This is a genomic window from Saccharopolyspora phatthalungensis (genome assembly GCF_014203395.1).
GTDB classification, from domain to species: domain Bacteria; phylum Actinomycetota; class Actinomycetes; order Mycobacteriales; family Pseudonocardiaceae; genus Saccharopolyspora; species Saccharopolyspora phatthalungensis.
In genome coordinates this window covers 4,389,922-4,446,654 of sequence record NZ_JACHIW010000001.1, presented here as the reverse complement: position 1 = coordinate 4,446,654, position 56,733 = coordinate 4,389,922, and the positions used below count along the sequence as shown (strand labels likewise).

General features: G+C 67.3%; 52 protein-coding genes (1 of these 52 only partly in view). 23 read left to right on the top strand and 29 right to left on the bottom strand.

Translation table 11 applies throughout. The annotated features are described in order from the left end of the window. Positions 1-199: 199 nt before the first annotated feature. On the top strand, positions 200-1,129 hold the full coding sequence (locus BJ970_RS20415; protein WP_246470928.1) for a JmjC domain-containing protein: 930 nt from the start codon (positions 200-202) through the stop codon (positions 1,127-1,129). On the opposite strand, the gene BJ970_RS20410 is transcribed toward BJ970_RS20415, so the two are convergent. Then, positions 1,112-1,918 (bottom strand): hypothetical protein, encoded by an 807-nt coding sequence (locus tag BJ970_RS20410; RefSeq protein WP_184729246.1) that lies wholly within the window; start codon positions 1,916-1,918, stop codon positions 1,112-1,114. The genes BJ970_RS20415 and BJ970_RS20410 overlap by 18 nt on opposite strands. Before the next feature lie 99 nt (positions 1,919-2,017). Next, the gene (cas1, locus tag BJ970_RS20405; protein WP_184727719.1) at positions 2,018-3,562 is read right to left on the bottom strand and encodes a CRISPR-associated endonuclease Cas1; all 1,545 of its coding nucleotides are present in this window, start codon (positions 3,560-3,562) and stop codon (positions 2,018-2,020) included. Between the two features lie 283 nt (positions 3,563-3,845). Here cas1 and BJ970_RS20400 point away from each other — a divergent pair, with 283 nt between their 5' ends. The 6 genes from BJ970_RS20400 (at position 3,846) to BJ970_RS20375 (ending at position 9,831) form a co-directional block, all read left to right on the top strand. After that, positions 3,846-4,298, top strand: a complete 453-nt coding sequence (locus tag BJ970_RS20400) for a helix-turn-helix domain-containing protein (RefSeq protein ID WP_184727718.1) — start codon at positions 3,846-3,848, stop codon at positions 4,296-4,298. Further along, positions 4,295-5,089 carry a ParB/RepB/Spo0J family partition protein gene (locus BJ970_RS20395; RefSeq protein ID WP_184727717.1) on the top strand — a complete coding sequence of 265 codons (795 nt, stop codon included), beginning with the start codon at positions 4,295-4,297 and terminating at the stop codon, positions 5,087-5,089. The genes BJ970_RS20400 and BJ970_RS20395 overlap by 4 nt, the downstream gene beginning before the upstream one ends. Before the next feature lie 197 nt (positions 5,090-5,286). Next, entirely contained in the window at positions 5,287-5,781 is a 495-nt protein-coding gene (locus tag BJ970_RS20390; RefSeq protein WP_221467240.1) for a hypothetical protein, read from the top strand. A 123-nt stretch (positions 5,782-5,904) separates the two neighbouring features. Next, positions 5,905-6,546 carry a hypothetical protein gene (locus BJ970_RS20385; RefSeq protein ID WP_184727715.1) on the top strand — a complete coding sequence of 214 codons (642 nt, stop codon included), beginning with the start codon at positions 5,905-5,907 and terminating at the stop codon, positions 6,544-6,546. Next, complete coding sequence (locus tag BJ970_RS39540) at positions 6,543-7,823, top strand: DNA polymerase (protein WP_184727714.1); 1,281 nt, start codon at positions 6,543-6,545, stop codon at positions 7,821-7,823. Before BJ970_RS20385 ends, BJ970_RS39540 begins: the two co-directional genes overlap by 4 nt. Continuing rightward, positions 7,792-9,831, top strand: coding sequence for a hypothetical protein (locus BJ970_RS20375; protein WP_184727713.1), 2,040 nt, complete (start codon positions 7,792-7,794; stop codon positions 9,829-9,831). Before BJ970_RS39540 ends, BJ970_RS20375 begins: the two co-directional genes overlap by 32 nt. Positions 9,832-9,919: 88 nt before the next feature. On the opposite strand, the gene BJ970_RS20370 is transcribed toward BJ970_RS20375, so the two are convergent. Beyond that, the gene (locus BJ970_RS20370; protein ID WP_184727712.1) at positions 9,920-10,462 is read right to left on the bottom strand and encodes a hypothetical protein; all 543 of its coding nucleotides are present in this window, start codon (positions 10,460-10,462) and stop codon (positions 9,920-9,922) included. A 499-nt stretch (positions 10,463-10,961) separates the two neighbouring features. On the opposite strand from BJ970_RS20370, the gene BJ970_RS20365 reads away from it, so the two are divergent. Continuing rightward, on the top strand, positions 10,962-11,849 hold the full coding sequence (locus BJ970_RS20365) for a transposase family protein (RefSeq protein WP_221467228.1): 888 nt from the start codon (positions 10,962-10,964) through the stop codon (positions 11,847-11,849). A gap of 461 nt (positions 11,850-12,310) precedes the next feature. Here BJ970_RS20365 and BJ970_RS20360 read toward each other — a convergent pair whose 3' ends face one another. Genes BJ970_RS20360 through solA form a run of 4 tightly spaced genes read right to left on the bottom strand, consistent with a single transcriptional unit; the run spans position 12,311 to position 18,476 of the window. After that, positions 12,311-13,546: an MFS transporter gene (locus tag BJ970_RS20360; RefSeq protein WP_221467239.1), complete on the bottom strand. Its 1,236-nt coding sequence runs from the start codon at positions 13,544-13,546 to the stop codon at positions 12,311-12,313. A gap of 26 nt (positions 13,547-13,572) precedes the next feature. Beyond that, complete coding sequence (locus BJ970_RS20355) at positions 13,573-15,237, bottom strand: hydantoinase B/oxoprolinase family protein (protein ID WP_184727711.1); 1,665 nt, start codon at positions 15,235-15,237, stop codon at positions 13,573-13,575. After that, positions 15,234-17,297: a hydantoinase/oxoprolinase family protein gene (locus BJ970_RS20350; protein ID WP_184727710.1), complete on the bottom strand. Its 2,064-nt coding sequence runs from the start codon at positions 17,295-17,297 to the stop codon at positions 15,234-15,236. Before BJ970_RS20350 ends, BJ970_RS20355 begins: the two co-directional genes overlap by 4 nt. Positions 17,298-17,333: 36 nt before the next feature. Then, a complete protein-coding gene (gene solA, locus BJ970_RS20345) occupies positions 17,334-18,476 on the bottom strand; it encodes an N-methyl-L-tryptophan oxidase (protein WP_184727709.1) in 1,143 nt (380 codons plus the stop codon). Between the two features lie 83 nt (positions 18,477-18,559). On the opposite strand from solA, the gene BJ970_RS20340 reads away from it, so the two are divergent. Further along, positions 18,560-19,453 carry a MurR/RpiR family transcriptional regulator gene (locus BJ970_RS20340; protein WP_312864333.1) on the top strand — a complete coding sequence of 298 codons (894 nt, stop codon included), beginning with the start codon at positions 18,560-18,562 and terminating at the stop codon, positions 19,451-19,453. A 222-nt stretch (positions 19,454-19,675) separates the two neighbouring features. Next, entirely contained in the window at positions 19,676-19,966 is a 291-nt protein-coding gene (locus tag BJ970_RS20335; RefSeq protein ID WP_184727707.1) for a hypothetical protein, read from the top strand. A gap of 89 nt (positions 19,967-20,055) precedes the next feature. Here the strand turns inward: BJ970_RS20335 and BJ970_RS38005 are convergent, their stop codons facing one another. The 5 genes from BJ970_RS38005 to BJ970_RS20310 all read right to left on the bottom strand — a co-directional run bounded on the left by BJ970_RS38005 (position 20,056) and on the right by BJ970_RS20310 (position 26,098). Next, on the bottom strand, positions 20,056-20,739 hold the full coding sequence (locus BJ970_RS38005) for a MerR family transcriptional regulator (protein WP_312864332.1): 684 nt from the start codon (positions 20,737-20,739) through the stop codon (positions 20,056-20,058). Between the two features lie 183 nt (positions 20,740-20,922). Beyond that, positions 20,923-21,255, bottom strand: a complete 333-nt coding sequence (locus BJ970_RS20325; protein ID WP_184727706.1) for a hypothetical protein — start codon at positions 21,253-21,255, stop codon at positions 20,923-20,925. Between the two features lie 38 nt (positions 21,256-21,293). Further along, positions 21,294-22,916: an IS1634 family transposase gene (locus BJ970_RS20320; RefSeq protein ID WP_246470688.1), complete on the bottom strand. Its 1,623-nt coding sequence runs from the start codon at positions 22,914-22,916 to the stop codon at positions 21,294-21,296. Positions 22,917-23,330: 414 nt separating this feature from the next. Next, a complete protein-coding gene (locus BJ970_RS20315) occupies positions 23,331-24,770 on the bottom strand; it encodes a sulfatase family protein (RefSeq protein WP_184727705.1) in 1,440 nt (479 codons plus the stop codon). Continuing rightward, complete coding sequence (locus BJ970_RS20310) at positions 24,767-26,098, bottom strand: MFS transporter (protein ID WP_184727704.1); 1,332 nt, start codon at positions 26,096-26,098, stop codon at positions 24,767-24,769. The genes BJ970_RS20315 and BJ970_RS20310 overlap by 4 nt, the downstream gene beginning before the upstream one ends. 147 nt (positions 26,099-26,245) lie before the next feature. On the opposite strand from BJ970_RS20310, the gene BJ970_RS20305 reads away from it, so the two are divergent. Beyond that, the gene (locus tag BJ970_RS20305; protein WP_184727703.1) at positions 26,246-27,223 is read left to right on the top strand and encodes a sugar-binding transcriptional regulator; all 978 of its coding nucleotides are present in this window, start codon (positions 26,246-26,248) and stop codon (positions 27,221-27,223) included. A 94-nt stretch (positions 27,224-27,317) separates the two neighbouring features. Here the strand turns inward: BJ970_RS20305 and BJ970_RS20300 are convergent, their stop codons facing one another. The 4 genes from BJ970_RS20300 to BJ970_RS20285 form a co-directional block, all read right to left on the bottom strand. Beyond that, positions 27,318-28,067 (bottom strand): class I SAM-dependent methyltransferase, encoded by a 750-nt coding sequence (locus tag BJ970_RS20300; RefSeq protein WP_184727702.1) that lies wholly within the window; start codon positions 28,065-28,067, stop codon positions 27,318-27,320. 143 nt (positions 28,068-28,210) lie between these two features. Continuing rightward, positions 28,211-29,716 (bottom strand): tripartite tricarboxylate transporter permease, encoded by a 1,506-nt coding sequence (locus BJ970_RS20295; protein WP_184727701.1) that lies wholly within the window; start codon positions 29,714-29,716, stop codon positions 28,211-28,213. A gap of 1 nt (position 29,717) precedes the next feature. Beyond that, on the bottom strand, positions 29,718-30,254 hold the full coding sequence (locus BJ970_RS20290) for a tripartite tricarboxylate transporter TctB family protein (RefSeq protein ID WP_184727700.1): 537 nt from the start codon (positions 30,252-30,254) through the stop codon (positions 29,718-29,720). Continuing rightward, entirely contained in the window at positions 30,251-31,237 is a 987-nt protein-coding gene (locus BJ970_RS20285; RefSeq protein ID WP_184727699.1) for a Bug family tripartite tricarboxylate transporter substrate binding protein, read from the bottom strand. The genes BJ970_RS20290 and BJ970_RS20285 overlap by 4 nt, the downstream gene beginning before the upstream one ends. A 281-nt stretch (positions 31,238-31,518) precedes the next feature. On the opposite strand from BJ970_RS20285, the gene BJ970_RS20280 reads away from it, so the two are divergent. Continuing rightward, entirely contained in the window at positions 31,519-33,093 is a 1,575-nt protein-coding gene (locus tag BJ970_RS20280; protein WP_184727698.1) for a sensor histidine kinase, read from the top strand. Continuing rightward, positions 33,090-33,785, top strand: coding sequence for a response regulator (locus tag BJ970_RS20275; RefSeq protein WP_184727697.1), 696 nt, complete (start codon positions 33,090-33,092; stop codon positions 33,783-33,785). Before BJ970_RS20280 ends, BJ970_RS20275 begins: the two co-directional genes overlap by 4 nt. 122 nt (positions 33,786-33,907) lie before the next feature. On the opposite strand, the gene BJ970_RS20270 is transcribed toward BJ970_RS20275, so the two are convergent. The 6 genes from BJ970_RS20270 to BJ970_RS38000 form a co-directional block, all read right to left on the bottom strand. Continuing rightward, positions 33,908-35,137 (bottom strand): cytochrome P450, encoded by a 1,230-nt coding sequence (locus BJ970_RS20270; RefSeq protein WP_376775060.1) that lies wholly within the window; start codon positions 35,135-35,137, stop codon positions 33,908-33,910. Further along, entirely contained in the window at positions 35,134-35,670 is a 537-nt protein-coding gene (locus tag BJ970_RS20265; RefSeq protein WP_312864456.1) for a GTP-binding protein, read from the bottom strand. The genes BJ970_RS20270 and BJ970_RS20265 overlap by 4 nt, the downstream gene beginning before the upstream one ends. A gap of 43 nt (positions 35,671-35,713) precedes the next feature. Further along, the gene (locus tag BJ970_RS20260) at positions 35,714-36,073 is read right to left on the bottom strand and encodes a DUF742 domain-containing protein (protein WP_184727695.1); all 360 of its coding nucleotides are present in this window, start codon (positions 36,071-36,073) and stop codon (positions 35,714-35,716) included. Continuing rightward, positions 36,070-36,486: a roadblock/LC7 domain-containing protein gene (locus BJ970_RS20255; protein ID WP_184727694.1), complete on the bottom strand. Its 417-nt coding sequence runs from the start codon at positions 36,484-36,486 to the stop codon at positions 36,070-36,072. Before BJ970_RS20255 ends, BJ970_RS20260 begins: the two co-directional genes overlap by 4 nt. A 76-nt stretch (positions 36,487-36,562) precedes the next feature. Further along, complete coding sequence (locus BJ970_RS20250) at positions 36,563-37,897, bottom strand: sensor histidine kinase (RefSeq protein WP_246470926.1); 1,335 nt, start codon at positions 37,895-37,897, stop codon at positions 36,563-36,565. Between the two features lie 69 nt (positions 37,898-37,966). Further along, positions 37,967-38,194: a hypothetical protein gene (locus BJ970_RS38000; RefSeq protein WP_184727693.1), complete on the bottom strand. Its 228-nt coding sequence runs from the start codon at positions 38,192-38,194 to the stop codon at positions 37,967-37,969. A 23-nt stretch (positions 38,195-38,217) separates the two neighbouring features. On the opposite strand from BJ970_RS38000, the gene BJ970_RS20240 reads away from it, so the two are divergent. Then, complete coding sequence (locus BJ970_RS20240; RefSeq protein WP_312864331.1) at positions 38,218-39,342, top strand: acyltransferase family protein; 1,125 nt, start codon at positions 38,218-38,220, stop codon at positions 39,340-39,342. 140 nt (positions 39,343-39,482) lie between these two features. Here the strand turns inward: BJ970_RS20240 and BJ970_RS20235 are convergent, their stop codons facing one another. Continuing rightward, positions 39,483-40,850 carry a S28 family serine protease gene (locus BJ970_RS20235; RefSeq protein WP_184727691.1) on the bottom strand — a complete coding sequence of 456 codons (1,368 nt, stop codon included), beginning with the start codon at positions 40,848-40,850 and terminating at the stop codon, positions 39,483-39,485. A gap of 149 nt (positions 40,851-40,999) precedes the next feature. On the opposite strand from BJ970_RS20235, the gene BJ970_RS20230 reads away from it, so the two are divergent. Further along, entirely contained in the window at positions 41,000-41,395 is a 396-nt protein-coding gene (locus BJ970_RS20230; protein WP_184727690.1) for a PPOX class F420-dependent oxidoreductase, read from the top strand. A gap of 161 nt (positions 41,396-41,556) precedes the next feature. On the opposite strand, the gene BJ970_RS20225 is transcribed toward BJ970_RS20230, so the two are convergent. Both BJ970_RS20225 and BJ970_RS20220 read right to left on the bottom strand, forming a co-directional pair. Continuing rightward, a complete protein-coding gene (locus tag BJ970_RS20225) occupies positions 41,557-42,546 on the bottom strand; it encodes a coiled-coil domain-containing protein (protein WP_184727689.1) in 990 nt (329 codons plus the stop codon). Positions 42,547-42,814: 268 nt separating this feature from the next. Then, positions 42,815-43,390: a TetR/AcrR family transcriptional regulator gene (locus tag BJ970_RS20220; RefSeq protein WP_184727688.1), complete on the bottom strand. Its 576-nt coding sequence runs from the start codon at positions 43,388-43,390 to the stop codon at positions 42,815-42,817. 441 nt (positions 43,391-43,831) lie between these two features. On the opposite strand from BJ970_RS20220, the gene BJ970_RS20215 reads away from it, so the two are divergent. The 3 genes from BJ970_RS20215 to BJ970_RS20205 all read left to right on the top strand — a co-directional run bounded on the left by BJ970_RS20215 (position 43,832) and on the right by BJ970_RS20205 (position 48,630). Continuing rightward, positions 43,832-45,325, top strand: coding sequence for an aldehyde dehydrogenase family protein (locus BJ970_RS20215; protein WP_184727687.1), 1,494 nt, complete (start codon positions 43,832-43,834; stop codon positions 45,323-45,325). 182 nt (positions 45,326-45,507) lie between these two features. After that, entirely contained in the window at positions 45,508-47,058 is a 1,551-nt protein-coding gene (locus BJ970_RS20210; protein ID WP_184727686.1) for an APC family permease, read from the top strand. A gap of 21 nt (positions 47,059-47,079) precedes the next feature. Next, positions 47,080-48,630, top strand: a complete 1,551-nt coding sequence (locus tag BJ970_RS20205) for a GMC family oxidoreductase (protein ID WP_184727685.1) — start codon at positions 47,080-47,082, stop codon at positions 48,628-48,630. Between the two features lie 364 nt (positions 48,631-48,994). Here BJ970_RS20205 and BJ970_RS20200 read toward each other — a convergent pair whose 3' ends face one another. The 4 genes from BJ970_RS20200 to BJ970_RS20185 form a co-directional block, all read right to left on the bottom strand. Then, complete coding sequence (locus BJ970_RS20200) at positions 48,995-49,609, bottom strand: TetR/AcrR family transcriptional regulator (protein ID WP_312864330.1); 615 nt, start codon at positions 49,607-49,609, stop codon at positions 48,995-48,997. An 81-nt stretch (positions 49,610-49,690) separates the two neighbouring features. Then, the gene (locus BJ970_RS20195; protein WP_184727684.1) at positions 49,691-50,548 is read right to left on the bottom strand and encodes a CDP-diacylglycerol diphosphatase; all 858 of its coding nucleotides are present in this window, start codon (positions 50,546-50,548) and stop codon (positions 49,691-49,693) included. Positions 50,549-50,783: 235 nt separating this feature from the next. After that, positions 50,784-51,419 carry a cyclase gene (locus BJ970_RS20190; RefSeq protein ID WP_246470925.1) on the bottom strand — a complete coding sequence of 212 codons (636 nt, stop codon included), beginning with the start codon at positions 51,417-51,419 and terminating at the stop codon, positions 50,784-50,786. 380 nt (positions 51,420-51,799) lie between these two features. Further along, entirely contained in the window at positions 51,800-52,333 is a 534-nt protein-coding gene (locus BJ970_RS20185; RefSeq protein ID WP_184727683.1) for a DinB family protein, read from the bottom strand. Positions 52,334-52,442: 109 nt separating this feature from the next. Here BJ970_RS20185 and BJ970_RS20180 point away from each other — a divergent pair, with 109 nt between their 5' ends. The 5 genes from BJ970_RS20180 to BJ970_RS20160 form a co-directional block, all read left to right on the top strand. Next, positions 52,443-52,610 carry an HAD family hydrolase gene (locus tag BJ970_RS20180; RefSeq protein WP_184727682.1) on the top strand — a complete coding sequence of 56 codons (168 nt, stop codon included), beginning with the start codon at positions 52,443-52,445 and terminating at the stop codon, positions 52,608-52,610. Continuing rightward, positions 52,607-53,647 (top strand): phosphotransferase family protein, encoded by a 1,041-nt coding sequence (locus BJ970_RS20175; protein WP_184727681.1) that lies wholly within the window; start codon positions 52,607-52,609, stop codon positions 53,645-53,647. The genes BJ970_RS20180 and BJ970_RS20175 overlap by 4 nt, the downstream gene beginning before the upstream one ends. A gap of 1 nt (position 53,648) precedes the next feature. Next, on the top strand, positions 53,649-54,860 hold the full coding sequence (locus BJ970_RS20170) for an acyl-CoA dehydrogenase family protein (RefSeq protein WP_184727680.1): 1,212 nt from the start codon (positions 53,649-53,651) through the stop codon (positions 54,858-54,860). An 80-nt stretch (positions 54,861-54,940) separates the two neighbouring features. Continuing rightward, the gene (fabG, locus tag BJ970_RS20165; protein ID WP_184727679.1) at positions 54,941-55,696 is read left to right on the top strand and encodes a 3-oxoacyl-ACP reductase FabG; all 756 of its coding nucleotides are present in this window, start codon (positions 54,941-54,943) and stop codon (positions 55,694-55,696) included. Further along, a protein-coding gene (locus BJ970_RS20160) for an acyl-CoA dehydrogenase family protein (RefSeq protein WP_184727678.1) crosses the window boundary here: on the top strand, positions 55,696-56,733 show its 5' portion. 165 nt of this gene lie beyond the right edge of the window; the window shows 1,038 of its 1,203 coding nt (coding positions 1-1,038); it begins with the start codon at positions 55,696-55,698; its stop codon lies off the right edge, out of view. The genes fabG and BJ970_RS20160 overlap by 1 nt, the downstream gene beginning before the upstream one ends.

Sequence of the window (56,733 nt, the reverse complement as noted above, 5' to 3'; positions counted from 1 at the left end):
GCTTGGCTCTGGTGTCGCTTATGGCAAGATGCCCAATCCCGAGCTGTGCCAGCAGATCCTCACTCCAACCCGACTGCTGGACATCGTCATGCGCCGGTCGTTGGAATTCCCACAACTGAGGGTCTTCCAACACGGTGAAGAGCTGCACCCCGACCGGTACACGCGCGCTGTCACAAGCCGTAGAGGTCAAGCTCGGCAGATGGCACGCATGGACCGGCTAGCCTCCTTCATCAGAGAGGGAAGCACGCTCGTCCTGGATACGCTGGATTCGTTCAATCCCGCAATGGAAATCGCCTGCCAAGCATTGCAATGGTGGTCCCGTGAGCTGGTTCAGGTGAATACCTACCTGACGACCAGCAACGCTGCCGGTTTCGACCTGCATTGGGACGACCATGACGTTGTGGTCGTGCAGCTCGGCGGCGAAAAGTCCTGGGAAGTGCGTGGCACATCACGGGTAGCGCCGATGTACCGCGACGTGGAACGCGCCGATGCACCGCCCGAAGCAGTCCTCTGGGCGGGCACGATGCGAGCCGGGGACGTGCTCCACATTCCACGCGGCTACTGGCACCGGGCGACCCGCACAGACCGAGCCGACGACCGAGCCGGTTACTCGCTTCACGCCACGTTCGGATTCGTGAAGCGAACCGGGGTGGACTGGCTGTCATGGATCGCTGACCGGTCCCGGCAGGACGAGGCGTTCCGGTTTGATCTGGACCGGGACGGCAACACCGACACGCTAGCGGAGCTGGTGCCGCAACTCGTCGCCCGCTGCCCGCAAGACGTGTACCTGTTAGCGCGTGAGACCGAACGACCGCCGCGACGTCGGGTCATCACTGGGGGCGTGTTCGGCGGGTTGACCGACGTGGTTTGCCTGACCGACTTTCCGCCGCACATCATCACCGGCCCTGACGATGTGACGGTGTGGGCAGTCGGCAAAGAACTTGTGTTCGCGGCGAAAGCCGAACCGGTTGTTCGCAAACTGCTCTCCGGCAACCCGGTCAACATCGAACAGGTCACGGCCGAAACCGGCGTTCCTGCCGACGCCATCGCGCGCACATTCGTAGACGAGGGTGTATGCGCCGAGTTGACGCCAGAGCTGGCGGCCGGATTTCTACAGCTCGGCAAGTAGCTGATCGGCCGCTGCCCGCGCAGGCCCCGACAATGGCGTCGGCACGCCGAGCCGGGCAGCGGCCCTTACCGCGTTCGCTGCCTGAAGTAGCATGGCCAACTTCCCCGAACGCGTATCCAGATCGGCGGCGAATATCTGCCGGACCCGCGCGGCCAGCTCCAGGCACGGCAAAGACGCTTGCCACAAACATGCCGCATCTAGCCCACGTGGCGCACGGCCCCAATCCTCCCAATCGATCAGATATCCGTCGGTAGTCACGTTGTCCCAGTGAACATCCGTGTGCGCGGTTCTCCACTCGTCCACCGTGGTATCCGCACCGTCTCCGAAAACCTCGACAATGCGGCGGGTCACGTGCTGCTGACTCATGCCGATACGCGTGGTTGAGTACGCGGCCAGCTGATCAAGCGATGACGACAGGCCAGCCCACCACGAATCCGGCAGAGCCAAGGCGGTATCGAGGCTACTGACCGTCGGGGCCGTGATGAGCTGTACCTCGTCCGCACGCCACACCACACCCCGCGCTTTGTCATCCCACGTCGCCGACTGGAACCACGAGGGTTTGCGGACGCCGGGAATGGTGGCGGATTCTTCGAGGCCGATCCACGCTTGCCCGCCAGCACGTTCACGGTTGCGACGCTCAATGCGCACCCATGTGCCGGCCGTGGTGCGGTAACCCTCAGACGCGCCGGACTCCCCGTACACAACGGACGACCGGTCAAGCCGTACGGAAAGGGCACGTTCAGCGCGTTCCACCACGTCGTCATGCGCGGTGTGGCGAACATCAATCACAGCGGTCACGGTAGCCGAACCGTCACCCCGGAGAAACCAGAGCGGCCGGGGGCATCACTGTCGCCCCCGGCCGCTCGATCGTGTCCGTGTCCTGATCAATCAATCCCCGACGCGGCCGTTCAGGGCCGGGGTGGCGTCGGCTTCGGCACGTAGCTGCCGGATGTGGTCGCTGTCGTGGAGGACACGCTCGATAGCGGGCCAGATGTCTGCTTCCTGCCACGCGTCGAGTCGGATGCGGCAGGTACTCGCACTGGCTCCGAGTGTGGGCGGAATTCTGCTGTAGGTGCAGCCGAGTTGTTCCACGCACACGATCCCGGCGAGCACCGCGCGGTTGTCGGCGCGGGGACGTCCGACACCTCGCTTCTGCGGCTCTGGCGGAAGCAATGGAGCGATGTCGGCCCACAGGTGATCGGGGATGATCCGCTCGACCGTGACCGTCCCGGACAGGCGTAGTGGCCTGGCGGGTGTGTACTTCCGGCGGGTGCCCGGCTGGCTCTGCTTGCGGGATTTTGCGGGGCGGACGTCGCCTTTCGCGCTCGCGGCGAGCATGCGGGCGATGTGTGCGGCGTGGGGCGCGATGCTGCGTGTCCAGTCGAGGCACTGTTCAGCGATCAGGTGCGTCAGGGGTGGGACGAGCCTGCAATGCCCGTCGGATTCCTCGACGAACAGTTTCGGGGAGAGGTAGCGCATCGGGCCGTTGGTGCACAGCAGGTCGAGGACGAACCGGTCGATGTCGGGGCGCAGGATTTCCAGCAGGTCCAGGGCGAGCGAGTCACGGTTGGGTTTGTCGGCATGGTGGAACCCCATCGCGGGATCGAGCCCGACAGCCAGACACGCCAGGCGACATTCAGTCTCGGCCAGCCAGTAGGAATAGTTCAGCAGGGCATTGATCGGGTCGGCGGCGTGGTGGCCGTTGGTCTTGGCGGTGTCGATGCAGGATCTCCGGGCCACGAACGTGGTCCAGTGCGCAGGCACGGTGCGCAGCTCACGCGGCTCGAAAGGCACGATGACGCGCCCGGACCAGGCTTGCCAGTACGCCGCACCTGCCGCACCTTCCCGCACCCGGGCAGTGCCGATGTCCTCGCTGGCGGCAACTTCGGCGGCGTGCTGACGGATGATGTCGCTGGCGTCCGGATTGTTCAGGTACTCGGTGGCGATGGCGGCCTGCCCGTCCAGCTTGCGAGCGAGGATGTATTTCGCGATGTCCAGACCGATGGCCGCGTGTGGTCCGTCGTCGCTGGCGAACGCTTGCGCTCGCCGCAGCCGCACGTCGTCGGTACCCGGCCGGGGCTCAGCGGTGGCGGTGATCTGTCGGCCGGACCGGTCGACCTGGACCACCGTGATCCCGACATCGGCGCACCAGCGTGCGGCATCCCAGGACACATATCCGTTGTCGGCCAACACGATGATGCGGCGCACGTCGCGTTCGATCCGGGGCAGGGTGCGGATACGGCGGTGCTGGCCGATCCCGTCCTGAATGGACAGCTGCCCGCGTTCGACACGGAGCTGAACATTGCGGCCGTCGGCGATGATCACACGCGGATCGGTGCTCGTGCGGCCGTAGACGATGGCGGCGGTGGCGGTCGCACCCTCGGGCAGGGTGCGGTGAGCGCGTGTGGGCGCGTTACGCTGCTGAGTCAGCATCACGGGAGCTACCTCTCTCGTGGTGTCAGACCCCGGTTCGACGTTGGCGCGTCGGCCGGGGTCGCTTCATATGCGGTTGTTCCGCGCACGAGCGTAGCACCGTGATCGTGCGTGATGGCCGGATTCGCGCACACGCACGGAAACTCGTTGACCGGCATGACCGAACCACCATGAACAACGCGCTCAATGAGCGCATTAATGCGATGGACAACAAAAGATTCAATTGAACCGCGGGCGCAATAATAACTAAGCGACATGACGTTCCGATCGAAACATATTAAAGATGCTCAACAATCGTCCTGATCTGCACTCGGTGTTCGCCATAAAGGGGTTGGCATTTCAGATCGGGAGGTGTTTCACTGGATTCGGGCCGCCTTTCCGGCGCGGCCTATTTGCCGATTCGCCGAGTGCAGAAGTGGGGCACGGTATGCCTTCCATTGCGGACAAACTTGGGTTCCTCAGTGCGGCCGAGACAGCCGCGCGGCTGAAGATCGGCCCGGACAGTCTCAAGCGTCTGGTAGCCCAGGACCGGATTCCGTATGTGACTACGCCGTTGGGCCGGTTGTTCGTGGAGTCCGAGATCACCGAATACGCCAAGACCTTCGTGCCGCCCCGACGGGGACGGCCACCAAAGGGCACGAGTTCTCGGAGGCGGTCCCGTTCGGTGACGCACGCTCAGCCGGGAACCGATCGTCACACCATGCGGCCGGAGCAGGCCGGCGGTGAGACGCGATGACACAGACCAGCGAGGCGACCGCGAGCGGCGGCGGGGTGATCGCGGTGCCGTTGGAGAGGATCGAGGCGGATGTGTCCGCGTGGCCGCGTCAGGAGTTAAACCGCCAGCGGGTCGCGGACTTCGCGGAGCTGTACCGCGACGACACCCGGTCGGTGCTGCCACCGCTGGACGTGGTGCCCGCCCCGGAGTCAGGGCGATTCATCCTGGCCGACGGCTGGCACCGCTACCACGCCTTACACCAGGTCGACGCCAGTGAGGCAGACGTGCGGATCATTCCGGCCGAGGAGGGCGAACACCCACACAGGGCGGCCTACCGGCACGGTCTGACGCTGGCCGCCACAGCCGGGCTGCCGCTGACGCGTACCGAACGAGTCGCGGCGGTGAAGCGGCTTGTGGACGAACATCCGGAGTGGTCGGACCGGCAGATCGGCCGCGCCTGCGGGGTCTCGCATTCCACGGTGTCGAAATACCGGCGCGGTGAGGTGGCCAGTTTGGCCACCAGTCCCGATCCCGGCACCGACGACGGTGACGATGGGCAGGAGTGGTACCCGCCGGAGGAGACCGCCGAGAAGGCGGCCCGGACGCTGGTGCGGGACCTGGCACGGCTGGACGACAGGCGCGGGTTGCTGGCCCGGTTCTCCGGCAAGCGGGCCACCCGCGACATGGGAACAGCACTGGCCGAAGCGCTGGCCGATCAGTACTACGACGACGTTGAGCACGCCGTCCGCCAGGCCCGCGCATGGTCGGAATGGCTTACCCACGCCATCACAGCGTTGGAGGAATTCGAGTAAACGGCTACAGCACCAAAAAGAGGGGCACCCGCAATTCCGGTCGCGGGTGCCCCCTGGAAATGGGACTCAGTGAAACTCCATGTGTACCGCCAGGATAACACACACACCGTTTCGCGCGGCAGTATTTCGCGCCTCCGTAGCTACCGGTTTCAGTCGAATAGCGTGCTGCGCACGCCTGACCTTGGCGGTGTAGCGACATGGGGAAGCCGCGTAAATCCTGGGACGAAATGGTCGATGCCTACGGCAATCCGACGGCCCATCGGCGAAGATTAGAACGTAAGGGATTCACCCGCGAATCTCACGCGGCAGGACAGTCGCAGAAGGAAGCACGCGGGCACGGCAATACACCCGAGCGCCCTGATCAGGCGCGGCGGGATCCGGAACGCTACAAGAAGTATCTCCAGGCACGTCGGACGCTGCGGGTGGTCACCACCGAGGGGATCGTCACTGTATCCGGACTGCGCAAGAAAGACCGGTCCACGGTGGCCAGGCACTGGAACGCAATCGGCCGCTACCTGGACAGCGGCAAGACCGATTCATTGAGCAAATTCGACGGAAAGATGATCGGCGGCTATAAGAAAGATGGAGAGGACGTGCCGAAATACGAACTGGAAACCCGGCTTGATCCGCTCGACGATTACGAAAACACCAATCACATCAACGTTGATTCCATCTACGAGAAGGACGACTGAATCATGACTACGACATGTGTCACATGTGGACAGTCGGGACGGGTGGAGGCGCATCACGTTGCCGGACGTGCGAACCATGCCACGCTGACGGTCAATGTGTGCCGTGAGTGTCACCGGCTGTTCTTGACGACGTGGCAATACGCGGCGGGAACGCCGCTGAACCACAAGACACCGCGCACCGACGCCGACCGGTTCGCCGCGTTACTTTGCGGACTGTTCAGCGTGCTCGCCCTCTATGCCCAACGCGGGAACACGGTCGATGGTGTGGCCGAGGCTGCGGTGTTGTCGCAGCGGGGAGTTTCCCGGCTACTGGATCTCGGCGGCAGCACGCAGGCATGGCACGGCAGCAATGCGGCGGTGCCGGTGCGGCCGGCCACCGTCCCCGCCGACGCGGACCGCCTGACGTCGCTTGCTGGACTGGCCGCCCTGGTGGAGCCGTTGGCATCCGAGGCATACGGAGATGCCCACCCGCTCACCGACGTGGTGACCGCGCTGCGGGGTGACCCTGCGGCACTGCTGCCCGGACTCCGGCAACTGCTCGCCGATCCGCACCAGGCGAACGCCACTGTCGGATTGCTCGACGACGCCGTACGGCAGGCCATGAGCGCCGCACAGGCGTTGCTGACAGTACCGGCCCCGGACACCGCGACGGCAGAGGATTTCGCGTCGCTGGTCGACGCGGCACAGGCGTTATTCGGCACTGTTGATCACGTCGCCGGACTGCTGTCCGCAGGTCTGTCCGAGACGGACAAGGGTGCGGCGTGAGCGGTGACTTCCTGCCGGTATCGGTACGCGGGTGGACCGACCAGCCACGCGAACGCAGGAAACGACACGGCAGTGATCGCACGCCCGAAACCCGGCATGTGCTGGTCGTCGACACCGAAACCACGATCGACACGGCGCAGGCGTTGACGTTCGGGTGTTACCGGTACTGCTATGTCGACACCGCACCCGATGGGCAGATCACCGTGACCACCGTTGCCGAAGGGCTGATCTACGCCGACGACCTTCCGGAGACCGACCCCGACGGCTACGCCACCTTGACCGACTATGTCCGCACTCATGAGGCGAACGTGGATCTGTTCTACCTCGGATGTGAGCCGGACTGGCGGCTACGGCTGTACTCCCGCAGCGAGTTCATCGAGCAGTGGATCAACGGCGTGGCCTACCGGGACCGCTGGGGTAAGCGGGTCGACCGCGAACCGGCCACGCTGGTGATGTTCAACGCCCCGTTCGACCTCTCCCGCCTGGCAGGATCGGCCAGCGAGGCACGCGACGGCAGCACAGCCGCCCGGTTCGCAGGCGGATTCTCCCTGGCTCTGTCCACCAACGCCGACGGCAACCCGGTCCAGTGGCGGCCCAGAGTGCGGGTGAAGTCGATCGACTCGAAACGCTCCCTGAAAGGATTCTCCGCGCTGGACAAGCAAACCCGCTTCCGGGGTCACTTTCTCGACCTGCGCACCCTGGTGTTCTCCCTGACCGGCAAGAGCCACAGCCTGGCCAGCGCATGCGAGGCATTCGGGGTGCAACACGGCAAAATCACCGCCGAAGAACACGGGCGCATCACCCCCGACTACATCGACTATTGCCGCCGCGACGTGCAAGCAACTGCGGAACTGTACGCCAAAACCACCAACGAATACGCACGCCACCCGATCAGCCTGCAAGAAACCAAAGCGTATTCGCCCGCCTCGCTGTCAAAATCCTATCTCCGCTCGATGGGAATCACCCCGATACTCGATCGCATGCCCGATTTCCCCGCTGACGTGTTGGGCTGGGCCATGTCGGCGTTCTACGGCGGCCGGGCGGAAACCTTCATCCGCCACACCCCGGTACCCGTGGTGGTATGCGACTTCACCAGCATGTACCCCACGGTCGACGCCTTGATGAACCTGTGGGAATTCCTCACCCGAGACCGGGTGGAGGCCATCGACGCCACAGAAAACGTTCAAACCCTGTTGGACGATCACCCTCGATCGATGTTTCGATCCCGCCGCGTGGCGGGAATTCGTGGGAATCGCTCAGGTCATCCCAGACGGTGACGTCCTGCCGGTACGTGCCCAGTACGGCCGGGACACCGCTTGGAACATCGGCGTAAATCCACTGCACGCCGAAAAACCGCTGTGGTACACGATTCCTGATCTCATCGCCTCCACCCTGCTATCCGGAAAGCCGCCCCGTGTGGTCAAGGCCGTACGGTTCGTGCCTGCCGGAAAGACACTGTCCACACTGAACACGGTGCGGCTACGCGGACAGGTCCCGGTCGATCCTGTCGACGACGATTTTTTCCGCACCGTGGTCGAACAACGCCAGGCGGTCAAGGACAGCGATCCGACGTTGGCCGCATTCTTGAAGGTCCTGGCCAACGCGGGCAGCTACGGAATCTTCGCCCAGATGGACCGGCAAGAACTCGCGACAGGACAACGCACACACGTCACCGTCCACGGCGCGGCCGAACAGCCCTGGAAAGCAGCCGTCGCCGCACCCGAGAAACCCGGTGAATACGTCTTTCCACCGATCGCCGCATGCATCACAGGCGCGGCACGGCTGATGCTGGCCATGCTTGAACGATCGGTCACCGACGCGGGCGGTGTCTGGACATTCTGCGACACCGACAGCATGGCCATCGTCGCCAACGAACACGGCACACTCATCGACTGCCCCGGCGGCCCGCACACCATGCCCGATGGCCGAGCAGCAGTGCGGGCACTGACCCTCGATCACGTCGACACGATCCGGCAGCGATTCGCCCGACTCAACCCCTACCGACCCGACGCGGTTACCGACATCCTGAAAGCGGAATTCACCGGCTGGTGCTATGCGATCTCGGCGAAACGCTACGCCTTGTACCGACTCGATCCCGCAGGAATTCCCGCTATCAAGTCGACCAGTGAGGACGCCAACGGTGGCGACACAGGTCTGATCGAGATCGACAAAACCAGCGAACACGGCTTGGGGCATCTCCTCAACCCCACCGACCCGGACTCGGCAGATCGCGACTGGATCCGCCACCTGTGGCAACTCATCATCAGCGACGCTCACCGAAGAGCGACGGGCGAACCTGACTGGCTGGACCGCCCCGCACTCTCTCGCATCAGCATCTCGTCACCGACGCAGTGGCGGCCCTTCACCAGCTGGAACGCGGGCAAGCCCTACCGCCAGCAGATCAAACCGTTCAACTTCCTGCTCGTCGGCCACGTCGCCGCCGCCAGCCACCCGCCCGGCACCGACCCGCAACGCTTCCACCTCATCGCTCCCTACGACAGCGACCCCGCGACCTGGCTCGATCTCCCGTGGCGCAACCGCTACGACCCCCACGGCACCACCTACCGCACCACCACCGAGAGGTGGAACTACGACGATCACCAATATCGCGACATCCGGCCAGCACCCGACGATTTGGTCCAGCTCAAGACCTACCGCCAGATCTTGCACCAGTACCGCCGACGACCAGAGCACAAAGCCAACGGACCAGACGGAAAACCCTGCCACAGCAGTACAACCGGACTGCTTCAACGCCGTACTGTGCGCCTGGCACGGCTGCACCACATCGGCAAGGAAACCAACCAGCTCGACGAATGGCAGACCGGCGGCATCAGCCCTGACCACGTTCTCACCGACTACGACAGCCCCAACGACGCCCTTACAGATCTGGTCCTGCCCGCACTGGCCAGCCACACCACCCAGCAGCTCGCCGACCACATCGGGCTGAGTGCACGAGAGATCGAACGAATACGAGCAGGTGACGTATCCCCGCGTCCAGCCGTCAGCGAATCACTCACCCGGCTCGCCGTCGATACCGCAATCACCGAACTCGACCAACAACACACCGAGCACCCCTGGAAGCGGGAACCCGACCACACCAGATACGCGAAATGGGAATCAGTACTCGCCTACCGGAAACACCACCACAACCCACAACGACTCTGCCCCTGCGGATGCGGACAAAAACTCACCCGACGCCAGAAGTACGCCACCGACGCATGCCGCAAACGACACAACCGCGCAGTAGCTGTAAGACCAGTACTGGCCCGAGGCAGAGTACGCTAATCTGATCAACATGGATGCGGATCTGTAAGACGACGCCAGCTGGCGCCGCTGTGCGGCGTTGACTTCCTGCTGGCGCTTATAACTACGACTACCACAACAAGGGGCCATCATAATCCGGGTCTAAACAGCGGAGAGCGGGATGTCCTGGCCTACCTATCCTCTTTCCGTGAAAACTCCGGCCGTAGGCGGCCGCAAAAGGACGTGTTCCCCTTGAGGCCACCATTCTTGCCCATACATCTTCAGGCACTTCCACAGTCTCAAAGAACGCCTCGTGTCCGCCTTCCAATCTTCGCGTCTTATCGAGCCGAGTAACCCAAGCACCAAAATACGGCGAAAAATCCAGACGTCTGAGGATATATTTATAGACTAGAGTCCTGATCGAGAATGCACGCCTTACGCCGACCTCATAGATCTGAATCGGCTCTCTTCCGGTGTTGGTTACCGATATCTTGAAATAGAAATGCCGCAAGTCGTTGAGACCATTTCGGGCGACAGGTGCAGCCTTAACGAGTAGAACCGGGCCAGATTTCCGCCAGCTAACAACCTGCCACAGCAGGGCCCCTGTAGCCACAATTGCAGCGTAGCTTGAAACAATTGCCGCATAGAGGGAAATTGCATTTTGAGTGATCATGTTGCGACTATACCGACGCATGTGCCGACCTCCCGGTAGAGCCTCTGGGCCGGTCCTCCCAGGCACTTGCCGCACTCCCGGCGTCGCCAACAGCCCACCAGGGCAGTACCGCCACCAGACCGCCCCCAAAGGACGCCACACGGCAGCAGCGAACCGAAGCACCCACGAACCACAACCGCCACCACCCACAGCGGCAGCGACACAACGTAACCACCGCCGCGAAGCACCGCCGCCCGCGAAGTAGCAGAACGTGACGAATGGTTACGTTGAGTCGAATTTTAGTGATCTTGTCCGGGTTACCGACAGATGATCAAGGTCTACTCCCTAACCCATTTCAATGGAAATCGACGCGTTGATTTCCATTGGTTCTTTTCCATCCTGATCTTGGCTGGTCAGGGGGTGTGGACGCGGGTGGTGGAGGTGTGGGTGGCCTGGTCAAGGGCATGATCGTTTCTGTTGATCATCTGACACCGGACGGGGACTCGGAAGCAGCGTGATCATGATCATGTTGCGGGAAGAGAAGACGAACGCCCTCGGCGGGTTTGAATGGTTCGTGACAACACAATCGAGCCCCGCCGAGGGCGCAGAGCCCATTATGTATCAGGTCCGGCTTCCGCTGTCGAGGACCACGATCGATTCCGTCGCCTCGCTGATCACCGCCCACTGCAAGAAGATCGGCTCCCGCTGGCGCAAAGTCACTCCGGGCAGGCAGGCGGTCATCGTGCTTGCCGTGCTGCGTCACGATCAGCGGCTGCTGGATATGGCCGGGGGCAACGCCGTATCGGCCTCCACGATCAGCAGGTGGGTCGCCGAGGTCATCGACCTGCTGGCCGCCTGCGCCCCCCGCCTGGACCGGGTGCCGGCCAAAGCCACCCGCGCCGGAGCGGACATGGTGTTGCTGGACGGCACCCTGGTGCGCACCCAGCGCCGCAGCGGCCGTGACAACCGACGAAACTACAGCGGTAAACACAAAGCCCACGGCCTGCTGTTTCTCGCCCTCACCGACGCCTGCGGCAACCTGCTGTGGATCTCCGCGGCCGCACCCGGCCGGGCCTCGGAGATCACCACCTCCCGCCGCAACAAGCTCACCACGAAACTCCGCGAGCACGGCCTGGGCGCCGTGGCCGACCTCGGGTTCACCGGACTGGAAGACGACCCCGACGACCCGGTCATCATCACCGGCCGCCGCGCCGCCCGCTGCCACCCGATCACCGACGCCCAGAAGCAGGCCAACCAGCTCCTCGCCCGCGAACGCGCCGCCTGCGAACACGCCTTCGCCGACCTGAAGAACTGGCGCATCCTCACCCGGCTGCGCATGCACACCCGCAACGCCACCCGCCTGCTGCGAGCACTGCTGGTGCTGACCAACCTGGAAATCACCCGCTGACGAACAACCACGATCGCGGAACCCGACACGGCGTCGCCCCCCGGCCATGCCCGGCAAGCGTCGGGCGTGACGCAGCACGGCCGGCGCGATGACCGCCTGCACGCCCGGGGGTGGCTTCGCGCCGGCGGGAGCCGATTTCCTTGCGCCAGACCGGAGATCACGTCGCTGACGGCGTGCGGGTGGAGACCGGCGGCAGGCCCCGGTACATAATGCGCGCTGCGCCCCCGGCGAGGTTTCTTTGTGTTGTCACGAACCCATCCGAACCCGCCGAGGGCCACCCTATTTCGTTTTCCCCGGCCGTGATCGCGATCACGCTGCCGTGGGCCGGGGGGACGGTGTCAGCTGATCACCCTTGATGATCATGACTCTGACCAGCCCACTCACACCTCGCCGCCCACGTCCACCCCACCTGACCTGCAAAGATCAGGATGGAAAACGCTCAATGAAATCGCCGGGGGCGCCTAGTCCAGGACTCGGCCCTTGGTTTCCGGGAGCAGCCAGATGAACAGGACTGTCAAGGCGGTGCAGATCATCAGCACCGTGACGATCGCGCTGCCCAGGCCGATCCCGGCCGAGGCCCACCCGATCAGCGCTGGGCTGAAGGCCGCGACCCCACGACCGACGTTGTAGGTGATGCCGGCCCCGGTTCCCCGCACCCGGGCGGGGAACAACTCGGTGAACAGCGCCCCCTTGCCCGATGCCTGGGCCGAGACGAAGAACCCGACGATGAGCGCCAGCAGCAGGTTGTACCAGAGCGCCTTGACCGGGACGGCCATGAACAGGAACCCGAACACTGCGGTGCCGAGGTAGAAGAGGGTGAACGCCCAGCGGCGCCCGATCCGGTCGTGCACGTGTCCACCCAGCACATAGCCGAACCAGTTGCCGACGATCATGAACCAGATGTACATTGCCGTGCTGCTGACGCTGAGCCCGCGTTCTTCCTTCAGGTACAACGGAATCCAGGTCTGGAGTGCGTAGGTGCTGGCCAGACCGGTCGCGCCGAAAAGAGTTCCCAGCACCGTGTACTTGCGCAGGCGCGCAGCGAAGAGCTCAGCGAAGGCGCCCTTCTCGCGCGGCTGGCGCGGCGCCCGCACCGTCGGCACATCGCGCAGGTTCCGCCGGATCAGCAGGGCGACGACCGCTGGGAGGATGCCGACCGCGAACATCGCCCGCCACGCGACCGTCTCCGGCAGCCAGGCGTTGCTGAGGACGTAGGCCAGGTTGGCCAAGCCCCAGCCGACCGCCCAGGCCGACTGGATCCAGGCCAGCGCCCTCCCACGCCGCTCCGGGGCGGCGTACTCGGCCATCAGCGCGGCGCCCACCGGCCACTCCGCACCGAAGAAGAAGCCTTCGAGGGTGCGCCACAGCAGCAGTTGCTCGTAGTTCTGCGCGGTCGCGGTCAGCCCGGTGAACAGCGCGTACGCACTGATCACCAGCACCAACACCTGGACCCGCCCGAACCGGTCGGCCAGCCGGCCGCCGACCACGCCGCCCAGCGCCGAGGCGATGAGCGCGCTGGAGGTGGCAATCCCGCCCTGGGCGGTGGTGAGACCGAGCGTGGCGATGATGCCGCTGAGGGCCAGCGGGAACATCTGGTTGGTGAAGCCATCCAGTCCCCAACCCGACCAGGTCGCCCAGGTCACGCGGCGTACCAGGGATCTGTCAGGGGTGGTGGGAGCGGTCGATGTGGTCGTCATACCCGCACTCCAATCGGTGCCAGAAATCAGTCCGCCGAGGTGAATCCGTAGCTGTCACGGGCCGCTTGCTCGGTGATGCGCCCGTTGTGCAGGTCTTCGCGCAACCGCTCGGGGTCGCGCAGCGTCGGGTCGCCGAAGCCGCCGCTGCCGGGGCTTTCCACCCGCAGCACGTCGCCCTTGCGCAACCGCACGCCGGAAACCCGGCCGCCGGGCAATGGGCGTTCGTCGTCTCGGCCCGGGTTGACGACGAACCGGCCGAGGCTGCCGTCCCCGCCGCCGTGCAGGCCCCACGGCCTGGTCGCCTGCCGGTCGGCGTGGGCCGAGAATTCCGCTTCATCGCAGAGGATCCGCACGTCCCGGCGCACGCCGAGGCCGCCGCGATGGGTGCCCGCGCCGCCGGAGTCGGGAATGAGTTCGTAGGTGTCGACCAACAGCGGGTATTCCTGCTCCAGCGCCTCGATGGGCAGGTTCGACGAGTTGGTGATGTGCACCTGGATGGCGTCCAGACCGTCCTTTGTGGTCCGCGCGCCGCCACCGCCGGCGACGACCTCCGGGTAGACGAAGAACTGCCCGTCGCACTCCCCGGAGAACGTCACGTAGGTGACGGTGCTGTGGCTGGCGGCCGGGACCCGCTGTGGCACCGCCTCGGCCAGTGCGCCCAGCACCACGTCGGCCACCCGCTGGCAGGTGTCGGTGCGCGCGGTGACCGGCGCCGGCTCGACCGGGTTGACGATGCTGCCGTGCGGGGCGGTGATCTCGACCGCGTCGAAGAAGCCGCCGTTGGGCGGGATTCCCGGGTCCAGCACGGCTTTCAGCGCGTAGTAGACCGTTGCCTCCAGGGCCGGCCGCACCACGTTGATGCCGACCGGGCTCTGCGGTCCGGTACCGGCGAAGTCCAGCGCGACCCGGTCGCCGGTGATGGTGATGGCCACCTCGATCTCGGTGGCCGGGCCTTCGCTCGGGTCCATCAGGTCCCGAAACCGGTATGTGCCGTCCGGAACCTCGCGCAGCGCCGCCGCCAGCCGCTTCCGGGAGTGTTCGAGCAGGTACGCGGTGGCGGCGCGCACGGTCTTGCGGCCGTAGCGCCGGTGCACCTCGCGCAACTGCCGCTCCCCGATCTCCACCGAGGCCAGCTGTGCCAGCATGTCGCCGCGTCGCTCGTGCGGCAGCCGGGAGTTGAGCTCGACGAACGCCAGCGGTGCCTGCTCGACCCCGTCGGCGGTGGCGAATCTGACCAGCGGGATGCGCAGGCCCTCCTGGAACAGCGAGTTCGAGTCGCCGGCGTTGCTGCCCGGCACCCGGCCGCCGATGTCGGAATGGTGCGCGATGTTCGCGCTGTAGCCGATCAGCTCGTCGTCGGCGAACACCGGCTTGACCATCGTGATGTCGGGCAGGTGGGTGCCGCCGCCGTGGTACGGGTCGTTGGTGATGAACACGTCGCCGGGCCGCACGGTCAGCGCCGAGGCTTCCAGCGAGTCGATCAGCCCGGTCATCGATCCCATGTGGATCGGCATGTTCTCGGCCTGCGCGACCAGCCTGCCCCGCTCGTCGAACAGGGCGGTGGAGCAGTCCGACCGCTCTTTGATGTTCGTCGAATAGCTGGCCCGGCGCAGCACCGCGCCCATCTCCTCGGCGATGGTCACCAGGGACGCGCCGATGACCTGCACCGTGATCGGATCGGGAGTGTTCATCGCTGCTCCAGTTCGATGACGAGGTTGCCGTAGCGGTCGACGCGCGCGGTGGCGTCCGGGGTGATGACCGTGGTGGTGTCGAGCTGTTCGACGATGGCCGGTCCGGGCAGCACGGTGCCGGCCAGCAGCCCCGCACGGTCGTAGACGGGCGTGTCGAGCCGACCGGTCTCGTCGAAGTCGACCTGTCGACGGCCGATCAGCGCAGCGGCCGGGTCGGGGCCTTCGGCGATGGTCGGCAACTCCGGTTTGTCCACGGCGGCGGCTGCGGTCAGCTGCACCTCGACGATCTGCACCGGGGCATCGTGGTGCGCGAAACCGTAGCTCTTGGTGTGCAGCCGGTGGAACGCCGTCACGATCTCGGCCACGGCGGCGGCATCGAACCGCGCGGCGTCGATCACCTTCGGCGGCAACGGCACGGACAATTCGAAGTTCTGCCGGGCGTAGCGCATCTTCGCCACTCCGGTGATGGCAGTGTCCACATCGGATGGTGCCTCGGCAAGCAGCCAGGTACGGGCTGATCCGTGCACCTCGTGTAGCGCCTCGTTGAGCTTGTCGAGGTCGCTGTCGACGGCCTCGGCCAGCACCGCCTTGGCGAACTCGGTGCGAATGTCGGTCACCAGCAGGCCGAGCGCGCACAGCGTGCCGGGGTTGGGCGGGATCAGCACCGTTGCCATGCCGACCTCCCGCGCCACCTCGACGGCGTGCAGCGGCCCGGCACCACCGAATGCGACCAGCACGCACTCGCGCGGGTCCTCCCCTGCTTCCACCGAAACCTTGCGCACGGCACCGGCCACGTTGACCGCAGCGATCCGCCCAATACCCCGCGCCGCCCCGGCCCGGTCGGTGTTCATCGCGTGCGCCACGCCGTCCACTGCGCGCGCCGCAGCCGGATAATCGACCTTCAGCGCGCCGCCGAGGATGTACTCGGGGTTCAACCGTCCACGTAGGACGTTCGCGTCTGTCACGGTCGGCTCGGTCCCGCCACGCCCATAGGCGGCCGGGCCGGGCTGCGAACCGGCGCTGCTGGGTCCGACCTCCAACGCGCCGCCGGGATCCACGCGCGCGATGCTGCCGCCACCCGCGCCGACGGTGTGGATGTCCAGCGACGGCGTGCGCACCGGGCGATCGCTGATGCGCCGTTGCGAAGACACCAACGCCCGCCCGCCGCGCACCAGGCACACGTCGGTGCTGGTGCCGCCCATGTCGAAGGTGATCAGATCGCCGAAACCGGCCTGCCCGGCCACTTGCGTCGCGGCGACGACCCCGGCCGATGGTCCGGACAGCAGCGTGGTCACCGGGTACCTGCTCACCGACTCCAGCGACATCATGCCGCCGCTGGATCCGATCACCTTCGGCTCGACCGGCACCCCGGTGGCCCGGATCCGCTCGGCCAGCCGCGACACGTAGCGGTTGATCCTCGGGCCGACGTAGGCGTTGACGACCGTGGTGGAGAACCGCTCGAACTCGCGGAACACCGGTGCGATCTCGGCGGACGCGCACACGTATGCCGAGGGCAGCGCCGCGCGCAGCCAGCCGGCGACCTCCAACTCGTGGCTGCCGTTGCGGTAGCTGTGCAGGAAGCAGACCGCCACCGCTTCCGGTGCGTCCGTGCGCACCCGAGCCAGCACCGTGGCGAGATCGTCGGTGTCCAGCGGTTCGAGCACCTTGCCTTCGGCGGACATCCGTTCGATCAGGGTGTGCACCAGCGATCGCGGAACCAGCGGGGGCGCCTTGTCGGCGTCCATGTCGTAGAGGTCGGGACGCTGCTGCCGGCCGATCTCCAGGATGTCGCGGAGCCCCGCAGTGGTCACCAAGGCCGTGAGAGCGCCGTTGGACTCCAGCACGGTATTGGTGGCCACCGTCGTGCCGTGGCCCAGGTAACCGACCGCGCCCGGGTCCGCCCCGGCCTGGTGCAGCACGGCGCGGACGCCCTCGGCGACGGCCACGGACTGGTCATCGGTGGTGGAAGGAAGTTTGTGGATGTGGAAGCGGCCGGTGGCCTCGTCCAGTGCGGTGACGTCGGTGAACGTGCCGCCGACGTCGATCCCGATGCGCAGCATGGTGAATCCTTCGGTGCGGGCCGGTAGAACCGGGAGTCAGTGGAGCCGGGAGAGCGAGAGGTGGTCGATCGGCACCTCGGTGCGGCCGGTGCGCAGCAACTCGGCCGCAGCCCTGGCGAAAACCGGCGCCAGCTTGAAGCCATGACCGGAGAACCCGCCCATCACAAGCACATTCGGCCGCTGCGGGTCGCGGCCGATGATCCCGTGGTTGTCCGCCGTGTAGCCCTCCATGAAGGCGCGCACGGCGAAGGGCTCCGGCGGGAGGCCACGCAGCCCCCGCGACACGACAGCCGAAACGCGGGCGAGATACTCCTGCGTCACCACCGGGTCAAGCTGTTCCGGATCGTCCACAACGGACTTCGTGACGTGCAGGTTGATCTTCACGCCGCCGCCGACGTCCGGAAAGAAGGAGAAGACATTGTCCCCGCCGCTACGCCGGATGCCCACCGGGAAGCGCGCGGGCGCCCAGTGCGGTCCGGCCTCGAACCAGCACAGCACGGCGCGGCGGATCTCGATGTCGCGGGCGAGCACCGGCACGCTGCGGGTGATCCACGGTCCGGTGCACACCACCGCCTGGTCGAACTTCTCGACCAGGATCTCCTCGCCCTGCCGGTAGTGCACGGCCACGCCCGAGCCGTCGTCGACGACGTCCACGACGGTGGTGCAGGAATGGATGCGCGCCCCGGCCTTCTCGGCGAGCAAGGCGGTTTCGACCACGGCGCGCTGCGGATGCAGCAGACCGCCTTGACGATCGAACAGCACCACGTCGTCTTCGAATAGCCGGTGCTGTGGAAACCGCCGGGCCGCCTCGCCGTGGTCGAGCCGCTCGACGTCGAGATCCCATTCCTGTGTCACGTCCACGACGGTGCGCACGTCGGGATCTTCGGCCGAACCGATGGTCAAGGCCCCGCAGGGTTCGAGCAGCGGAACGCCCGCCTGCGCGCCGAGTTCCTGCCAGGCCGCCCGAGCCTCACGCAGCAGAGGCACGTAGCTGCCGCCTTCCTTGTAGGCGACTCGGAAGATGCGGGTCTCGCCGCCGGCGGCTCCTCGCTCGTGCCCGATCTCGAACCGTTCGAAGCCGGTCACGCGCACGTCGTCGGCCGCGAGCCGGTGCATCACCTGGCTGCCCATCGTGCCCACGCCGATCACGGCGACACTTGGCTGCTGAAGTGGTTTCATCGCGGTCTCCGCAGGAGGTCGGTAGCGGTGGCGCCAACAGGCCAGGAACGTAGCATTTGCTTCATGAGGAGACAATGGACGACGTGAACACTTCACGTAGCGAATCGCTGGGGCAACGAATCCGAAACCGCGCCGGAAAGCTGGCCAGCGGTGAACGAGCGGTCGCCGACTACCTGCAACGCCACCCCGAGGACGCGGCGATCTCCTCGGCCGCCAAGCTCGGCGAGGTCACCGGCACCAGCGACGCCACGGTGATCCGCACGGCACGCAAGCTCGGCTTCGAGGGGCTGAGCGACCTCAAACGCAGCCTGGTCGAGCACCTTGCGCGCCGCCGCGACCCCGCTCAGGTTCTCGACGACCGAGTGCAGCGGCTTCGCCCGGCCGAGCACGGGGTGCTGCAACCGGTGATCGACGCCGGGCTCACGCTGCTCGGCGAGGTGCCGGCACTCATCGACAGCGCCGAATGGTCGCGCACGGTGGCGGCGCTCAACGAAGCCGAGCACGTCTGGGCCTACGGCATCGGGCCCAGCGCCGCCATCGCTGATCACCTCGCGCTGAGCCTGCGGCGCGCGGGCAAGGCAGCCGACGCGTGGACTGCGACGGGCTTCCGCCTGGCCGACGAACTCCTGCGGCTCAAACCCGCGCATGCCGTGGTCGTGGTGGCACCACTGCGAGTGTTCCGCGAGATCGGCATCGTCCTCGACCACGCACACCGCATCGGCGCGAGAAGCGTGCTGCTGACCGAAGCAACCGACGAGGCCGGGGAAACCACGGCCGACATCGTGCTTGCGCTGCCCGACTCCACCGAGGGAGCGGCAAACGAACTCATCGCGCCGCTGACCATTCTGCACGCGCTGGTACTGGAACTCGCCGCTGCGGAACGATTTTCGGCCGTTGAACACTACCAGCAGCTCAACGCCCTGCGCACCGAAATCGCCGGAACCGACCTCGACATCAGCCGATTGCCGGAACTGTGAAATGATCAAGAAACTCCGACAGGGGGCGAAGATTGGGTTGGTCCGAACACCGGAGAAACTTACCCGCCCTAGGGATTCACGTCATCACTTGAGGTGAGCGGCCATTTTTCGAGTTGCACGCTTTCGGGCGGGCAGAGCTACATTCGTCGTGGGCAAGAAATTCTCCGGAGAAAAATATTGCTCCGACCAATAAGAATTCATGCTGAAAGGAAAACAACCCCGATGTACAACGTGAAGCGCGTGATCATGGTGGCCGCCCTGGGACTCCCGCTGATGCTGAGCACGTCGGCGGTGGCACTCGCCGACGGCAAGCCGGAGAAGGTGGACCTGGACCAGGTCATGGACCAGGACCAGGTGCAGTCCAACACCCAGGCGAACGTGAGCAACGCGCCGGTGAGCGTGAAGGGCAAGAAGAACGAGGTCACAAGCATCACCAAGCAGGAAAACACCAACTGGCAGACCCAGGAAGGCGACTGGGACGACAATACACAGAATCAGGCGGCGAAGCCCTGACAAATCGTGAGGCACCCGACTCGCCAGCTGCGATAATGTGTTGATTCCGCTTGGCCCGGCCGCTTGAACCGCCGGGCCAAGCGGAATTCTCAGCAAACCGGAATCGCCCTCAAGAACGGGCCCGGCAGCAAGCGCGGGCACCGCGGCACTCGTTTCCGATTCTGTTTCCAATTCTGCCCTAGGCTTGGGAAATCCGGCGACCACTCGCCGGCGCGGCAGAGCGCGAGGCCTTTCCCGGGGGCAATGAACGCCGTGCGTATCAGGTCGCCGTGTGGGGCTTGTGCGTGTTCGTCAGCAACTCGGCCAGGCGACCGCCCAGCACGCGGCGCCTCCTGCGCCCAGGACGCCCCGGAGACCTCCGCCACGCCCAACACGTCAGCGAGGCTGCGGCCGGATTCCCAGGCCGCGAGCATCTCCTTGATCTGCGCCAACGCGTAGCCGCGCTCCAGCATGCCGATGATCAGCCGCAGCCGCACCAGATGCGCATCCGAGTAGATCGCCATCCGTCCTTGCCTGCGGGGCGGCGGCAACAGTTCCCGGTCCTGGTAGACGCGGACGTTTCGCACCGTCGTACCCGCAGCCCGCGCTAGATCGCCGATCCGGTATTCCGCCACTCGACGCAGCCTAGTTACCTTGCTCGACAAGTGCCGGGACGCCGACACTGTGGTGGTCAGTTCCCCAGTCTCGACATCGATCAGCACCGAGCGCACCCGCCGGTCCCCGCGGTCGAGGTGCGCCAGCACCGCCTTCTCATCGGGCTTCTCCAGTTGCACCAGGGGAAATCGGGTCCTTTCGTGCAACAGTCCCGCCTGGTGAGGATTTCCCGGTTGCGCAGGATCTCATCGGAGTTCAACGGATCCAGCGGATGCTTCGTCATCGCCCCTACGTCAGAGACAAGCACCGCGCTGCGCCCGTGGTGTGCGGACGCAGCGCGGTGCTTTCGGGCCGGTTGTGGATCAGGCCCGGTCGCTCATTCCGGGGCCGTCGACGCCGCCCGGCTTGCCGGGGGAGTCCTGGCCGTCGACCGAACTTTGCTGCTGGTCGGAATCATCGTCGCCCTGCTGCGCAATGTTGGGCTTCGAGGGACGGGGCTGGGGATCGGGCAGCACCTGCGGATCGTCTTTTGACTGGGTGCTCTCGTGTGCCTTGCCATTCTGCGACGCCCCGTCCTGCTTGGACACATCGAGCAGCGTCGAGGAGAGGATCTTGTCGATGTCCGGGATCTGTGGATCCTCTGCCGCCGCGGCGATTCCTGTCGCTCCCAGCACGGCTAGCCGCGTCTTTCGCACATGGGTGAGGGTGGGACGAACCCGGGTATGCCGGATGATCATGGCGGTTGGGTGGGATCGACGGCAAGCAGGTTGAGTAGTCGGGTCTGGACGGGCCCGGGTTGCGGGATGGTCGCGGGTTGGCCGGTGGTGGCGGGGATCAGCCGGAGTTCGGACAGGGCCTGGAAGATCAAGCGGCCGGTGGGTTTGGCTTTCTGACCGGGATACAGGCCGGCCATCCTGACCTCCGGAGCGATCGCGGTCCGCACGGCGCGTTCGATCAGGCAGAAGACGAGAAGGGCGAGACAGATCACGGTGAGCAGGGCGGCGATGCGCCGGTTGGTCTTGAGGAACATCGGTGCCACCGCCAGGGGGCCCTTGAACGCCGAGTAGCGGCGTTCCACCACTTCCTGGCCCTTGTAGCGGGTGAGGACCTCGGCGGCGGTGACGGTGGCGGGCAGGTTGGTCAACAGGGCGTACCAGCCGTCGGTGGAGGCCTCGGCATCCAGCGCGGTCTGATCGAACCACCACGTCAGGGTGGGTTTACCGGTGACGGGGTCGGTGCCGACCTGGGTGCGCAGGTAGGTCTTGACACGGCGGGTGCGGGCGATGGTGGTGACCCGGTCGGTGACGGCGTGCTCACTCGGGTAGTGCCGCGACCCCAGGCCACGCACGACCCGGTCGAGGTCGCCGCGGGCCCGGTCGAGTTTCTTCGCCCGTGCCGCCATGGCAGCCGTCGCTCGGGCGGTGGAGTGCACGAACACCCGTCGCAGCCGCAGTACCGGGTCGGTCTTGCGCTTGCCGGGCAGGCTCAGTGTGTCCTCCATGACCCGCCAGGCGCCGCGGCGATCGGCTGGTTTACCGGTGTCCCGTCCAGCTACGTAATCCACAACCGTGGCCGCCTGCGGGTCGAGTGCGGCCAACTCGGCGGCGCGGACGTAGAGCTTGGATGCCGGGGCGATGAATCTCACGCCCGCGGTGACCATGGCGTGCAGGTTGCCGTAGGAGATCAGCTTCGAGTCCCCCACCAACAGAAAATCCCGTGGCCCGGCAAGGTTTTTCAGCGCGGTCATCGCCCCCACTACCTGGGCGACCTCTCCCGCGCCGCCGTCGTAGCCACGATGCAGCACCGGTATCCCGCCGTCGCCGGTGACCGCCAGTCCGGCCTGGACCTGCTTGAGATCCGGGCGACGGTCTTTCGGGTGCCCGAATCGTGGTGCGGCGTAGCCGGGATCGGTCTGTTCGTATGCGCCATACAGCGAGATCGACGTCATATCCCAATGCAACCGGGACACATCCAGCCCGAACGCCGAGATCGCTCGCGCCCCCACCGATCCCACGATCCGGTCCAGCTCCGGGGCGATCGCGTCCAACGCGCGGGCGATCCGGTCGTCATTGAGCCTGGCGGGGTCGATACCCAGCACTTCCTCCACCGCCCATGCCCGCGCCCAATCGGTGACCCGCAACAACGGCGTCGGCGAGGTCAACCGATTCGCCACCAACGCCTCGATCACCTGCCCATGCGACAGGATCGCCACATCACGCACCGGGCAGGCCCGGTCGATAATCCCGGCCAGGTCCAACCTGCCGCAGTAGTCGGCCACCACCGGCAACGCACCCAGCATCTTTTCCACACTCGGCCCACCGAAGACCATCGGTTGCGGAAGCGGTCGTGCACGCATCCCGCAACGATAAGATGATCAAAGCGGAACGCTCTTCCAACCCCAACCACCCCCATGTGCGAAACACGGGGCTAGCCCGCTGAGCAGAACGGTGACCAGTTGACGACGCATGGAAAACCTCCTTGTCGTTGTGGACCATGCCGAGAGATACGCCATCACAGCTCGATCGACTTCGCTGATCGGATCACCGTGCCGTGCATCCGGTTCCCGAAATCGGGGGACGAAAACGTCAGCCGAACCCGGGAACGCCAGGTGGCCCGGTCGGACGGGGGATTTGCGACCGGGCCACCCCGAGGTGCTCGCCTGGGGGCATCAGGCGTTCACCTCTTCCTCCCCCCTGCTAGTGCCGTCTCGCGTGTCCGCCGGCAGCTGGGCTCCGACCCCGCCCGCACCGGCTGCGCCCGCCGGTGAACCTCATCGGTACTCACGCCCGCGATCGGCGGTGTGCAGCGCGCTGTGCGCACGCCACTGGGCGATCACGCCGAGCAGCCGGGCCTTCGCCTTCGACGCCTCGGCGTCCTCGGCAGCCGACCAGAGGTCATATCGTTCCTGCGGATCGGCTTGCAGGTCGAACAGCTGGCCCTGCTCGGAGTCCAGGAACTCGACCAGTTTCCAGCGGTCGTCGCGCACCATCGTCATCAGTTCGGTGCCGGTGAGGATCATGTCTCTGGCATGTTCGGAGAACACGTATTCCCTGCCCTGCCAAGGCTCTCCGCGCAGCGCGGGCACCAGGGACTGCGCTTCCATCCAGTGCGGTGGTGTCAACCCGGCCAGCTCCAGCACCGTGGGCCCGAAGTCCATCATGGACGTCAGCGAGTCGATCCGCTGCCCGGCCACGACCCGGCCCGGCCCCCACACGATGGCCGGCACCCGCACGCTCGACTCATACATCGTCCACTTCTGACTGTGCCCGTGGTCGCCGAGGCAGTCGCCGTGGTCGGAAGTGAACAGGATGACCGTGTTGTCGAGCACTCCGCGACGCTCCAGCGCGTCGAGCAGCAGGCCGATCTGTTCGTCGATCATGGTGACGTTGGCCAGGTAATGCCGGCGTTGCCGGAGCGACTGCTCTTCGGTGGGACTCGCCAGGTGCACGATCGCGTCGTGGTCGTTTTCCTGGTGATGCTCTCGCAGCTCCTGGAGCACGTCCGGCTGCACGGTGTCATCGTCGTCCACAATGGGCAGTGGCACGTCCCGGTCCCGATAGGGTTCCAGGTGCCTCGGCACCGGGTCGTAGGGCGGATGCGGCCCCGGGAAACCGATCTGCAGGAAGAACGGTTCGTCTCCGGGATAGGTGTCCAGCCACCACCGGGCGTGCCCGGCGACGAAGACATCGGAGTGCATTTCCTCGTCCAGCGTCCACTCGAAGGCACCCAGCCGCTCGGCGTAGTCCTCCCGCTCCCGGTAGGTGGTGCGGGTCGGCTTGCGTTCACCCAGCGCCCATAGCGCCTTGTCCCACTGGTCGTGGAAGAACGGCACGTTCGGATGGTCGCGATCCTTGTTCTCCACCACCGTGCGTTCGTGGAAACCCAGCGGTGTTTCCCAGGGATGGGTATGCATCTTGCCCACGTTCACGCAGTGATATCCGGAGTCCGCAAGCGTTTCCACCCAGGAATGCCGCCACAGCTCCTCGTTGCGCAACACGCCGAGGCTGTGCGGGTACACGCCGGTGAACAGGCTCGCCCGCGACGGCGAGCACGAGGGCGCGCTCACGTAGGTGTGGGTGAACGCGGTGCCCTCGCGGACGAGCCGGTCGAGGTTGGGGGTGTCCACGTGGTCGTGTCCCAGCGCGGCGATCGTGTCGAACCGTTGCTGGTCGGTGATCACCAGAACGATGTTCGGGCGGCTTTCGCTCATGCGGTGCGTTCCTCTTTCTTGTTGACGAGGTCATCGCGGTAGGTTTCGGAAGCGAACATGATGCAGATCAGGCTGAACGCGCACATCGCGCCCAGGTAGATCGCCACCGGCCAGTACGACTGCGCGAAGGCGGCGGCCAGCGCCGTGGCGATGGCCGGGGTCGGCGCGCCACCCAGCAATGCCGAGGTCTGGTAGGCGACGCCGAGACCGGTGTAGCGGGTGCGCGTGGTGAACAACTCGGAGAACAGCGTTCCCTGGATGGCGAACATGCAGCCGGTGCCGACCGCCAGCATCACCACGATCACCGCCCAGATGGCCAGGGTGTTACCGCTGTCGATGATCGGGAAGTAGGCGAAGCCGAGCGAACCGCACAGCACGATGCCGAACATGTACACCGGTCGCCGGCCGATCCGGTCGGAGATATGGCCGATCAGCGGGATGGCGGCGATCTCCACGGCGGAGGCGATCACGAAACCGGTCAGCATCACTTGATCGGGCAGGCCGAGTTGCTTGGTGGCGAAGGCGATCCCGAAGACGTTGATGACGTTGAAGGTCACCGCGTCGGCCATCCGGGCGCCGGTGGCGATCAGGATGTTCTTCGGGTGCTCGCGCAGCAGCGCGAGCAGCGGGAGCCGGTGGGCGTGCTTCTTGTCGTCGCGGAACGTCTCGGTCTCCGGCAAGTGCCTGCGGATGTAGAAGGCGACGATCACGAAGAATCCGCTGAGCAGGAAGGGAATCCGCCAGCCCCAGCCCGAGACGGACGCCGTCGGCAGCAGCTGCACGAGCGCGAACACTCCGGTGGCGGTGAGTAGGCCGATCGGGGTGCCCATCTGGTGGATGCTGCCCATGACGCCTCGTCGGCCGCGCGGCGCGTTCTCCAGTGCCACCAGGGCTCCGCCGCCGAACTCGCCACCGATGCCCAGGCCCTGCACCAGGCGGAGCGCGGTCAGCAGGATCGGGGCCAGCACCCCGGCGGTGGAGTACGTCGGCAGCACGCCGATCAGGAACGTGCCACCACCCATGAGCGCGACGGTGATCAGCAGCATCCGCCGCCGGCCGATGCGGTCGCCGAAGTGGCCGAACAGGACCGCGCCGATCGGGCGGGTGAGGAAGCCGCCGGCGAAGGCGCCGAACGACTGGATGGTGGCCGTCGTGCCCGATGCCCCGGGGAAGAACAGGGTCGGGAAGATCAGGCCCGCGGCAATGCCGAACAGGTAGAAGTCGTACCACTCCAAGAACGATCCGGACACCGAGGCGATCAGCGCGCGCCGGGTCGAAACTGGGGTCTTTGCCGTTCTGGAGGTGCTGCCGCTTGTCGTCTCGGTCATGGGGACTCCCGCCATTGGGATCTCATATGAGATTTGCACACTCTCAAATGAGAGGCATCATGGCGGGGTGGGCGCGGTCCGTCAAGACCCGGTCCGCTACGACGACCCACGACGCGAAAGACTGTGGGTAGATCGGAGGAGGTGGATGTGGTCGAATCGGCACCGCTGCCCGAGGGCGAACCCTCGGCGGCCGAGCGGCTGGCCCTGGAGCGAAACGACGAAACGACGCTCGCCATCACGATCGCGCGGCGCTACTACTTCCAGGAGCAGTCGAAGGTGACCATCGGCCGGGCGCTCGGGCTCAGCCGCTTCCAGGTCGCGCGGCTGCTGCAGGAAGCACGGCGGGACGGGTTGGTGCGCATCGAGATCGGCCGTCCGGGGCGAATCGACGACGAGCTGTCCGACCAGCTGCGCAAACGCCTGGGCATCCAACGCGCGGTCGTGGTCGAGACCTCCGGCCGGACGGCGCGGGAATTCGTCGGCAAGGCCCTCGCCGACACCCTCGCCGAGGAGTCGACCGAAGGCGCGACGGTCGGTCTGACCTGGAGCCGGGCCACCGCCGTCATGGCCGAGCACATCCGGCGGCTACGGGCCGGTGTCGTGCTCCAACTCGGTGGCGCCATGTATCCGCCGGAGGGGGTGCCCGGCTCGGTGGAGGTGGTGCGCGCGGTGGCGGCGGCCAGCGGCAGCCCGGCATACCCGATCTATGCGCCGCTGCTGGCCTCGGACGCCCAGACCGCCGAAGGGCTGCGCCGGCAGCCGGAGATCGCCGCCGCGATCGAGCGGTTCGCGGCGCTGGACATCGCGGTGCTGTCGGTGGGTGCGTGGCAGCCCGGTGGCTCGGCGGTCTACGACCTGCTCACCTCGGCTGAGCGCGCCGAGCAGAAGAGGGCCGGGGCCTGCGGCGAGATCTCCGGTCGGCTCTTCGACCGGGACGGCACCCTGTTACCCGGTGACGTCGACGAACGGGTGGTCGGCATCGACGCCGAACAGCTGCGGGCCGTGCCAAAGCTCATCACGTCCAGCACGGGCACCGACCGCGCCGAGGCCACCCGGGCGGCAGTGGCGGCGGGTTTCGTGCACACCCTGGTCGTCGACGACGAGTTGGCCAAGGCCCTGCTGTAGCGGGGCAGGCGTCCGCCGATCGGTAGTCGGGCGCCGTGGATCGCTTGCCGGCCCGGAGATTTCCGCTCGTAGCCGGGGCTGGGTTAGGCGAGGTTCAGGGCAGCTTCGCCGGTCGTGTTCCGAGGATGAAGAAATCCGCACTGGTGGGGCGTGCGTATTCGGGGAGGAGTTGGTCGTGGCGAATGCCACGCTCGAATCCGCCCGCGGCCAGCAGCGCCCGCGCGCGGCACGGCGTCAAGCCGGCCCAATGCGGCGTCGCGTGGCCAATCTGCGCGTAGTCGCGCAGGAGCTGCCAGAGGAAACGGTGATCGGCGCCCGGCCGTAGCGAGCCGACGAGCCGACGCCAGTCGTGCCGCCAGGTGTGCCAGATTCCGTCGGCGAGCAGCAGACCGCCACCGGGTTCGATGACGTCTCGCCAGGCCCGCAGCGCGGCGACCGGGTCGGGCAGCGTCCACAGCACATAACGCGCGGTCACCAGGTCGAACTTGGTGTCCAACGCCGCGACGTCGTGCGCACCGCATGCCATCGTCCGCACCGCGACGCCCCGGCGCCGCGCCTCGGCGCGGGCGTAGTCGAGCATCGTGCTGGCGGTGTCGATCGCGATGACGTGGTGCCCGAGTTCGGCCAGCAGCGTCGAGAGGAACCCGGTTCCCGTTCCCACATCGAGCACCTTGAGTGGCTTGACCCGCCGCGCGAACGACTCGCCGAGGATCTTCTCGCAGACCGTGCGCCACGCCTCGCGTTTGTCCTGCGCATAGTCCTGGTAGAAGCGGTCGTACGCGTGCGCCCGCCGATCCCAGTTGTCGCGGACCGCAGCCAGCGCTGCCCGACGGTCGTGTCTCATGGGGCCGCCCTTCGGTCGCCAGACGCTGCCCAACGCCCCGGGAGTCTAGTTGCAGATAACTTGCAACAACACTCGGCGGCGGCCGGAACACCACCCCTCACCGGTAGTGGTGTTCCGGCACGCAAGATCGCCAGGTGCGACCATCACCGCGCACTACGGGCCTGCGCCCTGCGCCGCGGAATCACTCGGGCCACCAATGGCCACAGCAGGATCAGGGCCACCACGAAGTAGACAGTGATCGCGAACGGGGTGTTGACCAGCCCGCCGAGGTGGCCGTCGCTGATCTGCAGCGCGCGGCGCATCTGCTGCTCGGCGGTCGGGCCCAGGATCACGGCGATGATCGCCGGCAGCACCGGCAGGCCGTAGCGGCGCATCGCGAAGCCGATCAGCCCGATGATGAACAGCAGCAGCAGGTCCAACGGCTCGCCGCCGACCGCGTACGCGCCGACGCTGGCGAAAAACAGGATCCCGGCGTACAGGTACGGCCGCGGGATCTGCAGCAGCTTCGCCCACACCGGGGCCAGCGGCAGATTCAGCACCAGCAGCAGCACCGAACCGATGAACATGCTCGCGATCAACGCCCACACCAGGTCCGACTCGCGCTCGAACAGCAACGGACCGGGCTGGATGCCGTACTGCTGGAACGCCGCCAGCATCACCGCGGCCACCGCCGTGGTCGGCAGGCCGAGGGTCAGCATCGACACCATCGTCCCGGCCGCGGAGGCGCTGGCCGTCGCCTCCGGTCCGGCCACGCCCTCGATCGCGCCCTTGCCGAACTCGTCGCGGTTTTTGGCGAGCTTGCGCTCGGTCACATAGGACAGGAACGTTGGGATTTCCGCACCGCCGGCCGGGATCGCGCCGAACGGGAAGCCGATCAGCGGTCCGCGCAGCCACGGCTTCCAGGCCCGGCGCAGATCCTCGGCGCCCAGCCACGGCCGACCCACCGGAATCGCCTCGCCGGAGGTGCGGCGCAGGTGCGCGGCGACCCACAGCGACTCGCCGATGGCGAACAACCCCACCGCGACGATCACCGCATCGACGCCGTCGGCCAGGTGCAGCAGCCCGAAGGTCAGCCGCTGCTGGCCGGTCATCTCGTCCAGGCCGATCAGCCCGATGGTCAACCCGATCAGCAGGGAGGCGAAGCCGCGCACCCGGGACTTGCCCAGCACCGAGGTGACCGCGATGAACGCCAGCACCATGATCGCCAGGTAGTCGGGGGCGCCGATGTTGACCGCCAGCGACGCCACGGTGGGTGCCAGCAGCGTCAGCAGCGTGATGCCGACGATCGCGCCGATGAAGTGCCCGATCGCGGCCGCGGCCAGGGCCTGCGCGCCGCGGCCCCGGCGGGCCATCGGGTTGCCTTCCATCGCGGCGACCACCGCCGCGCTCTCCCCCGGCGTGTTCAGCAGGATCGAGGTGGTCGATCCGCCGAACATGCCGCCGAAGTAGATGCCGGCGAACATGATGAACGCACCGGTGGGTTCCAGTGCGTAGGTCACCGGCAGCAGCAGCGCCACCGCCATCGCCGGGCCGATGCCGGGCAGCACGCCGATCGCGGTGCCCAGCAGCACTCCGATCGCCGCCCAGACCAGATTCATCGGGGTCAGCGCGGTCGCGAAGCCGTCCAGCAGCAGATTCAGCGAATCCATCTCAGAGCACCCCCATCAGCGGGCCACCGGGCAGGGGGACACCGAGCAGGTTGTTGAACACGACGTAGGTGAGCACCGAGAGCACGGCCGCCACCAGCGGATCGCGCACGGCGTTGCGGCTGCCCAGCGCGTATGCGCAGCCCCAGAACAGGATCATGCCGGACAGCGGGAAGCCGATAATGTTGATCAGCACCGCATTGGCCAGGAACGACGCCGACAGCAGGAGCACGGTCCGCCAGTCGCTCGGCGCCGAGAGATCGACGTCCTCGCCGCTTTCCGCCTCGCCGCGTCCGCCGCGGAGCACGTCGCGGACCAACAGCACGGCGACCACCAGCAGCAGACCGCCGACCACGTAGGGCACCGTCTTGGGGCCCACCGGCCCGCGCTGGGTGAAGTCAGTGGAGATCGTCGCGGCGTCGACGAGCACCAGCACGCCCAACGCCGCAAGCAGCAGGCAGATGCCCAGCTCGGAACGTCCCCGCAACCAGTTCTTCCAGGTGGACCGCGGTTCGGTTTCGGTGACTTCGGTTTTCGTCATGCCAGCCCCAACTCCTTCAGCACCGAGGCCACGCGGTCGTTTTCCTGGCGGAGGAACGCGCCGAACTCCGGCCCCGGCTGGTACGCCTGGGTCCAGCCGTTGCGCCGCAGTGCCTCCTGCCACTCCGGAGTGCGGTTGAGCCGGTCGAACAGCGCGACGAGCTTCTTGCGATCGGGTTCGGGCATGTCCGGCGGCGCCACGACACCGCGCCAGTTGGTGAACTTGACGTCCACCCCGGCCTCGGTGAGCGTCGGCGCGTCCACCCCGGGGATGCGCTCCGGCCCGGTCACCGCCAGCACCCGCAGCTCACCGGCCTCGATCTGGTCCCGGTACTCGCCGATGCCGGAGACGCCGAAGGCGACCTTGCCGCCGAGCACCGAGGCCAGCAGTTCGCCGCCGCCGTCGAAGGGCACGTAGTTGACCTGTTTGGGACTCAGCCCGATGGCCTTGGCCATCAGCATCGGCGCCAGGTGGTCCGGCCCGCCGGGCGACGATCCGCCGCCGACCGGTACCTCGCCGGGCTTGGCCTTCCAGTCCGCGATCAGCTGGTCGAGGTCGCGGTAGGGCGAGTCCTTACTGACCACGATCACGTCGGATTCCTCGACGAGCTTGGCGACCGGGGTGGTGTCCTGCAGCGACACCGGCGAGTGGTTGGTGTAGACGCTGCCGACCACGCCGAGGCCCATCGACATCGCGAGTTTGCCGTTGCCGCGCTCGTTGACCACCCGGCCCAGTCCGACCGTGCCGCCCGCGCCCGGGAGGTTGAACACCTCGACGTTGCTTTGCAGCCCGGCGTCCTCCATCGTCTTCACCGCAGTGCGCGCGGTGATGTCGTAGCCGCCGCCGGGTGAGTTCGGCACCAGCATCCGAAGGCCGCGAATCTGCGCTTCGGCGCTGTTGTCGCTACCGGTGCTGATCAGTGGAGGAACCAGCAGCACCAACAGCACGGCCGCGACCACGGCCAGCGCACTGCGTAGGCGCACAGGGAATCCCGCCTCTCCGTTGTGGTCGGAACGTGAGCTGCGTCATGCTGCACACACCGGCCCCGCGATGTCTCGCTTAAGCACGTATCGACACTTTTGTTCGTTGTGTAGCCACATTTCTCCCTGGCGGGAGGCCCGCACGATTTCTACGGAAACCGGCGCGCCGATTTCCGTTGAAATCCCGCAATGAACCCGGTGACCTGGGGTTTCATGTGGCGGCGTGCGATCGCTGACCGCGGACGGTTAACGTTCGGGCCGCCGATGGTGCGGGAGGTGGACCGATGTTGCGGGTGCAGGGATCGTTGTCCCGCCAACTGCTCGGATGGCAGTTGCTGATCATCGTCCTCCTGCTCACCTCCATCGCCGTGTTCTCGGTCGCGCAGACCGACTCCGCCTTCCGGGCCACCGAAGGACGCAAGATGCTGTCGGTGGCCGAGGACCTCGCGGCTACCTCCGGGGTTCGCGCCAGCCTCGCCGAGACCTACCGGCGCGACGCGCTGCCGATCTTCGCCGAGAGCACCCGCAACCTCTCCGGCGCCGACTACGTGATCATCGCCGACGACCACGGCATCGTGCTCACCTCGCCGGACCCCGGGCAGCGCGGGCAGCCGCTGCCGATGTCCGCGAACGCGCGGGCCGGCCGTTCGTGGGTCGGCGAGGTCCGCATGGACGGCATCGATTCGCTGGTCGCGCAGGTTCCGGTGATCTCCGACGATGCGCGCATCATCGGCGTCGTCGCGACCGGTCGCAACACCCCCGACCTGCTGCAAGGGCTGCGCCAGGCGCCGGAGAACCCGCTCGCCCTGCTGGCCTTCGCCACCGTGCTCGGCATCGCGGGGTCCGTGCTGCTCGCCCGGCGCGTGAAGCGGCAGACCCTGGGCCTGGAGCCGCAAGAGATCACCCGGCTCGTCGAGCACCGCGAGGCCCTGCTGCACGGCGTCCGGGAGGGCGTGCTCGGCGTCGACGAGCAGAACCGGATCACACTGGTCAACGACCAGGCGCGGCGCCTGCTGTCGCTGCCGGGCGACTGCGTGGGCCGCGACATCGACTCCCTGGACCTCAACGACCGCGCCCGCGACGTGCTCACCGGTCGTACCGACGGCGTGGACCAGATCGTGTTGCGGCGCGGCAAGGTCGTGGTGCTCAACCGGATGCCGATCTCCTCGGTCGGCGCGGTGGTGACCATGCGCGACCGCACCGAACTCGTTGACCTGCAACGAGAACTCGCGGTGCACCGGGACACCACCGACACCCTGCGCGCCCAGGCCCACGAGTTCAGCAACCGGCTGCACATCATCTCGGGACTGATCGAACTGGGTGAGTACGACGAGTTGCAGCGCTACGTGGACCGGATCAGCCACACCCGCGAGCAGTGGCACGCCGAGGTCACCGCCCGGGTACACGATCCGGCCACCGCGGCGCTGCTGATCGCCAAGGCCAGCCTCGCCGCCGAACGCGGCGTCGGCCTGCGCCTGCACGAGGGCAGCTATCTGCCCGAGATCGACGAGGAACTGTCCGCCGACCTCGTCACGGTGTTGGGCAACCTGATCGACAACGCACTGGACGCGCTGGAAGGCGCCCCGCTGGACACCGACCGCTGGATCGAGATCGATCTGCGCTGCACCGACGAAATCACCACGGCGGTACGGGATTCCGGACCCGGGGTCGCCGCGGAGATCGTCGAGGAGGTGTTCCGGCACGGCTTCACCACCAAGGCCGCGCGCGGCGGCGAGCGCGGCCTGGGCCTGGCGCTGACCAGGCAGATCTGTCATCGTCGCGGCGGTTCGGTGCAGGTGCACAACTCGCACGGGGCGGTGTTCACCGCACGGTTGCCACTGGAAGGACCGGGGTCATGATCAAGGTGCTCGTGGTGGACGACGACTTCATGGTCGCCAAGATCCACAGTGGATACGTGGCTCGGGTCGACGGGTTCGAGGTCGCCGGAGTGGCGCACACCGCGGCCGACGCGATCCGCGCAGTCGACGAACTACGGCCGGAACTCGTGCTGCTGGACATCTACCTGCCCGACATGGACGGGCTTTCGGTGCTGCGCCGGCTGCGCGCGAGCACCGCACGCCCCTCGGCCGATCCCGACGTCATCGTGATCACCGCGGCCCGCGACCTCGACACCGTGCGCGGCGCGATCCGCGGCGGCGCACTGCACTACCTGATCAAGCCGTTCAGCTACGAGTCGTTGCGCGACCAGCTGGAGAACTTCCGCTCGCTGCACGAGAAACTCAGCGAACTGCCCGGCGATTCCCCGGCCGCGCAGCAGGACATCGACCAGCTCTTCGGCACCCGCACCCGCCGCGCCGCACCGCCGAAGGGACTGGCGACCGAGACCGCGGAGATCGTTGAGCGGATCCTGCGCGAGACGACCACGGCGGGCGGCGACCTGTCGGCCGCCGAATGCGCCGACGCCACCGGGGTTTCCCGTGTCAGCGCCCGCAAATACCTGGAGCACTTCGTGACATCGGGCCGCGCCGAGGTCCGCCTGCGCTACGGCGGCACCGGCCGTCCGGAACGTCGCTACCGCTGGGCCCGTTGACGGGCCGCACCCCGGCGCCTCGACGGCGGTTTCCCGCCTTGACGGCAGTTTCCATTGAAATCGCCATGCACCACACGGGGTCTGGACAATGTCAATGGAAATCGGCACGCGCCCGGCCGGAGTCAGCACCCGGTGAAGGTCACCGGCAGGGCCGTCAGCCCGCGCATCCACACCGAGGGGCGCCACACCAACGCATCCGGCGCCACCGCCAGCGCCACGTCCGGCAACCGGTCCAGCAGTACCTCGATGCTGGTCGTCGTGATAAGTCGCGCGATTTCCTGTGCGGGGAAAGGACATCCGTGCTCGCCGTGGCTGAACGACAGGTGCGCCTGGTTGCCCACCGTGCCCGTGCCGCAGTCCGGGCGCACCAGCGGGTCCGTGTTCGCCGCGGCCAGCCCCAGCACCAGCAGGTCACCCTCGCGGATCCGCTGACCGCCCAGCCAGGTGTCCTGGGTTGCCCAACGGCCGACGAAGTTCTGCGTCGGCGTGTCCTCCCACAGCACCTCGTCGAGGGCCTGGCCGACACTGCGGCGACCGCCGGAAAGGGTGACCGCGAACCGCTCGTCGGTGAGCATCAGCCGGATCGCGTTGCCTATCCAGTCCGATGTGGTCAGATAGCCCGCGCCCATCGTGACGAACAGGTCGGTGGCGATTTCATGGTCGGTGAAGCCCACCGGGTGCGCCTGCAGGAACGACGGCACGTCGCGGCCGGGATTCCGGCGCTTCTCCTTGGCCAGCTTCAGCATCCGCGCGACGATCCGCTCGTGAGCCTGGATCGCCTCCTCCCCCTCTTCCCCCGAGCGCGCTACATCCCGGATCAGGGGCGGCGCCTCGTCCTCCCGCAGTCCGTAGATCTTCAGCAACGCCAACAAGGGGATCTGGTGCGTGTACTCGGCGATCAGGTCGGCTTCGCCGCGCCCGGCGAAGCCGTCGATCAAGCGGTCGCAGATCCGCTCGACCTGTGTCCGCAGCTCGAATTCGTCCACATCGGCCAGTGCTTCGGCGAGCGCACCACCGCGCCTGCGGTGCTCGTCGCCTTCGGTGAAGGCCACCGACGGCTGATACGCGACGTAAGGCCGCAGAGACCAGTCGTGCGAGACCGCGTTCCAGCAGTTCCAGCGGCGGGAGTCGCGGCCGAACAGCCCGGGGTTGCTGGTGACGTGGTGGACCTCGCGATAGCCGAGCACGCACCAAGCCGGCACGCCACCCTCCAGCAGTACCGGTGCCACGGCTCCGTGCTTGCGCCGCATTTCCCGGTAGACCTGGGCGGGGTTGTTCTGGAACCGCGGACCGTAGAGCGTCGCGGCGTCAGCGTGCGGATCGTCGGCAGGTGAACGGTGGGGGCTGATCACGGCGTTGCCTCTCGGGCGGACGACAGGGCGTAGAGGTGTTCGACGAGCCCGACCAGCACGGCCTTGCTGGACTCCCGGTCGCGGGCGTCGCAGTCGACCAGCGGCACGTCTGGCGACAGGTCGAGCGCGTCGCGCACCTGCGCCAGGCTGTGCGCCGGTTCGCCGAACTTGTTGCGGGCGACGATGAACGGGGCCCCACGATGCTCAAGACGGTCGATGGCGTACCAGGAATCGGCCAGCCGCCGGCTGTCCACCAGCACGACGGCGCCCAGCGATCCGCTGAACAGCTGGTCCCACACGAACCAGAACCGCTCCTGGCCCGGCGCGCCGAACAGGTATAGCACCAGCCGTTCGTCCAAGGTGATGCGGCCGAAGTCGAAGGCGACCGTGGTGGTGGACTTGCCACCGACATTCCCCGCTTCGTCGATGCCGACGCCGGCCTGCGTCATGGCCTCCTCCGTGCTCAGCGGCCGGATCTCGCTGACCGAGCGCACCATCGTGGTCTTGCCGACGGCGAACCCGCCAACGATCACGATCTTCAGGCCGTCTGCCGCGGTGTCACGCAGCGGAGCGCGATCAGATGTTGCGAAGTCCAACGAGCACCTGCTTCAGGAAATCCGGGGCGGGAATTGGCGCCTCGATGCGGGTCGAGGACGGGTGACGTGCGGTGATCTTGCCCATGTCGAGCAGGTCGCCGAGCAGGATCTTCACCACGCTCACCGGCAGCCCCAGATCCGAGGACAGCTCGACCACGGCCACCGGTTCGCGGCAGAGCCGCAGGATCTTCGCGTGCTCGGACTGCATGCCCGGGCTCGGATCGCATCCGCTCACGATCAACGTCACCAGGTCGAAGATGTCCTCGGCCGGGCGGCTGCGGCCACCGGTGACGGTGTAGAGCCGATCCGGGTCTTCGTTGTCGATCAACCGCCTGGTCATGAAGCGTCGGCCGGATGGGCGTTGCGTGGCGGGGAGCTGAGGTATTCCCCGATCTGCTCCACCAGTTCGTTCATGTTGTGCCCGATGACGCCGACGTCCGCGTCATCGGCGGCCAGCACGGCGAGATGCGCGCCCACCCCGGCTTCCACGATGCACAGCACGCCGCCGTAGAACTCGGTCATGGACTGGCGGACCCCGCCGCTGCCGTCGCCGAACTCGACCGAGGCCCCGTAGGACAGGCTTTGGATCCCGGAGGATATGGCGGCCAGCTGATCCGCCTGATCCACCGACAAGCCGGGTGTGCAGCAGAGCTTGAGCCCGTCCTTGGACAGCACCAGGGCATGCCGGCTGCCCGGCGTCCGGTCCAGCAGGTTCTCCAGCAACCAGTCGAGGTCACGAGTTGTCGTGTTCATCGCGGCTGTGGGGCGGTGTGCCGGACTACCGGCACCGGCCCGCGCCTCCAATCTGTTGTCCTGGGCGGCAAGGCCGTCATGGGGTGTCGTTGTCCGAAGTGGACGATGGTCCGGAGCGGACGTTGCGGAAGGCACCGAACCGCGCGCCGGCATCGAGGCGCGGCCGGTCCGAAGCGGGCGCCTTTGGCATAGCGGCTGAGCGCGCAACGGCCAGGGTCTGCCCACGGCGGCGCTTCGGCAGCGCGTCCGGCCCTCCATCGGATTCGGGCGCGGGTTCGGCGGAGTGCGCGGCGACCGGCGCGGCTGGAGTTTCGGGCGCGAGGCGCGGGGCGGGCGCCGGGTCCGGCCGGGGCTGCGTGATCAGCTGCCGGGGGATCATGACCACCACGCCGGTGCCGCCGCGCGAAGAGGGCCGGAACGAGACGGCCAGGTCGTACTTGCGGGCCAGCCGGCCCACCACGGCCAGCCCGAGCCGGGTGCCGGACATCGCGGTCGGGTCGGGCGGCTCCGCCGACACGGCACGCTCGGCGCGGGTCAGCGTGGCAGCGCTCATGGCCAGGCCGCTGTCCTCGATCCGGACGACGACGCCCGTGTGGATCTCCTCCACGTAGACGTGGACCTCCTCGGTCGGAGGTGAGAAGCGGGCGGCGTTGTCCATCAATTCGGCGAGGGCGTGCATAACACCTTCCGCGGCGTAGCCGACGACCGCGACGGTGCTGGTCGAATGGAGCCGGATCCGCTGGTAGGCGCTGATCCGTCCCATCGCGCCCCGCAGCACGCTCTCCATCACGATCGGCTTGGTCCAGCGCCGGCCGGACCGGGCACCGGTCAGCACCGCGACGCTGTCGGCGAGCCGACCTGCCTGCGCCGTGCTGTGGTCGAGCTTAAGCAGATCGGCGAGCACGTCCGCGTCGTGCCGCTCTTCCATCTCGCGGAGCTCGGCAAGCATGCTGGTCGCCAGCGCCTGCATGCGACCGGCCGCGTTGGCACAGGTGGACATGGCCGCCGCGCGCATCCGTTCGCCGGTACCGAATTCGTCCGCCACCGCCCGGATGACCCGCCGATGGGAGGCACCGAAGGAGTGCGCCGCGTCGTCGGCAGCCAGATCCGCGGCGGCCCCGTCGCGGACTCGCCGCGCCACGGCCGGAAGCACCTCGTCGGCGAGCCGAACGGTGTCCGCCTCGATCGCGGCGGCACTGGCCCGGCCGCGACGAGCTGCCTGGATGCCGTGAACCGCGACGCCCACGGCGACACACAGCAGAACAGACAGCGCACCGCCGTACCAGGCCACCAGGTCCTGGAAGTCGGTCGGGACGGCGTGGGACACCCACAGACACGCGCCACCGGTGACGGTCACTGCGAGCAGGCACGCGCGCAGGGGCATGCGCCACGGCGGGATATGGATCGACATCAAACAGGTCCTTGTTGGCCGATCGGTAACGGAGGCAATCCACGATAATAACGGATATCGCCCGTTCAGTTACCCACAGTTGGGGGAATAGTCAGGTATGACCGCCGTCCTGCCGCCACCGTGGGCGATTTCAAGGGAAACCGGCAGGCCGATGTCCCTTGAAATCACCGGCCAGGCGTCGACCGATCCGGTCCTCTTGGCACCAAACAGTGATCGACTCAACAACGAGCCGACGACGTAGCCGAACGGGGCATATTCCCTGTTCAGGCCGGTCACAATCACGAAATAAACGGACATATCGCCCTGGTACGGTGGCGAATGTGCCCGAGACGATCGCAGCGCGTGCCACCCAAGCCTCGGGCCGGAGCAACCGGAAAATCAGCTGGGACCTGGTACGCACCTGCTGCGTCCTGCTCGTGATGCTGTACCACTCGACTTTCCTCAGCACCTACCTGCACCACGACCTGGCGCCGCGCGGCATCGTCTTCCCCTACCAGGTCGGCGCCAGCCTGCTGCTGGTGATCTCGGCGTATTTCGCCTGCATGACCATCGGCCGCGGCTCCCTGCTGCGGTACTGGTGGGGGCGCATCGCCCGGCTGCTCCCACCGTTCCTCGGCGCCGTGCTGGTGATCTACCTGGTGATGCGCTGGGCGGCGGTCCCGGGCTGGTTCTACCCGAGCGTCAACGACCTGTGGTGGAACCTGCTGATGCTCTGGAACTGGAAACCGGCGGAGTACTGGTTCATCGACGGTTCGCACTGGACGGTTCCGCTACAGCTGATGGGCTTCACCGCGGCCGCGCTGCTGTACCGCACCAGCTGGGGGCACGGTCGGCGGATGATCGTGGTGCTGTGGGCGGCCGTGCTGGTGCCTCTCGCGCAGTGGCCGCTGCGGGTGGCCGATCTGTCGGAGCCCTACCGCACGGTCGTCGACGGCATCGGCATGCACCGCTGGCATCTGTTCGTCGTCGGGGTGGCGATCTGGTTGTGGTCGACCCGGCGCATCGGCCTGCTGCATTTCGCGGCGATGCTGGCCGCCTGCATGCTCGGCCAAGCACTGCACAACTACACCGAAACGCCGGAGGGCCTGATCGCCGACTGGGGCTCGACGGTCGCGGTGTGCGTCGGCATGGTCGTTGTCGCGCTGACGGCGGCCGGGCCGGACTGGAACCGGGTTGTCCCGGCCTGGCTGGCGGGGCGAATCCGCTGGTTCGCCGGGATTTCCTACGGCGTGTTCCTGGTGCACCAGACGATCGGATACATCGTCATGCGAGAACTCGACGAGATCGGCGTCGACCCGACCCTCCAGACCGCCGCGATGCTGATCACCGGCACGGCCCTCGGCTGGGCTCTGACCCACGTCGTCGAGCGCCCCGTGCACAAGTTCCTGATGCGCACCTACGACAGCCTCGCCGCCCGCCGCCGCGCCCGATCGAGTCCTGCGTGAGGGACGCCCTCGACCAAGTCCCACGGCCAAGGGCGTCCCTCACCTGGGAGATCCGCTAGGACCGCCAGGCGGCGACGGTAACTCCCGCAGGGGGCCGCTACCCGCACCGCTCCCCAAACCACGTTTGAAACACTCTCTAGCTAGATTGGGCGGTGGGTCAGGGGGTCGGCGTCGAGCGAGGTGCGCAGTCGGCTCGGGGGTGCGACGTCGGCCCAGCGGCGGACCGCCGCTTCGGCTTCGGTTCGCTGCCGGTCGGGCAGGCCCGCGATCTTGGCACCGTGGTTGCCGCCGGGGACCAGGTAGCTGTACGAGTCGGTGGAACCGGGGCCGAGTTCGAAGGGTTCGGCGCTCCACGGGTCGCGCTCGCCGTTGACGAACATCAGTTTCGCGCCCTCGTGCCGGACCCACGCGTCGACCTGGCGAATCGCGCCGGGCTTGAACTGCATCGGAATGTCGCGGGGCACCAGGTTGCGGGGTTCGCTCAGCCCGCGGTGGTGCAGCAGGCCGGCCAGCGGCCTTTCGGAGACGTCCGGCCAGCCGAGCTGGGTGCCTGCCTGGTAGTAGTACGGCATGTACGGCTCGATGCCCTGGTCGGTATAGAAGGAGAACTTCACGGTCTCGTCGAAAAACGCGTAGATCTCGTCGGTGCTCGCGGTGGTCGCCGGGATCTTGGCGCAGTCCTGCTGGCCCCGGTACTGCCAGAACGCGAACGGCGCGTCGAGCACGACCATCTCCAGACCCCGATCGATGTCGCCGATGATCCGGCCGAAGGTCAGCCTGTTCGCTTCGGCGTGGGCCTGGAACTTCGCCAGCATCTCGCCGCGCCTGGTCAGCGCCTCCCGCTGCACCGCGCTCAGCGCATCGCGGCAGGCCGGGTCGGTGCCGACGCCGGCCAAGAACTCGTCGTAGCGGTCCCGGTCGTTGTCGACGTCGTTGGGAGCCACGTAAGCGACCGTGCCGGCCACGTCGCCGGGGTAGAAGCGGCGGTGGTAGACCGCCGTCATGCCACCCTTGCTAGCCCCGGTCGTGAGCCATTCCTGCCGGTAAATGCCGCGCAGCGCGGAGATCACCCGGTGCTGGTCGGTGGCCGCCTGCCACATGTCCAGATCGCTCCAGTCCGCGGGCACGGGCCGGGACGGGGTGAAGAACCGGTGCTCCAGGTTGACCTGGTTACCGTCGACCAGCTGTGTCGGCTCGGTGCGGGTGACCTTGCCCGGCAGTTCGTAACCGGTCGTGTAAAGCACTGTCGGCCGCTCGATGTCCCGGTGCAGCAGGGTCAGGCGCTGCTGGAAATTACCGGCTTCCGGGTGGTGGTGGTCGCTGGGCTGCGTGAAAGTCAGGTCGAAGAGCCGAAATCCTGGTTCGGTGGGACGTTCGCCGATGACGGTGAGGCCCGGAGCCGCTTCCAGCCGGTCGCGGATGTCGGCCGGTGGGGCCGCGCCGCCTGGCGCGCCAACGAGCAGCATGCCGCAGGTCACCGCAATCGTGACCAGACCGCGCCAGTTCATTCCGCCTCCTGCTCTGCCTGAAAGATCACGCTGGGGTAGTTCCGCCCCGGCGCGGCGGGAAGGTTTCGGCGTGTTCTCGCCGTTACCTACTGTGTCAGCTGGAATCCTCGCCGCAGGTAGCCGGAACCGCCTCCCGGAAGGACGAAACGATGCCGAAAGAAGACATGCCGCCGGACGTGCTGGAGCTGCTGTCCCGCCCGAACCCCGCGGTGATCGCCACGCTCAACGCCGCGGGCGGCCCGGTCACGGTCGCTACCTGGTATCTGTGGGACAGCGGGAAAGTGCTGGTCAACATGGACGGCAGCCGCGTCAGGCTGAAGCACATGCGCGCCGATCCGCGGGTTTCGCTGACGGTGCTGGACGGCGCGGACTGGTACCGGCACGTCAGCCTGCGCGGCCGGGTCGTCACCCTGGAGGACGACCCGGACCTGACCGACATCGACCGGTTGTCCCAGCACTACCGCGGGCAGCCGTACCCAGTTCGCGACCAGCCGCGGGTCAGCGCCTGGATCGAAGTGGACAGCTGGCACAGCTGGGGCCGCTGATCGGCCCGCGGGTGGTTGATCCGGCGAACCGGACCAACCACCCACTAGGCAGCGCCGACACGGCCCGGCGAAGGCCGCAGGGTTGGCGATTTCGCGCGCGAAGGCGGCGAACCTGGCGCGGAGCCAGCGGCGATTCCGCGCGAAATCGCCGCTGCCCCGGATCAGGCTCGGCTCGGCTCGGTCTGACCGCGCGCCGCTCTATCCGGCTCGGCGGTCTCCGCCGCACCCTCCGGGACCGGTTCCTCGACACGCTGTTTGGGCAAGCTGACCTGGCCGGACGGCACTTGTCCAGTGTGGACAGCCGCACCGACGTAAGCGTCCGAGCCCTCGCTCGGCACACCGGCCTCGGTGGCCGCCAGGAACGGCTCCGCCGTGGCCAGCACCTGCTGCGCGGCCCGCACCCGCGCCGCGACGTCCTGCCGCATCCGCAGCATCGTCTCCGAGTATTCGTCGGCATCCCGGATCCGCCGCTCCGCTTCCGCGGTGGCTTCCCGGACCCGGCGCTGCGCCTCTTCGCGGCTCTTGCGCTCCCGCTCGGTCTGGATGCGCATCGCCTCTTCCCGGCGCGCCGCCATCGACACCTCGAAGTCGTGCTCGACCTGGGTGCGCCGCTCCTCGGCCTCGACGTCCAGCCGGCGGCGGCTCTGCTCGGCCTCGCGCGCCATCGCCTGGACTTCCTCCCGAGTGCGCGCCAACATTTCGTTGCGCTGCCGCTCGGACTGGCGGCGCCACTCGTCGGCCTCGGCCACCAGCTTCTCGTACCGGTCCCGGAGTTCGGCCGCGGCCTGCTCGGACCGCGCCCACTCGTGCTCGGCGGCGGCCTGCGCGGCGACGAGGACCTCATTCGCCTCGTCCTGCGCGAGCCGGACCAGCCGGCGTAGCCGGTCGGACAAGCCGGCGGCTTCGATCGGCTTGCGCGCTTGATCGTCGAGCTGTTGTTTCAGCGCCTCGACCTCGGCACGCGCCCGGTTGAGCTGCGCCGCCAGTTCGTCGACCTGGCTGAGCGCCGAGTCCCGGTCCTCGGTGAGGAGCCGGATCTCGTTCTCGGTCTGCTGGATGTAGAACTTCACCTGCGACCGACGGTACCCATACCACACCGTGTCGAAATCCGACTTCAGCGGCACCAGTTCGCGATCTTCGTTGTGCCTCACGGTCTCACCCCGGTCCGTTGATCAACATTGCTGGGAGCGAGCCACGCCCCGACGCGGCAAGTCCTTTGTACACCTCAAAAGCGCCCTGCGATGTGCTCCGCTGGGCTGAACCGGTCAGCTGCGAGCACTCTCGGATGCGTGGCACCACGGGTCACTGCGCCCATTGTCCACCGTCACCGCGAACGAGATCAACTGCCCGGATTTCGTTGCAATGCAACGGTCATCCGGTGTTGACCCTCCGGACACCGGGCGGAATCGCCTGCTGGAATCAGGTTTTCGCGTGCGAGCCGAGCACCCGGCCGAATATCGTCTCGATTTCGTCTCGGCTCGGCACCGACTCCCGGACGATGCCCTGCAGCAGCAGGCCGCAGAACAGCACCGACAACGCCCGCCCGATGGCCGGATCGGTGTAGGAGGCGAACAACTGGGCCAGCGCGGTGTCCCATTCCTGGCTGACGTGGCGCAACGCGGGCTTGTGCAGCGCGGCGATGTAGAGCTGGTGCTCGACGATGGTCTGCGGGCGGGCCGGGCCGAGGTAGTGCAGCACCAGGTCGGTCAACGCGGCGGCCAGATCATCGTTGCGTTCCAGGCTGTCGGCCCACTCGCGCAGGTGCTCGACATCGTCGGCGGCGGCCTGCCGCAACGCGCTGGCCAGCAGATCGTCGAGCGTGGCGAAGTAGTAGGTCGTCGACCCCAGCGGAACACCGGCCGCGGCGGCCACGGCACGGTGCGTGAGCTTCTCGACCCCGCGCTCGGCGACGACCGTGATCGCGGCGCGGGCGATGCGCTCGCGGCGGGCCGGATCCTTGCGGCGCGCGGTGGGCGCGGGCTGGGTGGTCGACATGCGCTTCGGCGTTCCTCCCGTGGACTCCACTACTCCATCCAGCCTGCCACGTCGCGTACCCGCGGTGGTGCGGCCCGGGTCACCGCGTCCGCGTTTGTCGGTGTTCATCGCGTTTGCTCCGCCGATTGACCGCGCCCTCATCCCCCGATGATGTACAGATGTACAGGACCGGTGTTAAGGTCCTCGGCAGCACCGCGCCGGGGACGTGAACGTCAACCGCCACCGAATGGACCGCCAGGAGGTGACTTCCGCAGATCGCGGGTCGGTGATCCCCATGCGGCGAATTGCGCGCCGCCGGAGGTGACCGACGGCGCAGACGATGGGTGCGCATTCGGCGACGGCCCGAATCGGATCGCGGAAATGTGGCGCACCGGCGGCAGAACTGCGCATCTGGGCAGTTCGGACGCAACACGCACCATCGAGATCACGGGGAAACGAGCCATGTCGCAAGCTGAGAATCCGGCACCCACGCTGTTCATCGACGGCGAGTGGGTACCAGCCGCTGACGGTCGCACCCGCGAGATCCACTGCCCCGCCAACGGCGAGCTGGTGGTCACCGTCGACGAGGCCGGTCCGGGCGACGCCGAGCGCGCCATCGCCGCCGCGCGCCGCGCCTTCGACGACGGCGCCTGGGCGGCCACCTCGCCGTGGGAACGCGGCGACCTGCTGCTGCGGGTCGGCGACATCCTGGTGCGCGACAAGGCGGAGTTCGCCCGCGCCGAATCGCTGGACACCGGCAAGCGGCTGGTCGAGAGCGAATACGACATGGACGACATCGCCGCGTGCTTGCGCTACTTCGGCAAGATCGCCGGCACCGATGCGGGCCGCATCGTCGCCACCGGCTCGCCGGACGCGATCAGCCGCGTGCAGTATGAGCCCGTCGGCGTGTGCGCCATGATCACGCCCTGGAATTACCCGCTGTTGCAGGTGGCCTGGAAGGTCGCCCCGGCGATCGCGGCGGGCGACACGTTCGTGCTCAAGCCCAGCGAGCTCACCCCCAGCACCGCGATCCTGCTGATGCGCGCGCTGAGCGAGGCCGGGCTGCCCGCCGGGGTTGGCAACCTGGTGCTGGGCACCGGCGCCGAGGTCGGCTCGGTGCTGGCCGAGCACCCGGATGTCGACCTGGTGTCGTTCACCGGCGGCCTGCACACCGGGCGCAAGATCTCGGCCGCCGCAGCCGCGACGGTGAAGAAGGTCGCCCTGGAACTGGGCGGCAAGAACCCGAACGTCGTGTTCGCCGACGCCGATTTCGAAACCGCGGTGGACTACGCGCTGATGGCGGTGTTCCTGCACTCCGGGCAGGTCTGCTCGGCCGGGGCGCGGCTGATCGTGCAGGATGAGCTGCACGACGCGCTGGTAGACGAGATCGTCCGCCGCGCGGAACTGATCCGCATCGGCGGGCCGTTCGACGAAGACGCCGAGACCGGGCCGCTGATCTCGGCCGCGCACCTGGAGAAGGTGGACGACTACGTGGCCAAGTCGGTAGCCGGGGGCGCCGTGCTGCGCACCGGTGGCCGCCGCCCCGAGGGCGAGCGCTACGCCGCGGGCCACTACTACCTGCCGACGGTGCTCGACGAGGTCAACCAGGGCAGCTACGCGGTCACCGAGGAATCCTTCGGCCCGGTGCTGACCGTGGAGCGCTTCACCGACGAGGACGACGCGGTGCGCATCGCCAACGACACGCACTACGGCCTGGCCGGTGCGGTGTTCACCGGCGACCCGGGCAAGGCCCAGCGGGTCGCCAACCGGCTGCGGCACGGCACCGTCTGGATCAACGACTTCCACCCCTATCTGCCGCAGGCGGAATGGGGCGGCTTCAAGCAGTCCGGAATCGGACGCGAACTCGGCCGGGCCGGACTCGGCGAGTACCAGGAGGCAAAGCACGTCTACCAGAATCTGCGGCCCGCCCCGCAGAACTGGTTCTCCGGAAAATAAGGAGGAATTCGCTCCCGACCGCGGCGGTGCCCCACCCACCGCCGCGGGAACGGCGCGGCCGGTCGAGCGGTGCTTTGCTCGAAACCGCCCGAGCCGGCGGTGTTCTTCGCGCGACGCAAAGCGACCACCCGATTCGTCCCCTTCCGCATCCAGCGGAGGTGATCGGGAAAGGAGTTCGGGGCATGAGCGCGCCCAATTACGACGCCGAGCTCAACGAGTTCGGCTACACCAACAAACTGAAGCGAAGTCTCGGCGGGTTCCACACCTTCGCCGCCGGAATCAGTTACATCTCGGTGCTCACCGGCACCTTCCAACTGTCCTACTTCGGCCTGTCCTTCGGGGGCCCCGCCTACTGGTGGTCCTGGCCGATCGTGTTCGTCGGGCAGTTGTTCGTGGCGTTGAGTTTCGCCGAGCTGGCATCGCGGTATCCGATCGCCGGTTCCATCTACAACTGGGCGAAGAAGTTGGGCGGCCGGCATGTGGGCTGGCTGGCCGGCTGGATGATGCTGCTGGCCTCGATCGTGTCGATCTCGGCCACCGCGCTGGCCTACCAGAACACGCTGCCGCAGATCTGGTCCGGCTTCCAGCTCATCGGAGACGGCGGCACCGGCGCCGACCAGGCCGTCAACGGCATCATGCTGGCACTGGTGCTGATCCTGTTCACCACGCTGGTCAACGCCTTCGGCGTGAAGCTGATGGCCCGGATCTACAGCGCCGGGGTGTTCATCGAGCTTCTCGCGGCGGTGCTGCTGATCGTCGCCCTGGCGCTGGCCGTGGTGAACCCGCCGACGATCGTGCTGGACACCAAGGGCACCGAGTCCGCCTTCGGCGGCAACTACCTGAGCGCGTTCCTGGTCGCCGGGATCGCCTCGTCGTACGTGATGTACGGCTTCGACACCGCCGCCTCGCTCGGCGAAGAATCCATCAACCCGCATCGCAATGCTCCCAAAGCGATTCTGCGGGCGCTGGTCGCCTCCTTCGTTCTCGGCGGCCTGATCATTCTGCTCGGCCTGATGGCCACCCGAGATTTCACCGCGCCGCAGCTGGCCGAGAGCGGCCTACAGTTCGTGCTCAACGACGCACTGGGGCCGCTGGTCGGGCGGTTGTTCCTGCTGGCGATCTTCGTGGCGATCACGGTCTGCGTGCTGGCGGTGCACACCGCGGCCATCCGGATCGCCTTCGCGATGGCCCGGGACAACGCCCTGCCCGCCGGGTCGCTGCTGGCGCGGGTCAGCCCGCGCTTCGGGACCCCGATCCTGCCGGCCGTGGTCATCGGCGTGCTCGCGGTGGCGCTGCTGCTGGTCAACATCGGGCAGCCGCAGATCTTCACCGCCGTCACCAGCCTGGCGATCATCCTGATCTACATCTCGTACCTGCTGGTCACCGTGCCGATGCTGGTCGCGCGGCTGCGTGGCAAGTGGTCGGTGCCGAAGGACGAGGCCAAGCGGAACGGCCGATTCAGCCTCGGCAGGTTCGGTTTGCCGATCAACATCCTGGCGGTGCTGTGGGGCACGGGCATGACGCTCAACCTTGCCTGGCCGCGCCGCGACGTCTACAACGCCGAGCCGCCCTTCCACTGGTACCTGCAATACAGCTCGGTCCTGTTCGTCGGAGTCGCGGCGGCGGGCGGGTTCGCGTACTACTGGTTCGTCCAGCGCCACAAGGTCGGCGTGCTCGCCGACCACGCCGCCCAGGCCGCGCCTGGCGATGCCGTCAAGAGCCCGGTTTTCTGAGCAGAAACGGAGATTCGATCCATGTCAGATCAGTTCGACTACGTCGTGGTGGGCGGCGGCAGCGCAGGCGCGGCGGTCGCGGCGCGGCTGTCGGAGGACCCGGACGTGACCGTGTGCCTCCTGGAAGCCGGGCCGTCCGACGTCGGCGACAAGGCGATCCTGGAGCTCAAGCGCTGGATGGCGCTGCTGGAGTCCGGCTACGACTGGGACTACCTGATCGAGCCGCAGGAGAACGGCAATTCGTTCATGCGGCACGCGCGGGCCCGCGTGCTCGGCGGATGTTCCTCGCACAACTCGTGCATCGCGTTCTGGGCGCCGGCCGAGGACCTCGACGAGTGGGAGGCGATGGGGGCCACCGGCTGGGGCGCCAAGGACATCTTCCCGCTGTACCAGCGGTTGGAGACCAACGATGGGGCGGGCGAGCACCACGGCCGCAGCGGTCCGGTGACCATCCGCAGCGTCCCGCCGCAGGACCCGTGCGGTGTTTCGCTGCTGCGGGCCTGCGCGCAGGAGGGCATTCCGACCACGGAGTTCAACTCCGGCAAGACCGTGGTGCACGGGGCGAACTGGTTCCAGATCAACGCGCGGGAGGACGGCACCCGGGCCTCGTCGTCGGTGTCCTACCTGCACCCGGTCATCGACAGCCGGCCGAACCTGGAGATCCGCACCCAGGCCTGGGCCAAAAAGGTCATCTTCGACGGCACCCGGGCCACCGGCGTCCAGTACCTGGATCCGGACCTGATCCACACCCGCACGGTGACCGCTCGCCGCGAGGTGGTCCTGTCCACCGGTGCCATCGACACCCCGAAGCTGCTGATGCTGTCCGGTATCGGACCGGCCGAGCACCTGCGGGAGTTCGGCATCGACGTGCTGGTCGACTCCCCCGGCGTCGGCTCCAGCCTGCAGGACCACCCGGAGGGCGTGATCGGCTGGGAGGCCAAGCAGCCGATGGTCACCGACTCCACGCAGTGGTGGGAGATCGGCATCTTCACCACCACCGAGCCGGGCCTGAACCGGCCGGATCTGATGTTCCACTACGGCTCGGTGCCCTTCGACATGCACACCGTGCGACAGGGCTACCCGACCGCCGAGAACTGCTTCTGTCTGACCCCGAACGTCACCCGCGCCCGGTCCACCGGCACGGTCCGGCTGCGCAGCCGGGACTTCCGGGACAAGCCGAAGGTCGACCCGCGGTACTTCACCGATCCGCACGACCTGCGGGTGATGACCGAGGGCATCAAGCTGGCCCGCAGGATCGTGGCGCAGCCGGCGATGCGGAACTGGGCAGGCGCCGAGCTTTACCCCGGCCCGGACGTGCGCACCGACGACGAGATCGCCGACTACATCAAACGCACCCACAACACCGTCTACCACCCGGCCGCGTCGGTGCCGATGGGCGCCGACGACGACGCGACCAAGCCCCTGGACACACGTCTGCGGGTCAAGGGCGTGCAGGGCCTGCGGGTCGCGGACGGATCGGCGATGCCGTTCCTGGTCGCGGTGAACCCCAACATCACCACGATGGCCATCGGCGAGAAGTGCTCCGACATGCTCAAGGAGGACAACCGCTGATCAGGGCACGGATGCGGGTCGCCGTAGACCGCGTTGCCCGGTCGTGGTCGCCGCACCGGTCATCCTCCTGCACAACGGAAACAGGCGACCGGTACCGTTGACCGGCTGCACGGCAAAAGGTGCCCTGCACCTGGAAATCGGACTTCGATGTCGTTCCCCGACAGCGGCTCGGTGTCCGGCTGCACGAAGGCCCCTCCGGTCCCCCGTCCCGGAGGGGCCTTGGCTTCCCGGCTCACGCCGGGGACATGACCTCGTAGAGGTTCCCGGTGTCATCGGCGAAGAACAAACCCCGAGGAGACAGCGGATGGTCCAGCCGCCGCGTCGTTGTCCCGTGCCGGGACGATGGTGTGGTTCAGGGTGACGGTCATTTGCCCTCCGCGAATGCGCCGTGCAGGAACAGCGCGACGATCTCGGCGGTTTCCAGGGATTCTGGCTCCCCCATGCGAGCCCGCATGAACAGCAAACCCAGGAACGTCGCCGCCAGCTTCGGCGGCTGGAGCCGAAGGGATTCCCGTTCCGGCTCGAATAGCTCCGCCATCGCATCGCGGATCTGCCGCATGGACTCGGCTCGGTCGTCGGCTTTCGGCCGCTGTCGGTCCGCGTCGCGCTGCCCCCGCAACTGCCCGGAGGCATGCAACGATCCGATCACCGCGCCCATTCGCTCCAAGTGCGCGGCCAACGCGTCGGCGGCATCGACGAGCCGCTGCTCCAACGGCTCGTCGAGCGAGACCGAGGCGATTTCCCGCACCACGTGATCGGGCCGGACGGCTTCGGCCACGCATGCCCTCAGCAGTTCGTCCTTGTCGGCGAAAACGCGGAAGATCGTCGCCTCACCGATTCCGGCAGCCCGCGCGATGCGGCTCGTCGTCACTGCCGCCCCGTACTCGGCGACGAGCGGCACGGCCGCCGCGACGATCATCCCCCGCCGTTCCTCCGGACTCATTCCCGGCGCCCGGCGCCGGCTCTTCGTTTCTGCCATGCCCCCAAAATACGGAGTGAGTACTCACTCCGTCAACGAAGAAGTGAGTACTCACTCCGGACAAGCGCCCGCTGCGCGGGCCTAGTCGTAATCGAGCAGGTCGTCGCAGGTGCTCGTGCCGCCCACTCCCGGCTGGCCGCCGGTCATGTTGGAAGAGCTGTTGAGGACGTAGAACCCGCCCGCCTTCCGGCTCGCCACGATGATCGTTTGGATCGACATGTCCTTGGCGGCGTCGGAGACGTTGTTGCGCAAGAGCGCGAAAAGGTTCTGGTTCAAGTTCGCGACGTGGAGCGCCCGGTAGTTGCGGGTGACCTTGGCGCCGTGGCGGTCGAAGCCGTCGAGCGCGACGATCGAGTTCGCCCACTTTGTGAGATCACTCGTGACGTTGGCGTGGTCCAGCTGCCCCAACGCCGCATTCCGAAACCCGGCCATATGAATGTGTAGCTGATCCTGGGTCCGGATCGGATGACCGTTCGCGTCGTGCGGCGGGTTCACGCCCAACCCGATCACGCCGGCGGGGTAAGTCACCGGAGCTGCTTTACCCGGCTGGGCTTCGGACCAGGCGTCCTGCCAGTACAGCTGTCCCGTAGTCCACACCACATCGCACTCGATGCCCTTGATCCGGCGAGTGGGCACCAGCAGGAAGTTGTGCTTGAGGTTCGCGCTCTTCTTGCCGTTGAGCACGACATAGGTGTCCGTGGTCACCCTGCTCTCGGGCGTCGGCTTCCCCGCGTTGTGCAACTCCCTGCAGTCCTTCGCCGTTCTCCAGAGTTCCGGTGACGTATCGCCGTCTTTGCCGCACAGGTCCTGAGCGGCGGGCGTGCCCTGCCCGGCCGCAACGGCGCAGCTACTGATCAGGATGGCGGCGGAGCCGAAGGCACCGGAGAGTTTGATGAAATTGCGCCAAGATAACCCGTCCGCATTCGCGTTCTCGGTCATGAGTCCACCCCGAAACAGACAGTGCGGTCAGCGAAACCGCCGTCTCGTATCAACCGCGGATCAGCTCACTGGGCCCAGAACACGTACAAGCCCGAGTGTGGGCGTCACGAGGAAAGGCCGCCACAGCCCCATGTATCCCTCGTTCAGCTGAAATACCGTGCGTGTTTCACCAGCCGTCCACAGAAGACCGCACAGGTGCGTTTTCCAGCGAGCCGGCGGGAAAACGATTCCCTACTCAGCCGATCTTCGTAGTCGTCAGGACCGGATTGGGTTTAGGGAAGCAACGCGACGGCACGGTAACCTCGCCGATGATCGACGCCGCCACCGCGGTGAAGGCCAAGCCGGGATCGCCGTAGCCGGTGCCGTGCAGCCTGGTTTCGATCGCGCCGGACTGACCGGCCGTCAGGTGCATGGTCACGGTGGGCAGTTCGAACTGCGAGCCGCCCGCGATCGGGCCGTCCAGGTGCAGTGTGGCGATGTCGCCGGCCACTCTCATGGCCGGCGGATTAGGCCCGAGACCGGACCCGCCGCCGAGGTCTGCGGACACGAAGCGGGAATTCGGCGGGATCTGGATCTTCAGATCCACGCCCTCGATCCGCTTCACGGTGTGGCCGTTGACCTCGGCGGGCACCTTGTTCGGGCCGGGGTCGAAAACGACATCGAGCGCGCCGCCGGGAGCTACGGTCGCCGGTGCCGTGACGTCGGCGCCCTGCCGCAGGCCGAACTGCTGCTCGCCCAACGGGGAAGAGCCGGAGCACGCGAAGTTAATGTCGAACGCGGCGGCCGGGGCTTGCGGGGCCAGCGTGAACGCCGTGGCCGCGAGAAAGGCCACGGCGGTCGCGGCGCATCTGCCACCAAGAACGGGTTTCATCGGCCTCACCTTTAATGATCCGGGAACGAGGAGGTGCGGGCCCTACTTGCCGACGAGTGAACTCGACGGCAACGGGATCGGCATTCCCGGCGCTGCCACCCGTCGGCAGGGGCCACGCCCCGTCGATGAGCATCCCGAACGCAACCACTGATCAGATGAAATATCCGACGACAAAAGGGCTTTAAGACGACGCGAAGCTACCCGGGCGCGCGACTGGGCGTGATGGGCAACCAGTCGTTAGTGGGATTTGCGCGCTCGCCAGGAGCAAGTCCGCACAGTCCACTGTGCTCATTCGACCGAATTCCACCCGGCTTCCGAACAGCGTTGCGCGCCGAACCGCTGGACCTCGCAGGGCGGATCAGGGACCCCTTTCGTCCCCATCAGGCGAAGCCGCGTCCGCCGGAGGCCCGGTAGAGGTCGCGCAGCAGGCTGACTTCGGCGCCGTGGTGGAACAGTTCGCGGTTGAGGTGCAGCGCCAGCGCGAGGTAGCTCCGATCGGCGAACGGACCTTCGGCGGGCCCCACGGGCCGCGCCCAGCCGTCCGCGTCGAGAGACGCGATTCCGTTGCGCCACAGATATTTTTGCTCGTCGAGGTAGTCCAACGCGGCCGCCGCGTTGCCCGGGTAGTCGTGGTTGTCCATGCGGTAGGAGCCGTCGCCGAAGTGGTTGCTGGCGCGCATCGCGAAAACGTGCCCGGCGATGTGGCTGAGGCGCCAGGCGATCGTGGTGAACGGCGGCGGCACCGGCTCCGGGAACCTGAAGTCCATGGCCCCGCCGTCGTCGACCGGCCGCACCGACCAGCAGTCGGCGACGGGTTCCCAGAAGTACTCCTCGTTGGTCAGACCGACGAGGCCGGGGCGCCACATGCTCCAGTAGAAGTCAAGTTGATCGAGTACTTCCGCCCGCCAATCCATCACGCCAGCCTAGGGCAGCGCGGACGCGTTCGTCCTGAGTTCTTTACGCCGGGCTGGCCGAGCGTCGGGGACTAGCGCAACATACCGTCTAGTCGGTACGGTCCTGGTCATGGGTTCCAGCGAAGCATCCCCGACGATCCGGGCGGTGCTGTTCGGCTACGGCGGGGTGTTGACCATGCCCGGCCGCGCCGCGATCCAGGATCTGGCCGCGGACCATGCCCGGCTCGCCGAACTTGTCGCGGCCCCGGACCGGCCGCGCGGCAAGGAGGAGCGATGACCGCCCAACCGCCGCCCGGCGAGCTGCCCGGCCTCGACCTCGACCGGCTGCGCGCCCACCTCGACGCCGAGCGGCCCGGTCTGGTCAGCGGGCCACTGACCGGCGAGTTGGTCCAAGGTGGACGGTCCAATCTGACCTACCTCATCGGAGACGGCAACGACAGGTGGGTGCTCCGTCGCCCGCCGCTGGGCCACGTGCTGGCCACCGCCCACGACATGAGCCGCGAGTTCCGGGTGATGTCCGCACTGGCCGGAACGCGGGTGGCGGTGCCCAAAACCCACCTGTTGTGCCAGGACGACAGCGTGCTCGGCGCACCGTTCTACGTCATGGAGTACGTGCCGGGCACGGTCTACCGTGCGCCGCAACAGACCGAACGTCTCCACCCGCAGCAGCGCGTGGACCTGTCCTGGCAACTGATGGACGTGCTCGCCGACCTGCACGCGATCGCCCCCGATTCCGTCGGATTGGGCGAATTCGGCCGCCCGGAAGGCTTCCTGGAACGGCAGTTGCGCCGCTGGAGCAAGCAGCTGGCCGCCTCGCACAGCCGCGAGATCGACGGCATCGACCAACTCGCCGCCCGGTTGGCCAAGTCCATCCCCGGCACGCCCCGGGCGGGAATCGTGCACGGCGACTACCGGTTGGACAACGTGATCGTCGGCGACGACCAGCGCATCAGTGCGGTCCTCGACTGGGAGATGGCCACCGTCGGCGATCCGCTCACCGACCTCGGACTGCTCGCGGTGTACTGGGAGGGCTTCAGCGGCGTGGAGCACAACCCCATCGCCAAGGGCGTGGGCCCGGATTACGGCTTCCCGACCGCGCGGCAGCTGCTCGGCCGCTACGCCGAGCGCAGCGGCACCGATCTGTCCGATATGGACTGGTACGTGGCGTTCGGGTTTTTCAAGATCTCCGTGATCCTGGAAGGAATCCACTACCGCTTCATCCACGACCAGACCGTGGGCGAGGGTTTCGACCGCGTCGGCGCGCTGGTGGCTCCGCTGGTCGCGCAGGGTCTCGCCACCCTCAAGGAGGTATGAGATGGATTTCGGCTACGACGAACGCACGGAGGAGCTGCGCGAGCGGCTGCTGGCCTTCATGGACTCGCACGTCTACCCTGCCGAGCCGGTGTTCGCCCAACAGCTGGCCGAAGCCGAGGACCCGTGGTCGGCGCACCCGCCGATCATGGCGGAACTCAAGTCCGAGGCCCGCAGGCGCGGCCTGTGGAACCTGTTCCTGCCGGGTGAGCACGGCGCCGGGCTGACCAACCTGCAGTACGCGCCGCTGGCCGAGATCATGGGTCGGGCCAGCCGGCTGGCGCCGGAAGCCACCAACTGCGCCGCGCCGGACACCGGCAACATGGAGGTGCTGAGCCTCTTCGGCACCGAGCAGCAGAAGAAGCAGTGGCTGCAACCGCTGCTGGACGGCGAGATCCGCTCCGCGTTCTGCATGACCGAACCCGATGTCGCCTCCTCCGACGCCACCAACATCGGCACCCGGATCGAGCGCGACGGCGACCACTACGTGATCAACGGCCGCAAGTGGTTCTCCTCCGGCGCGATGAGCCCGCGCTGCAAGATCCTGATCGTGATGGGCAAGACCGACCCGAACGCCGAGCGGCACCGCCAGCAGAGCCAGATCCTGGTGCCCACGGACATGCCGGGCGTGCGGATCGAGCGCAGCATGAACGTCTTCGGCTACACCGACGCCGAACACGGTGGGCACGCGGAGATCGTGTTCGACAACGTCCGGGTGCCGGTGGAGAACATCATCGCCGGCGAGGGAGAGGGCTTCGCGATCGCCCAGGCCCGGCTCGGGCCCGGCCGCATCCACCACTGCATGCGGGCCATCGGCATGGCCGAGCGTGCGCTGGAACTGATGTGCCGCCGCGCCACCGAGCGGGTAGCCTTCGGCCAGCCGCTGGCCGACCAGGGCGTGGTGGCGCACTGGATCGCCGAGTCCCGGGTGAAGATCGAGCAGGCCCGGCTGCTGGTGCTCAAGACCGCATGGCTGATGGACGCCGTCGGCAACCAGGGCGCGCACACCGAGATCCAGGCGATCAAGGTCGGGGTGCCGGCGATGACCACCTGGGTGATCGACCGCGCCATCCAGGCGCACGGCGGCGCCGGCGTCAGCCAGGAATTCCCGCTGGCCAACCTCTACGCGCACGCCCGCACGCTGCACATCGTCGACGGCCCCGACGAGGTGCACCGCCGTTCCCTGGCACGACACGAGCTGAAGAAGTACCGCTGAACACTCGGTACGTGGTAATTCCGGTCAGAAGCGGAGTTACCCGGCCCCCCACCACAACGAAACCTTCGCAAGGAGACCCAATGGCAGACACTCGAGTCGCGATCGTCACCGGTGCCGCTCGCGGCATCGGCGCCGCCACTGCCAAGCGCTTGGCCGAGGACGGCTTCGCCGTGGCGGCCATCGACCTCGACGAGAAGCGGTGCGCCGAGACGGTGTCGGCCATCGAGTCCAGCGAAGGCAAGGCACTGGCCGTCGGCTGCGACGTCAGCGACGCCGAGCAGGTGCAGGCCGCCGTGAACCGCGTCGCCGCGGAGCTCGGCGGCCCCACGGTGCTGATCAACAACGCCGGCGTCATCCGGGACAACATGCTGTACAAGATGTCCGAGGACGACTGGGACACCGTGATGAACGTGCACCTGCGGGGCTCGTTCCTGATGAGCCGCGCGGTGCAGAGGTACATGGTCGAGGCCATGTGGGGCCGCATCGTCAACCTCTCCAGCACCTCCGCGCTGGGCAACCGCGGCCAGGCGAACTACTCCACCGCCAAGGCCGGGCTGCAGGGCCTGACCAAGACGCTGGCCATCGAGCTCGGCAAGTTCGGCATCACCGCCAATGCCATCGCGCCCGGCTTCATCGCCACCGACATGACCAGGGCGACCGCCGAGCGGATCGGCATGGACTTCGGCGACTTCACCAAGGCCGCGGCCGACAGCATCCCGGTCGCCCGCGTCGGCCAGCCGGAGGACATCGCCAACACGGTGTCGTTTTTCGTCGACGAGCGCTCCGGCTTCGTCTCCGGCCAGGTCATCTACGTGGCCGGCGGGCCGAAGGCGTGATGACCGTGGACGCCGACGAACTTCGTGGCATCGTGCGGGGTTTCCTCGCCGCGAACGATCCGCGGGGCATGGACCGACTGGATTTCCTGCGGGCGCGCTTCGACGCCGGGCTGGCGTGGGTGCACTTCCCCGCCGGTCTCGGTGGACTGGGCGCCGCGCGGGAGTTGCAGCCGCTGGTGGACGCGGCGTTCGCCGAGGCGGGCGCCCCGGACAACCGACCGCACCTGAACTCCATCGGGCTGGGCATGGCCGCGCCGACGATCCTGCGCTTCGGCAACGACGAACAGCGCCGCCGCTATCTTCGTCCACTTTGGACCGGAGAGGAGATCTGGTGCCAGCTGTTCAGCGAACCGGGCGCGGGCTCGGACCTCGCGAGCCTGGCCACCCGGGCGGTGCGCGACGAGGCGGGCGTGGGGAGCGAGGCAGAGTGGGTGGTGGACGGGCAGAAGGTCTGGACGTCGCTGGCGCACCGGGCCCGCTGGGCGATCCTGGTCGCCCGCTCCGACCCGGACCAGCCCAAGCACCAGGGCCTGACCTACTTCATCTGCGACATGACCGCGCCGGGCGTGGAAGTCCGCCCGCTGCGGCAGATCACCGGTGAGGCGGAGTTCAACGAGGTGTTCCTGACCGGGGTGCGAATCCCGGACTCGCAACGCCTCGGTGAGATCGGCCAGGGCTGGCAGGTCGCGCTGGGCACGCTGATGAACGAACGGGTCGCGATCGGCGGGCGGGCGCCCGCGCGGGAGGGCGGGCTGATCGGCATCGCCGCCGAAGCATGGCGCGAGCACCCGGAGAAACGCACGCACGGCCTGCACAACCGGCTGCTGCGGCTGTGGGTGGACGCCGAGGCGACCCGGCTGACCAGCCTGCGACTGCGCCAGCAGCTCGCGGCGGGTGACCCGGGCCCGGAGGGTTCGGCGGTCAAGATCGCGTTCGCCGAGCTCAACCAGGCAATCACCGGTTTCGAGCTGGAATTCCTCGGCGAGCCGGGGCTGGCCTACGACGACTGGACGTTCCACCAGCCGGAGTTCACCGAC

What these genes read in the sequence shown, in the direction of transcription:
- BJ970_RS20415 (WP_246470928.1), top strand. Translation starts at nt 200, where the DNA reads ATGGCACGCATGGACCGGCTAGCCTCCTTCATCAGAGAGGGAAGCACG.
- cas1 (WP_184727719.1), bottom strand. Translation starts at nt 3,562, where the DNA reads ATGCTGACTCAGCAGCGTAACGCGCCCACACGCGCTCACCGCACCCTG.
- BJ970_RS20400 (WP_184727718.1), top strand. Translation starts at nt 3,846, where the DNA reads ATGCTCAACAATCGTCCTGATCTGCACTCGGTGTTCGCCATAAAGGGG.
- BJ970_RS20395 (WP_184727717.1), top strand. Translation starts at nt 4,295, where the DNA reads ATGACACAGACCAGCGAGGCGACCGCGAGCGGCGGCGGGGTGATCGCG.
- BJ970_RS20390 (WP_221467240.1), top strand. Translation starts at nt 5,287, where the DNA reads ATGGGGAAGCCGCGTAAATCCTGGGACGAAATGGTCGATGCCTACGGC.
- BJ970_RS20370 (WP_184727712.1), bottom strand. Translation starts at nt 10,462, where the DNA reads ATGATCACTCAAAATGCAATTTCCCTCTATGCGGCAATTGTTTCAAGC.
- BJ970_RS20365 (WP_221467228.1), top strand. Translation starts at nt 10,962, where the DNA reads ATGATCATGTTGCGGGAAGAGAAGACGAACGCCCTCGGCGGGTTTGAA.
- BJ970_RS20360 (WP_221467239.1), bottom strand. Translation starts at nt 13,546, where the DNA reads ATGACGACCACATCGACCGCTCCCACCACCCCTGACAGATCCCTGGTA.
- BJ970_RS20355 (WP_184727711.1), bottom strand. Translation starts at nt 15,237, where the DNA reads ATGAACACTCCCGATCCGATCACGGTGCAGGTCATCGGCGCGTCCCTG.
- BJ970_RS20350 (WP_184727710.1), bottom strand. Translation starts at nt 17,297, where the DNA reads ATGCTGCGCATCGGGATCGACGTCGGCGGCACGTTCACCGACGTCACC.
- solA (WP_184727709.1), bottom strand. Translation starts at nt 18,476, where the DNA reads ATGAAACCACTTCAGCAGCCAAGTGTCGCCGTGATCGGCGTGGGCACG.
- BJ970_RS20335 (WP_184727707.1), top strand. Translation starts at nt 19,676, where the DNA reads ATGTACAACGTGAAGCGCGTGATCATGGTGGCCGCCCTGGGACTCCCG.
- BJ970_RS20320 (WP_246470688.1), bottom strand. Translation starts at nt 22,916, where the DNA reads ATGCGTGCACGACCGCTTCCGCAACCGATGGTCTTCGGTGGGCCGAGT.
- BJ970_RS20315 (WP_184727705.1), bottom strand. Translation starts at nt 24,770, where the DNA reads ATGAGCGAAAGCCGCCCGAACATCGTTCTGGTGATCACCGACCAGCAA.
- BJ970_RS20310 (WP_184727704.1), bottom strand. Translation starts at nt 26,098, where the DNA reads ATGACCGAGACGACAAGCGGCAGCACCTCCAGAACGGCAAAGACCCCA.
- BJ970_RS20300 (WP_184727702.1), bottom strand. Translation starts at nt 28,067, where the DNA reads ATGAGACACGACCGTCGGGCAGCGCTGGCTGCGGTCCGCGACAACTGG.
- BJ970_RS20295 (WP_184727701.1), bottom strand. Translation starts at nt 29,716, where the DNA reads ATGGATTCGCTGAATCTGCTGCTGGACGGCTTCGCGACCGCGCTGACC.
- BJ970_RS20290 (WP_184727700.1), bottom strand. Translation starts at nt 30,254, where the DNA reads ATGACGAAAACCGAAGTCACCGAAACCGAACCGCGGTCCACCTGGAAG.
- BJ970_RS20280 (WP_184727698.1), top strand. Translation starts at nt 31,519, where the DNA reads ATGTTGCGGGTGCAGGGATCGTTGTCCCGCCAACTGCTCGGATGGCAG.
- BJ970_RS20275 (WP_184727697.1), top strand. Translation starts at nt 33,090, where the DNA reads ATGATCAAGGTGCTCGTGGTGGACGACGACTTCATGGTCGCCAAGATC.
- BJ970_RS20260 (WP_184727695.1), bottom strand. Translation starts at nt 36,073, where the DNA reads ATGACCAGGCGGTTGATCGACAACGAAGACCCGGATCGGCTCTACACC.
- BJ970_RS20255 (WP_184727694.1), bottom strand. Translation starts at nt 36,486, where the DNA reads ATGAACACGACAACTCGTGACCTCGACTGGTTGCTGGAGAACCTGCTG.
- BJ970_RS20250 (WP_246470926.1), bottom strand. Translation starts at nt 37,897, where the DNA reads ATGTCGATCCATATCCCGCCGTGGCGCATGCCCCTGCGCGCGTGCCTG.
- BJ970_RS38000 (WP_184727693.1), bottom strand. Translation starts at nt 38,194, where the DNA reads ATGTCCGTTTATTTCGTGATTGTGACCGGCCTGAACAGGGAATATGCC.
- BJ970_RS20235 (WP_184727691.1), bottom strand. Translation starts at nt 40,850, where the DNA reads ATGAACTGGCGCGGTCTGGTCACGATTGCGGTGACCTGCGGCATGCTG.
- BJ970_RS20230 (WP_184727690.1), top strand. Translation starts at nt 41,000, where the DNA reads ATGCCGAAAGAAGACATGCCGCCGGACGTGCTGGAGCTGCTGTCCCGC.
- BJ970_RS20220 (WP_184727688.1), bottom strand. Translation starts at nt 43,390, where the DNA reads ATGTCGACCACCCAGCCCGCGCCCACCGCGCGCCGCAAGGATCCGGCC.
- BJ970_RS20215 (WP_184727687.1), top strand. Translation starts at nt 43,832, where the DNA reads ATGTCGCAAGCTGAGAATCCGGCACCCACGCTGTTCATCGACGGCGAG.
- BJ970_RS20210 (WP_184727686.1), top strand. Translation starts at nt 45,508, where the DNA reads ATGAGCGCGCCCAATTACGACGCCGAGCTCAACGAGTTCGGCTACACC.
- BJ970_RS20205 (WP_184727685.1), top strand. Translation starts at nt 47,080, where the DNA reads ATGTCAGATCAGTTCGACTACGTCGTGGTGGGCGGCGGCAGCGCAGGC.
- BJ970_RS20200 (WP_312864330.1), bottom strand. Translation starts at nt 49,609, where the DNA reads ATGGCAGAAACGAAGAGCCGGCGCCGGGCGCCGGGAATGAGTCCGGAG.
- BJ970_RS20195 (WP_184727684.1), bottom strand. Translation starts at nt 50,548, where the DNA reads ATGACCGAGAACGCGAATGCGGACGGGTTATCTTGGCGCAATTTCATC.
- BJ970_RS20190 (WP_246470925.1), bottom strand. Translation starts at nt 51,419, where the DNA reads ATGAAACCCGTTCTTGGTGGCAGATGCGCCGCGACCGCCGTGGCCTTT.
- BJ970_RS20185 (WP_184727683.1), bottom strand. Translation starts at nt 52,333, where the DNA reads ATGGATTGGCGGGCGGAAGTACTCGATCAACTTGACTTCTACTGGAGC.
- BJ970_RS20180 (WP_184727682.1), top strand. Translation starts at nt 52,443, where the DNA reads ATGGGTTCCAGCGAAGCATCCCCGACGATCCGGGCGGTGCTGTTCGGC.
- BJ970_RS20175 (WP_184727681.1), top strand. Translation starts at nt 52,607, where the DNA reads ATGACCGCCCAACCGCCGCCCGGCGAGCTGCCCGGCCTCGACCTCGAC.
- BJ970_RS20170 (WP_184727680.1), top strand. Translation starts at nt 53,649, where the DNA reads ATGGATTTCGGCTACGACGAACGCACGGAGGAGCTGCGCGAGCGGCTG.
- fabG (WP_184727679.1), top strand. Translation starts at nt 54,941, where the DNA reads ATGGCAGACACTCGAGTCGCGATCGTCACCGGTGCCGCTCGCGGCATC.